The following is a 57671-nucleotide window of genomic DNA, read 5'->3' on the forward strand; positions in this document are numbered from 1 at the left end:
TTAACCATCTTCTTTTTTGGAATGATGTTTTTAGGAGGTTGTGCGGGCTCTACGGCAGGAGGAATTAAAATTATGCGTCATCTTATTATGATAAAAAATGGCGTGCTTGAATTTAAACGAACCCTTCACCCGCACGCTATATTGCCGGTACGTTATAATAGCAAAGCAGTGCCACAGCCAATTGTTTTTAATATTCTGGGCTTTTTTATTCTATATATGCTTTCGTTTATAATGGGAACTTTGGTTTTTTCATGGATGGGATTAGATTTTAAAACTGCACTTGGCGGTGCCGCATCTACGCTTGGAAACGTTGGTCCAGCACTCGGCGATCTTGGCCCAGTAAATAACTATGCCAGCCTGCCAGACGTTGCAAAATGGTGGTCCAGCTTTTTAATGCTTATTGGTAGGTTAGAATTGTTTACCTTCTTAATCTTGCTTACCCCATTTTTCTGGAGAAATAGATAATTTATTGCACTCAAATAGGTTATTGAAGAAACAAAAACTGCATAAGTGCAAAATTAATAGCCTTAATAATTTTCAGTAACTCTTACATTTGAAGTTGATAGCATTAACGAAAAAACCCAAAGTACAACGGTACTTTGGGTTTTATCAATATGCAGAATTTGGAAATTATTTAACGATAATTCGTTTTACTCTTCCGTTGTCTTTATTGCCAATGCGAACTAAATAAACGCCTGCAGCAACGTAGCTCATGTCTAATTTGTAGCTGTATCCGTTACCGTTGTTTTCAAGTTTTCTAAATAGCAAACGCTGTCCGAGAGTATTAAAAACCGACAGGTTCATGGCTTCAGCGTAATTCATTGTTTTTAAAGAAACATCAAATTTATTGTTATCCAACGATATGATGGTTAACCCATTTTCGTCAAAAATAGCATCTGAAACTCCTGCAGTACCAATTTGGGCAGAATAGTCTTCGGTTTCTCCAAAGTTTGTTTCTTCACAAGCATCATCGGGTACAGGGCTATTCCAATTGGTTTTGGCACGCATAATATGTTGACCAAAAGCAGCTCCGGCCGGAACTACTAAATCTGTAGTGAGGGTAAAAGTTCCACCGCTTTGTCCTGGCGCAATTATTACATTATCTACTACAATTTCGTCGTTACTAAAAACAAAATCGTCATTAAAATCAATCCAAACACGAACATATTGACTTCCATAACCGGTTGTAACGGTTAGGTCGTATGTAGTGTCTGCTTCCATTCCAGCTACAAGATTTGTAAAATCTGCATAACCTTCGCAAGCTGACGGATTGTTAATATCTGTAACGCTAAAAAGTCGCAAGCCATCACCGAATGAACAGTCGCCTACTGGTTGGCAATTTTGCTTTACGATTACTACCGAAGTTTCATCGTTAGAAACGTCGCTATCAGTTGGTAGCGATGTGGTAGCACTCAGGTTATAACTTCCAATTGCAGAAAAATCTCCCGTCTGTGCAAACGTATAGGAAGCTGAGGTGTTTCCGGCCAAGGTTCCTGGGTAAACTTCGGTTACGACGGCTCCGTCCAAATCGTACGACACATCGAAGTTAGATTGTGGCTCTCCACCAAAATTGGTAACGGTAACAACAATGTTTTCTGAAGCTGTTAGATCGGTACCCGATACCGGTGAAGTGATAGCGCTGATTCCTATATCATTTGGTTCTAAATACGTAACAGTTTTAGTGCGGCCGTCGTTGCTGGTGTCTTCATCGCCAGCAAGATTGGTTTCGGCAGTAATAGTGTAAGTTTGGCCTACAGTGCCTAAATTTGCCGTTGCCGTAAAAGTGTACTGCGCAGTTTCTGCAGAGGCAATTGTGCCCGGAAATACTTCTGAAACAACCGCGCCACCATCTACTTGAAAGGTTACGGGAATATTAGAAGCACTGTTTTGTCCATAATTAAAAATGGTAATTGTTACAGCTTCACTATTTGATAATGTTCCGGTTTCGGGGGCATCAATATTAACTACGCCCACATCATTGTTAAAGTTAGGAGCAATTTGAAAAACACCAACCACATCCTTTCTTCCAGAATTCATATACTCGTTTATAAACCAAAATTGCTTATCGTTAGAAGGATCAATATCAATTTTACTGTAATCGCCGTATCGCAGTCCAGGAATGTTTTGATTTCCGGCAGCAATTAATTCTTCACCAATCGTCATAGTATTTATAGGGTCGTTTGCATAGCGACCGGTATAATACGAGCTAACTCTTTTGGTAGTTGGGTCTGGTGTAGTAGGTCCTGCCATTGCTGTATAACCCATTCCGATATTACCTTGAATATCCATCATCATACTCGCATGCCACGCGTGTTTTCCATCGGGCGCGGTATATGTACCTTCTTGGTGAATAGTCCATGGTTGCCCATCGCCAGGTTGACGAAGCTCGAACCAACGAATTCCCGCAAGTTCGCCGCCAGAAGCATCAGTATCTACCACAAAGTTAAATACAGCCGAATTATGACTCGCAAATTTCCGAAATTGTGCTTGGTTCATTATCGTTGCTTGAAGCGCATCAATATCTGCCCCACCGCCGGGTTGTGATAAGTTTGAAAAACTTCCTCCGTCAAATACTGAAATAAAGGGAGTAGTGGTTAATTCAACCGGGGCCGAGATGGTACTACTACCTGGACTAGTCCAGTTTACATCTACGGTCCAAAGTTTTAGGTGGTCTTGTGCAACGCCCGACCATGCATCATCTTGAAGATACACAATTGGCAATCCTCCTGGAGCGGGTAAGTTGTTATTGGTTACGTTTAATGCCTGTGGGCTGTAAAAACCGCTGGTTACTATATCGGGCAACGGAAAACCAATTATTTGTGCCGTTGGATCGCCAACTAGCATTTTGGTTCTTTCCATAGCGTAAATTCTGTTCGAGGCACTGGTGTTGTCCGTCATATAATAACCATCGCTCCAAACTGAAAGTTTTTGATAATCGTTAATTTGAGGTATCGTATATACGTACCAGCCATCATTTACAGGGTCTGGCCCATCAGAAACAGCAATTTGCGCTCCGTTACCTAGAAATGTCATAACAAAACGATCTGCTGCATTGTCGTATGAAATTGTAAGATCGCAACATCCGCCATTGGGAAAAATAGTTGGGTTTGGCGAAATTTGCCCAGTAAGTGGATTTCCACTTTTGTCAAAAATTCTAAATCCCGTATTAAATACTACTACCGCATGATTTGGCCCAACTCCAATGGCCGGATCGGTGGGTTGTGAGCTTGATTGCGCAGCATCAAAAACTAAGGTAGGGGCTCTTCCGCTAAGAAGTTGCTCCATTTTATTTGGATTTCTTTTGAAGTAATCGTCTTCAATTTGAGGATCTTTTCCAGGAACAATCAAGTTTTTTGAAGCTCTTCCGTCTTGCATTATTTGTTTTTTAACTCGTGCTGGAGCTAGATTTGTTTGTGAAGCTATAGAAGGTACATGAACTACCGAGCCCACTGTTCCAACATAAGTAGCTTGTGTTTTTTCCTGTGCTTGAATTCCGAAGAACAACAAGGAGAAAACCGTGAATAGTGTAATTTTAATTCTCATTTAATTGTGAAGTTTTATTGCGTTAAAAAATAGAAGCGTCTAAATTACTTATTATTTATAAATTAAAAACGGGATTGATTTAAAATAATCAACCCCGTTTTTACTGAAATGTATATTTTTTATTCCAATGATTCTTTTATGCGGCGCATCGCTTCTTTAATTTCAGATTCTGAAGCTGCGTACGAAAGACGAATGCAGTTTGGATCGCCAAATGCTTCGCCAGTAACGGTTGCAACTTTAGCTTCTTCTAATAGATATAATGAAAAATCTGAAGCCGTATTAATATTTTTTCCACGGAGGGTTTTTCCAAAGAAATATGAAATATCTGGAAATACGTAGAATGCGCCTTCTGGTTGGTTGGTTTTAAAACCTTCAATTTCAGAAAGTAAGCCAAGAATTAATTTTCTTCTTTCCTTAAAGGCATCTACCATAAATTTAATCTTGCTCGGTGGATTTTCTAAAGCAGTAATTGTGGCTCGTTGTGCAATGGCGTTCGCGCCACTGGTAACCTGCCCTTGCATTTTGTTGCAGGCCCTGGCTATCCATTCGGGACCGCCAATATAACCTATGCGCCAACCGGTCATAGAGAAGGCTTTTGAAACACCATTTACTACCACGGTACGATCGTACATATCGTCAAATTCGGCCATAGAAGCGTGCCCGCCACTAAAGTTTATGTGTTCATAAATTTCGTCGCTGATAACAATTACGTCTGGATATTTCACTAAAACGTTGGCCAAATTACGAAGCTCTTTCTTGCTGTAAACAGAACCACTGGGGTTGCAAGGAGAGCTGTAAATAATCATTTTGGTTTTTGGAGTAATAGCTGCTTCCAAAGCTTCGGCGGTTACTTTAAAATCATTTTCAATTGAAGTTGGAATTTCTTTTGGAACCCCACCCGCAACTTTGCACTGGTCTGCATAACTTACCCAGTAGGGAGCGGGAAGCAAAACTTCATCGCCTTCATCTAATAAAACCATGGTTAAGTTTGCCAAAGACTGCTTAGCCCCAGTAGAAACCACGATTTGTGAGGGTTTATACGTTAAATTGTTGTCTCTTTTAAATTTAGTGATTATAGCATTTTTAAGGTCGCCATAACCATCAACGGGTGTATATGAATGATAGTCATCTTCAATAGCTTGGATTGCCGCCTGTTTTATATATTCCGGAACCGCAAAATCGGGTTCGCCAAGGCTCAAGCCAATAATATCTATGCCTTGTTCTTTTAATTCTCTAGTTTTTGCGGCCATGGCCAGCGTGGCCGATGTGGCCATATCGTTTACACGTTTTGAAAGTCTGTTGTCCATAGTATTAAGCAGATACGGAAGGCTTAAGTCCCATTTCTTTTAAATGGCGGAAATGTGCAATAATAGCCTTGCGGGTAGTTTTATATTCTTTGTAGGGTAGGTTAAATTCTTTGGAAGTACGTTTTACTATTTTTGAAATATTCTTATAGTGAATATGGCTAATATTTGGAAAAATATGATGCTCTACTTGGTGGTTTAGCCCTCCAGTGTACCAGTTTACCAACTTGTTTTTAGTACCGAAATTTGTGGTAGTAAACAACTGGTGAATTGCCCAGGTATTTTTCATCGTACCACTTTCATCTGGCAATAAAATTTCGGTATCTTCCACCACATGGGCAAGTTGAAAAACTACGCTCAGAATCAATCCGGCCACATAGTGCATAATAAAGAAACCGAGTAGGATTTTCCACCATACAATATTGAAAAACAAAATTGGAATAACAATCCAAAGCGAAATATAAATTAACTTGGTAATTACCAAAATGCTCCATTGTGTTGCGGGTTTTGGCAGTTTTCCATAAGCTAACTTGCGCGCCAAATATCTCTTGGTCTGAAAGAAATCTGTAGTAAGCACCCAGTTAAAAGTTAACAAGCCGTAAAAAAACAGACTGTACCAATGCTGAAATTTGTGCATCCTGTGCCATTTAGAATGCTTTGAAAACCGTAGAATTCTTCCCGCTTCCAAATCTTCGTCGTGTCCATGGATATTCGTATAGGTGTGGTGTAATACGTTGTGTTGTACTTGCCAATTATAAACATTTCCGGCCAATATATACATGCTGCTGCCCATTACTTTATTTATCCACTTTTTAGAAGAATACGATCCGTGATTTGCATCGTGCATAACGTTCATGCCCACGCCAGCCATGCCAATACCCATAACCACCGTAAACAACAGCTGAACCCATCCGGGCAAATCTAGGGTTAAAAGCAAAAAGTAGGGGGTAAGGTATATTGAAAACATTATAATTGTTTTCAAGTGCAACTTCCAATTGCCGGTTCGGGCAATATTGTTTTCTTTGAAATAATCGTTAACGCGCCTATTTAGGGTTCTGAAAAATTTAGCGCTGTCAACTCTGGAGAAATTTAAATTTGTAGCTGTCAAAATGTATTATTTAACTGAAATTTGTTACTGACAAAAGCACAAAAATAAATATCTTTTGTGGAAATCGGGAGGTACAAAATCATAATTTTACCAAAGATAACATACTTTTGCCTCTTAATTATACTTATGGAACTTATATTGAAATATTTCCCCCAATTAACAGATCTTCAATTAAAGCAGTTTGAAGAACTGCAAGCGCTTTATAAAGATTGGAATTTGAAAATAAATGTTGTTTCTAGAAAAGATATAGATGAACTTTACCTTCGCCATGTGTTGCATTCACTCGGAATTGCAAAGATTCAGCCTTTTCTTCCGGGTTCGAAAATTTTAGATGTGGGTACCGGTGGTGGTTTTCCGGGTATTCCGCTTGCTATTTTGTATCCCGAAGTACAATTTCACCTTGTGGATAGCATCGGAAAAAAAATAAAAGTTGTTGAAGAAGTGGTTTCGGGCCTTCAATTAAACAATGTAAAAGCTACCAATGCTCGCGTAGAAACGGTTTCAGATAAATACGATTTTATAGTGAGTCGCGCTGTGGCCCAAATGGAAACTTTTGTTCATTGGGTAAATGGTAAAATTGCAAAGAAAAGCTTGCACGACCGCAAAAACGGTATTTTATATTTAAAAGGTGGCGACCTTACTGACGAATTAAAAATTTATAAAAACGCGATGGTTTATCCGTTGCAGGATTATTTTGAAGAAGATTTTTACGAAACCAAAAGTGTGGTGTATTTACCATTAAAATATAAAGGTTAATTTGCTTTTTTTGGGCAATGCACTTATGGGGGATTACAGCTTTTTAAAATGCAAAAGATACCATTGAAGGGCTAGAATTGTTTTGGCGTCCTTTATTTTTGGAATAGCTGAAACTATTTCGGAGATAGGAATTTTCACCAATTCAATATCTTCGTTTTCCTCGCTATTTCCGCCTCCTTTTTCAGTTTTGTTTTCTTTAGATATTTCGGCATAAAATAAATAGATGCGTTCTGTAGATCCGCCCGGCGAGGTGTAAAATGTGTGTATTAATTTTGAGGTTGGTAGTTGGTACCCCAACTCTTCCATAACTTCGCGTTTTATGCAATCTTCGGGATTTTCATTTTCTTCTAAAGAACCCGCTGGAATCTCCAACAACCAGCCGTCGTTATTTTTACAGCTTGGATAGCGAAATTGATTGGTTAATAATACACTTTGTGTTTCCTTTTCAATAAGCAGAATGGCTACAGAATTCCCACGTTCAAATGCTAATCTTTTGGTGTTTATTTGTGCTCCATTAAAAGTGTCGTAGCTCACGGTGGCTTTTACCATTTTATAATGGTCGTTAAAAACTATTTTCTCATCTTTTATATTATATTTCATTTGGTGCTATTTTCGGTTTAAAATAATAAAAAACCCCGAATGAATCGGGGTTTTAAATTGTTTTAAAAGAATAATGATTTATTTAGAAATCAAAAATCTTTTTGTTGCAACAGCATTGTCTTTTGAAATTTTCATAAAGTAGGTGCCATTGGCGAGATTAGCAACATTTATTTGTGCGTCTATCGCAATGTTGTCCTGTGAAAGAATCAATTTTCCGAGTACGTCGAACACTTGAATGTTTGCATTTTCAGCATTTTTAAGGTTTAGAACAGTACTCGCTGGGTTTGGATACAAGCTCAGGTTGTCTAATTGATTTTGATTTACATTTAATACACCATTACTTGTAAACTGACCTGCTTTTTCGGCACCCCAGTTTCCTACCGCATTGTATAAAATGGTTCCTTCATGGTCTTTTAAGGTAGCTCTCGTACCGCCATCTCCGGCAGTGTCTATAAGTGTAAATGTATAGCAATCTGCTGGAATATTTACACGTATCTCTGTAGTTGTATTATTTGAGTATGGTCCGCCACTTTCAATGATGTCTCCATTAGAATTTTTCAAATTCCATCTGCACTCATAACCATACGCGTCTGTAATAATTCTAATATCTATAGTACCGGTACCTGCTGGTGCTTCATCAAAAGATGTTGACAATGTATTATTTGAGTTGTCATCATCACTTGGAATTGTTACTTCTACAGTATTTGTAGCCTGTAGGGTGAAAGGTACTTCTGGTAATAAAATAGTTTCATCCCATAGTGCAGGTAAATTACCACTCCAGTTATAAGTGTGGGAGTCGCCATTAACTTCATAGGTAATAGCTAACGACGTTACCGTATTTTGTCCTTGGTTTTTGATGGTAACCTTTGGAGCTACATTGCTTTCGCAAGTTGCATCTATTTCTTCAATTGAAACAATACCTACATCATTGGCAGTTGTAATACCCGTAAAAGTTGCGCGAGCCCCGTGGCCGCTGATAATTTCACTTTGGGTTTCAGAAATAAAAGCAGCAACTTCCATATCATCTACCACTGCCGGTACGTTGTTGTACATAGCAGGAATGGTATAAGTAAATGTTTTGTCTATAAATGTGCTCGCAGTTGTAGTGTTTATAGGATCTCCCCAAGTTGGAGTAATAATATCTACCAAACGGTGCATATGATTATAATTATTTCCTTGACCACCTCCAGTTTGTGGGCCCTTGGTGTTATTTTGAAGTAAGGCAACTGTTAGAAAGTTAGTACTTTCTGGGCTATTGCCAGTATAGTAGCCTTCTACATGTACAGTAAGTTCTCTTGTTTGAACATCAATGGTAGCTTCAACACCTACATTTACATAAGAGTTTTCGCCCATGATGATATTTGCACGACTTGGCCAAGCACTTCTGCCTAAAACAGGACTGTTACCGCTAAAGATGTGTCTGTTAATCATTCCTGAAGGATAGCTATTAACTCCAAAATGAGCTCTTATAGCCTCTCCGTCTGGGGTGCGAAAATCTGGTTGACCGCTACTGGGAACTGCAAAACCGCCTGCGTGTATATTAATTAGGAAAACATCGTCTGGATGATCTGCTTTTAATCCTTGCGCAATTCGGTGACCGTCAGGACAGAAAACACATTTTATACCTGTAAATTCTTCAAGAATTACATTTTTGTTTTCTGGGGATGTAGATACAATAGTTTGCCCGTAAGTAACAAATGCAAACATTGTAAAAACTAGAAAAAGTAGTAATTTTTTAAACATAGTCTTTAATTTTAAATAGTTGTTAAAGTTTATCGATGCGACAAATGTACTTTTTTATAATTTAATACAAGAGTGTAGTAAATCAAATATTTGTGCATATTATGTTAAAATATTATAATTGACATTTTATTATTTAAGAAAATATAGCAATGGCAATTAAATTGTTATTCATTGTAAGTAAATTCCGCTAAACTGATAATTTTTTTATTGAATATAAGAGTATCGATTGGATAACGCCATTTATTTACACTGTAAAATGTTCAATATGTTAAATGTCTGAAATAGAAACAGTAAAGAGTTGATGATTTTTAATAATTATAATTACTTTTGCGGTACTTAGTAAATATACTTCACAATTAAACCTAAAACTAAAACAATGAAATTTAAATTACTACTTTTAAGTGTTCTTGGTTCCGTAACAATGGCCAGCGCTCAATTTACAGTTAAAGACAGATCAGGGAATGTGTTAAATGATGGCGATGTAATTCAGTTTGGGGTTTTGGATTATCCAGATGCCTCTTATGAATTTTTTGTAACCAATGACAATCCTTCGGACGAAATTTATACGCGTATTGAATATGTGTCTGAAACCAACTCAACAAATGGAGAGTTTGAACAATTATGCTATGGCTTGTGTTATAACAATATAGTACAAGGCGGTACAGTGCCTCCAGCAGGTGAAGACGGTCTAGCTATAGCTGTGGGTGAAACCACACCAATGGGAAACCATTTTTGGAACGACGATCCAGGAAACGGTACAGATAATGTAGATTTTGTATTTGCTTTCCGTCAATATTCCGATCAAGCTGGAACTATTGAAACTGGTACGCCTTTGTTATTCACGTATCGCTATAATCCATCAATGGGTGTAGCAGACAATAATAAGGTAAACTTGACAATTCAATCTACATTAGTTTCAAACGAGCTAGTGTTAAATGTAAACGAACCAGTTACTATGGTGGTTTATAACATTCAAGGTAAAATTGTAAAACAAGGCCAATTTGATGCTGGACGTCAAGTGGTAAATGTTTCTAATTTAAATCCACAAACCTATATTGTTCAATTTTCGAACCAAAAGGGAGGGGTGCAAACAAGCAAGATTTTAGTTCAATAAAACTATAAAACATCCCAATAAAAAAGGCCTCGAAACAAACTTCGAGGCCTTTTTTTGTAGTTGTGTTTTGATTAAAATGTAACCACTAAATTTGCAGTTACACCAGTACTTGGGGGTACTTCTCTACATACACCGCCAACGCAAATTAAACCTCCGCGTTGTCTGCCGTAGTTCATCGCAAAACGTGCTCTACCTTTCGTGTAGCTACCGCCCACACTATAATAGTGAAGTTCTTTGTCGCCGCCGTAATTGAAAGCATCTGCTGCGTATAATGTAAAGTTTGAATTAAAATTGTATTCCAAAACGCCTGCGGCCCAGTTTTTATCATCATCTTCTGTCCATAAATGCTGAAGTTCCAGTCGTACTGCTCTTCCTTTATCAAAACGGCGCGTACCTTCAACAACCGCTATTTGCGCGTTAATATCGCCTTCGGAGCCTAATATTCCTCCTTTTGAAACGGCCTTATCTATGATTATATCTTGATACGAAACTACCGTACTCCACTTAGAAGACCAACGGTTTTTAATTTCAATGTTTAAATCACGGAAATAACGATCTCCTTCGCCAATAAACTTGGCGTCGTATGTTAAATCATCTGCATTAAATGTAGCATCTAAGCCTGCCCAATAGGCAAAATTCCCTGCTAATTTGGTTCCGTATTTCCCCAATGTAGATTCCTTGTCAAACGAAAAATACACATCTACTTGTGCGCCCACTTCGCCTGCTCTTTTTTCGTTTTCGGTAAATAGTAAGCGGGGTTGTGCATTGTACACATAAATATTAGAAAGTAGATAATCGTGCTGTTTTGTAATAGCTGGAATGTAATTTACTACTTGTTCGTTGTATTGATTTCCTTCGGCATATCGGTCTGCATAGAAAGTGAAATTTTCCAATCTTCTAAATGTTGAATTAATTCCCAATCCTTTTTGTGCATAGCCCATATTAAACTGCAATGCCGTACCGTCAAACAATTGCGGTGTAGTAACTACTTCTTCATTTATTAAAACATCCGGATCTTTGGTTATTGCTTCAATGCTTCCGTAGAAGTTTGAAATTACGAAGTCTAGCCTTCCGCCGTAGGCGTTAACATTTGCAGGGATAGAATCGCTCGAGCCATTATTTTGATATCTACCTACATAGCTCGCGCCCAATTTTAAATCTACAGCTTCAATGTTCATTAAATTGCTTAAATCTAAGTTGGCGTCAAGACCTTGAATAACTCCTTCCGAAACGTCAAATCCGTTACGTGCTTGCCCGTACACCCCAGTGAGGTCTAATGCGGCGGTTGGGGTGAATTTAACCCGAACTCCTTTTAAAGCATTGTTAATTCCCAGTTGTCGGTTTTCCCACGTACGTAGGATTAAGCCACTTCCAAATTGCTCATAAAAATACCCTCCCGTAATATCTAAGCTTTCATTTCTAAAATTTAGATAATAGGTTCCTATTCCATTTTGGCCATCCCAAGTTGGGGAATATCCCAATAGGGAAGATGGTAGGTACGATTCATACTGAACGCCCGCCGTAAATTTGCCAAGAGAATAATTAAGTTGTAAATAATTATTTGCCCTAAATTGATCTTCAGGAGCAATAAAATCAAAATCTTCGTCGTCTAGAAGCCATTGCGAATTAGATTCTAGGCCGCCAAAAAAATAGCCGTTATCTTGTGAAAAGCTTATGGCGCCCATAAACATAAAGGCACCTAATATAATTTTTTTCATTGTAATGTTTTGGTTGATTGGTAAAGTAATTAGTTAGAATACTCCTTTATTTTTTCATAAAGTTCGTATTCTGCACCCGGGCTGTATCCAGAGTGGCGATATACAATTTCGTTGTTTTTCACCAAAAGTGTTAGCGGTACTGTAGCCGCTCCCAATGCGCGCTGAAAATCGTTATTAGTATCTAAAAGCACTGTGTAATCCCAGCCTTTTCCATTAATTAATGGTTTTACTCTTTTTACCGTACGGCTGTCATCTACCGAAACCGCAAAAAGCTTAACGCCGGTTTCGTCTTGCCAGTCGGGGTAAATTTCGCTGATTGCGTCTAACTCTTTTAAACAAGGTACGCACCAAGTGGCCCATAGCGAAACCACAATTACCTTATCGTCGGTAGAAAGTTCTTTTGAATTGATAGTAGTACCATCTATTGTAGTTAAGTCTATTTTAGGCATTTCACTTTGCGAAAACCCTAAAACAGAGATAAATAATAGAAGGAGGGGAAGGACTTTTTTCATAATTAAAAAAATTTGTGATTATTTTTGTGAAGCAATATTAAGTTTTTTTTAATGAAGTTTGAATTAGATTAGTTGAAAATTGCTCATTTAACATATTTAACCAACCCCTTTTTGAGAATTAAACTATATTAGCGCACATTTTTTATTTATAAAAGTATTCGTAATATGAAAATCTATCCCTATTTTAAACCCTTGTTTTTATTTGCTATTATAGCCGTTGCAGTTATTTCCTGTAGCAAAAAAGAAGATCCTTTTGTACCCGCAGACCCTGGTTTAACCTTAGAACTAAAAAGTGACGCCGGAACAGGCGAACTTGAAGTTTTATCGGTAGATGATGTAGTGGTTTTTACCGTGTTAGGTAGCGATGGCGAAGATTATTCGGAAATGGCATCCTATTATATTAATGACGAGCCAATTTCCGGAAGAACGCATATATTCGCCGAAACGGGCACCTTTGCTGTAAAAGCCGTTTATGACGATATAAACAGTAATGTTCTAAATTTTGAAGTACTCGCACAAACCGAAAGAGCATTGACTATTGATGCGCCTAGAGCCATGAAAAATCAGACAATAACTTTTGGGTTGCTAGATAGCGATGGCAATAATGAGGCGGCAGATGCAACTTTTTATGTAAATGGAAATGCAATCGCCGGTTTTACTTTTTCTTCTTCAAGCGACGGGACCTTTGAGGTTTACGCAGAGTATGTGGTAGAAAATGAAATGTATACTACGGCTCCAAAAAACTTCTCGGTTTATACGCCCAAAAGAAAAGTAGTAATAGAAGATTATACGGGTACTTGGTGCGGCTTTTGCCCAGCAGTAGCACTTGCTATTGATACCGCTAAAGTAGCTACAAATCATATTTCAGTTGTTGCTATTCACGAAACAGGAGCTTCACTTCCAGACCCAATGCATTTTGAAAGAGTGCAAGATTTAAAAGATGCCTTTGGAATAGGAGGCTTGCCACAAGCAAGACTTAATCGTAAACAAAAATGGCTTGACCCATACAATGTGAACGATGTTTTAGCAATGGCAGGTACTGACACCGATCTTGCTATAGCTATTGATTCTAAAATTACTGGGGCTAACTTAACCGTAGATGTTAAAGTTGTTTATGCCAGCGGATCTGTAACGGGCGACAAAATAGTTGTCTACCTTGTTGAAAGTGGAATTATCTATGCACAAGCAAATTATTTTAACGCTACTTCGGGCCACCCGCTAGAAGGTCACGGAAACCCAATACCAGATTTTGTACATAACGATGCTCTTAGAAATTCGCTGAGCGATATTTTTGGCGATGCAATTACCGAAACTCCAGCGTATGCCGAATTTAAAAAGCAATACAGCCTTGAGATTCCTGCGGAGTATAACGTAGATAATTTAGCGGTGGTTGTTATGGTTGTAGATTCTGACAATAATGCGAAAAACTCGCAACACGCAGAAGTTGGCGAAAACAAAACTTTTGAATAACGCGTAACTTTTCAAAACTAAAAAACCCATCCTGAAAATTATCGGGATGGGTTTTTTTTATAGTTTCGATTTGATAACTATCCTAAAAAAGGATATCTATAATCTGTAGGAGATACAAATGTTTCCTTCACCATTCTTGGTGAAATCCATCGGTATAGGTTTTGTTTGCTTCCTGCTTTGTCGTTAGTTCCACTTGCACGAGCGCCTCCGAAAGGTTGTTGCCCAACAACAGCACCGGTAGGTTTATCATTAATGTAGAAGTTACCCGCTGCGTTTTCAAGTGCTTTTACAGCTTGTTCTAAAGCATATCTATCCTCACTAAAAACAGCACCGGTTAATGCATATTCGCTAGTTTCATCTACTAATTGTAAGGTTTCTTCCCACTTTTTATCGCTGTAAACATATACGGTAAGTACTGGGCCAAATAATTCAGTACACATTGTAGTGTATTTTGGATCTTTTACTACAATTACGGTAGGCTCAATAAAATATCCTTTGCTTTTGTCGTAATTTCCACCTGCAATAATCTCAACGCTTTTGTCTTTTTTGGCTGCATCAATATAACTTGCAAGCTTATCAAAAGAACTTTCGCTAATAACGGCATTTATAAAATTACCCATATCTTCTGGGGTGCCCATTTTAAAGGAACGAATATCGTCTATCAAATATTTTTTAACGTCATCCCAAATACTGTCAGAGATATAGCATCGGCTCGCCGCGCTACATTTTTGCCCTTGAAATTCAAAAGCACCACGAGCCATAGCTGTGGCAACTTGTTTTGGGTTCGAAGTTTTGTGCGCAACAATAAAATCTTTTCCGCCAGTTTCTCCAACGATGCGTGGGTAGGTTTTATAATTTGTAATATTGTCGCCTATTTTTTTCCAAATTCCTTGAAAAACGCCTGTGGAACCTGTAAAATGAACTCCACTAAAATCTGGACTCGCCATTAAGGTGTCAGAAATCATGGCGGCATCGCCCATCACCATATTTATTACTCCGGCTGGAACGCCTGCTTCGCGGAATACATCCATAATAACTTTTGCAGAATACACCTGCGTGTTACTGGGTTTCCAAACAACTACGTTACCCATTAATGCAGCACTTGCAGGTAGGTTTCCTGCAATTGCAGTAAAGTTAAAAGGTGTAATTGCGTAAATAAATCCTTCCAAAGGTCTGTATTCTATGCGGTTCCATGCTGCCGAAGTAGATTCTGGCTGCTCTGCATAGATTTCGGTCATATACTGAACGTTAAATCGAAGAAAATCGATAAGCTCACACGCCGAATCAATTTCAGCTTGATAAATATTTTTTGATTGGGCTAGCATTGTAGCCGCATTAATCTTGGCTCTGTACGGTCCGGCAATCAATTCGGCAGCGCGTAGAAAAATTCCAGCGCGTTGTTCCCAGGGCATTACGGCCCATTTTTTTCTTGCTTCCAATGCAGTAGAAATTGCTTCTTCTACATTCTTCTTTGTGGCTTTATGGTAAGTTCCAAGCACGTGCTTATGGTCGTGCGGCGGAGACATCGTGGCGGTTTCTTTTGTTTTAACCTCTTTTCCGTTGATGAATAAAGGCACCTCTATAGTAGCCTTGTACATTTCTCTATAAGTTTCGAGCACTTCTTCTCGTTCTGCAGAACCTGGAGCATAACTTTTTACAGGTTCATTAACGGCGATTGGCACTTCAAAAAATCCATTTCCCATTACTTTTTTATTTTTGTGTTTATGAAGATTGCAAAGGTACAAAAACGGAAACATCTAACCTTGAAATGATAGCACCAAACCTTAAAATTCCGAATTAAAAATTGGGCCGTTGACTTTTGTTCAAATTAGAGCTGGAATTTTAAAATTTTCGGTTTTCCTTTTGTAGTTTCGGGAAACAATTATTTAGTATGTGTACCGTAACTTTTATTCCGAAACCAAACAATGGGTTTATATTAACCTCCAATAGGGATGAAACCCCTGGGCGAGCAACCTTTCCGCCACAGATATACACCGAAGAAAACGTAAACTTGCTCTACCCAAAAGATGCCGTTGCAGGTGGTACTTGGATAGGTGTAAGTGAAAAAAAAAGAGTGGTAACTCTTATGAATGGTGGCTTTGTTGCGCATAAACGCAAAGATTTTTATAGAAAAAGTAGAGGCATAGTAGTAAAAGATTTGTTGAAAACTAACGGTTTAAAAGTTGAAGTTGAAAATTACAATTTTAAAGATATTGAGCCTTTTACGGCAATTATTGTTGAATGGAATTCGCTAATTAAATTGTATCAATTGGTTTGGGATGGCATAGCGTACCATTTTTCTGAATTGCTGCTGGCGCCCCATATTTGGTCCTCATCGCCATTATATCCCAAAAATTTAAAAATGAAACGCGAAGAGTGGTTTTCAGCATTTTTATTAAATTTCCCAAAACCGTCCGGTGCCGAAATTCTTCACTTTCATAAAGAAGCGGGCGAAGGAGATTTAAACAGTAATCTTATTATGGATCGTGGGTTTATAAAAACCAAAAGCATTACGCAGATCTCTAATAGTGCAGATGGAATAGCAATGCGATATGAAGATTTACAGACAGGGATACGCAGTGATTCGGAGATTGATTTACAATACTAATTTTTACAAAAAGTGAAATATTCATGTTTCACTGGGCGGCTCGCCAAAAGCTTCTTTATAACTTTTAGAAAAATACGAAAGGTTTGAATAGCCCACACTATATGCAATTTCGGATACGGAGGCACTTTTTTGCTCCAGCATTTCCTTGGCACGGGTGAGTCTGAATTCTCGAATTAATTGGTTGGGAGATTTGTTGGTTAGGCTTTTAAGTTTTCGGTTTAGTTGGGAGCGACTAAAACCTACCGAATTTGCCAAATCTTCTACAGAATAATATTCGTTTCCTAAATTCTTTTCCACTTCGCTTATAACTAGGCTGATAAACTTCTCGTCCACTGAATTCAAAAATAATTCCGTAGGGCGAATTTTTAATTCGCCTGCAAATTTATTCCGTAATGTTTCGCGTTGGGACAGTAGATTTTTGGACCTAATTAACAATTCGTGTCCGTCAAACGGCTTGGTTAAATAATCGTCTGCACCGGTTTTCAGACCTTTTAATTTAGCCGTTTGACCAGCTTTTGCCGTCAACAATATTACCGGAATATGGCAGGTTTTTATATCCTTTTTTAATATTTCGCAGAGTTCTGTACCGGTCATTTTGGGCATCATTACGTCGCTGATAACAAGGTCAGGAAGTTGTGTTTCCGCAATTTTTAAACCTTCTTTTCCATCTTTTGCTGTAATTATTTTAAACTCCTTTTCCAATTGCTCGGCAATATAGTGGCGAAGGTCGGGATTGTCTTCAATTATTAGCAAAAGCGGAAGGCGTGAGTCTTGGTTTTCTATATTTGAAATGGTTTCCGTATCTGAAATCAATTCATTGGAATCTCTTTCAATAATAGGTTTTTCTATAATTTCTTCTAAAATTTCAACTTCTTGAAAATGTGATTTATTGAAAGGAATAATTACTTTAAATACGGTGCCTTTTCCCTCCGTACTATCAACGTTAATCTGTCCGCGATATAATTCTACCAATTCTTTTACCAATGCCAAGCCAATTCCGGTTCCTTGATCCTGGTTTTCCTCGGTTTGATAAAATCGGTCAAAAATCTTATCTATTTCACCCCCTTTCATTCCCGATCCGGTATCAGCAATAGAAATTTTTATTTCTTTTCCATTTTCCTCAACCCACACTGAAACCTTACCGTGTTCGGGCGTAAATTTTATGGCGTTTGAGAGTAGGTTAACCACAATTTTTTCAAGTTTATCACGGTCGTAATAAGCGTTTGGAATGGTTTTAGGAAAGTTGGTCTGGAAATTAATACGTTTAAGTTCTGTTAAGCTTTCAAAAGAAAAAACGAGAGAGCGTAAAAACTGAACAAGATCTCCCGGAGCTACCTGCAATTTCATTTCGCCTTGGTCCAGTTTTGAAAGTTCCAGAATTTGTTCAACCAAGTTTTGAAGTCTTAGCGCATTGCGTTTCATCACCTTTAAATGCTTGCCTTTTACAGGAATTTCAGTATGCTCCTCAATAGCTTCGGCAGCAGGGATATTTTCCAGAGATTGATTTATTGGACCCAAAATAAGTGATAAAGGCGTTCGGAATTCATGCGAGATATTTGTAAAAAACTTGGATTTTATGGAATCAATCTCGCGTACTTTTTCCACTTCGGCCTTGGCGCGTTCACTCAGTTGCAGTTTTCTGGCAATGGCAAGTGCTAATATAAACATGAGTCCGGTATTGGCAATTAACCACGGATTTATATAATTCCAAAAAGGTATTACTCCATTTTCCCATAAAATGCCTAGAATAGAAAATACAAAGGACCAAATTGCGGAAAAAGCAAAATATTTGAGCAAGGTGTCCTTTAGGAAGAATAGGCGGAGGGTTACCACAAGGACGCCCAAAAACCCGACTCCTGCAAAAATATATTGATAATAATTTAAAGGATTTATTCCCTGGGTAAGCATATATAACTGAATTGTTATGGCCAATAAAAAATAAATAATTAGACCAATTACTGCTTTATCCCAAAATGGTGAAAAGTGTTTAAGGTTGGTGAATTTTCTGCCAAATTGCAGGAAGAAAACTTTACTTCCCAAGGTCAGAACGATCCAAGAGACAATGGATGCACGCGGTATTTCAGCAAAGAAAAATTCTAACAAAGGCAAATTGCTTTCCACAAAATGTTCATATATAGCTATACAAGTATAAAAAGCAAAAAGATATAAATACGACCGATCTCTGGTGTAAAAGAAAAAAGCTAGCACATAAACGGCAAGAATTAAGGCAAATGCAGAGAGCCAAACCGAAGTTTCGTTTTTCTTAAAAGGTATGGTGGGATTTCTAATTACAAGTTGCGTGTATATAGCTCTTTTGTCAAAAATGAGTAGGTATAGTTCCACAGGCTCATCCTTTTTTAATGATATTGGGAAACTATTCCTACTAGCAGGAAAAGGGACTTTTTTTTGGGAGGCAGGGATGTAAATACCGCTTTTGGTACTGTCAATTATTCGCTTGTTTTTTATGTAATACGCACTTATGCTATCGTGGGGTGTTACAAAATTATTATTTATCGAATTTCTTTTTAGAATTATTTTATGGTCCGTAAGTGATACTTTTGGGTAAAATGATATATGTAGCCAAACTGCATTCTTATCTGTAATTATTGAGTCTTTTAAGGTTTCAAAATTACTTTTTATTGAAGTTTGAAGAATATCGTTAATGGAAATATTTTCGGCATTTTCCTTTAAAATTTTTGTTTTTGAAAATACATTTTGAATTGGGTAATTAGTTGAAATTATATAGCTGTTCGATGAATCAACCTCTATTTCCGTTTGTGCGGAGAGGAAAGTGTTTCCGAAGAAAATATATGCAATACAATAGAATAAAATAAACCGCATTGGTTGGTTTGTTATTTATTTTGAACAGTTAAGATAATGAAAATCAATTTTGTAAGATTGAGTGTCTGTTGATTATTTAACAGACACTCATCAAAAAACTAATTGTTTTAAGTTAATTTGTTGCTTTCAGGTTTTGTTAAACCCGACAATAAATACACCGAAGCAACCGCAATAAAAAGTAACCGTAAATGGCTTAAACTTTCCCAAAGATGCGCTCTTTCAACCAATGATTGGTCGATAGTTGTGCTGTAATTGGTACCTAAAATTTCTACAAGTTCTGGAACAAAATAGATGGAAGTTGTTACAAGCACGATTAAATAGAGTGCTAGTGGAAAAACAATATGTTTTCTTCTTGCCGATTTCCAAGAAACGAATAATGTTATTGCAAAAAGGAATAATGTTATAGGGTGTATAAACATCCAGAAAACTTCAACTCTTGCTCCATAATCTCCTTGAAACATTGCTAATGAGGCCGGAGGCGCTTTTGCCCATTGCGGAACTATATTTACGTGCTCATAAATGGCACCCCCAACAATGCTGCAAAAACTAAGGCAACATAAGGCGTAAATAAAATTTTTCATCGTATTTAGATTTATTGTTTAGTATTTTCTGAATACCAAGTAGCATACATTACCGATGGGGGCATTGGCGAATTTTTTCGCATTTCTTCATTTTGAAAAACTTCCAGGTCAAGGTTATGGAAAGAAACAATCTTCCAGTGACCCCCCTGTTTTTGCGCGATTAGTGTTATTAACACCTGCGGGTCTTTGGGACGCGTTTTATCTTTGGCAGTTACGGCACCCAATATGTGAAGTAAAGCAACGTTTTCATTTAAAAATCTAATTTTGTCAATTGCATAATAAAGCTGGGTGTCTTTATACATGGTATTAAATATCCATTGATGTGTTTCCGAATTGTTTTGAATTGTATTGTTCTTATAATAAAATCCGTTCCACACTATAAAATCATGAGGTTCAGCAAAGGCGCTTGCAAATTTTTCACCGTTTGCAGTGTTCCATCCTTTTTGCAGTGTTCCAACCAAATTTTTTAATTTCTTTTCGTCACTGGCTTTTTGGGCATTTGTAAAGGTTGGCATAAGAACAATTGTTAACAATAATAAAATACGTTTCATAATGATTTTGTTTAAGATTAATAAATAGTTATTTCCAGATATGTGCTTTCCGGAACTGTTTTTAAAACATTAATTATTGAGATAGTAACGAGGCTACAGACCACCTATTGATTTCTACGGCTATTTGCTCTGCAAGTTGGTTCCAAATTAATTCTGCAATACGATAGCCTCCATAAATAACGGCTAAGGAAACAGCAAAAATTAACAGGAAGTATAAAGTGATTCGGAATTCTGAACTGATTTGAATAGAGTTTTGCATGATTCTACATTTTTTAATGCTGGTTAATAAAATTTGATGTGTCAAATGTAAAATCAAATAGAAGATACCCGTTTGAAGAAAATTAGCATTGATTAACAGATTTAAAGCATAGGGGGTATAGTGCTTCAAAAATTATAGTTGATGCGTCAAAAGTTTTAGTAAGCGTAATTGGAAATTAGAGTTTTAAGCAAAGAGCACTTAATTCATTGAAAAAGGGGCGCTTAATTTAAATAGTGGAATGGAAACTCTAAATTTACGGGTAGTTGCGTAATTAATCATGTTATAATGGCCCTTCATCGCCCCAAATGGAGATAGAAGTAAGCAACCGCTCGTGTAGGAGTGCTTTTCACCGGGCAAAAGAACTGGTTTTTGACCTATTACTCCTTCGCCTTCCACAACTTCCGTTGCATTGAGGGAATCCTTAATTTTCCAAAAGCGCGATGTGAGTTGCACGGTGTCCTTACCTTGGTTTTCAATGGTTATATTATAGGCAAAGGCATATTGCATTTTACGGTTCTTGTAAAATGTTCCATCAAATTCGGTTTTAACCGAAATCTTAATCCCTTGCGTTACTTGTTGTACCATGGTTTAATAGAGTGCTGCACTTGCAATGACAAAAATAATTGTAGCAATAGTTAATCCTATTATAAAGGCAGCGTTTAAAAATACAAATTTTATTAATGTAACAATCCTGCTTTGTTGGTAAAAATTTCTTAATGCCTTATAAAAATAAATAGGTCCTATAATTAAAAATAAACTACCAACAAAAAATTGCCAATCCAGCAACAGGTCTGGTATTATGGAGAGAAGCATTGCTAAGAATATAAAACTGAAAATATGGAATATAAACACCAAATGCTCCATATAAGTATATTTTTTACGCGAATAAATTAGCCAGAAAAACAAGGCGTATAACGGAGCATAAAAGAATAAAAAGAATGGTACTTTAGAAATTACATAATTTATAAATTCGGAAGGATTTTCGCGTATTTTTTCAGCGGTGGCGTTTTTTTTGTAAACCCATCTGTTAAAGGATGTGTTTTTATGATGCAAGCTATCCATTGCTACAGCAGCATTTTTTATTTTGTACTTTTCATAAAAGTCGTTGTATATTGATAAACGTTCGGCATAACTTTTCATCCACGGTAGCGAGTCTAATTCGCTTTCGGATAAATAATCTATTGGTTTTTCCGGTTTTAAACTCTTAATAGAATCTACCTTTTTAATTGCTGTTGCCGCTCTATTTACGGAAAACCCCAAAGAATCTAAGATGGCACGATCGGCCGGGCTAGCTATAAAATCCTGGTTGGCTTCATTTACATTATTCTCCGTATTTATAATATCGAGCAGTCCGCTAACCAAAAAGAATATTATAGACACGCTAAGAAAAAATCGAAAAGGGTTGGCGTACTTTAATCGTTGGCCACGAACGTACCACAACGTTATTTTTCCCGGCCGGAATAATAAATCTTTAAATGTACTTCTCAATCTAGAATCATATACAAATATGCTGCTAAAAAATTGTTCGAAGAAATCTGTTAAGGAGAGTTTTTTAGTACTATTGCGCTGTGAGCAGTATGGACAATATATATCGCTTTTGTCTAAGGGGTGTTCACAATTTAGGCATTTTATGCCACGGTATCGTAACGATTTTCTTCCGTTGGAGTGTTCGTTATTTTTGCGTTTCATGGCATATTGAAAAAAGAAATTTAACTCAAATTTTCAACGATTAATTATTACTGATGTTGGTAGAATTTGCATACCCTGCGCCAATAATTCGGTCGTATCGCGCACCCAAATCACGAAAATATACCAACACTGTATAATCGTTTTCGGTTTGCCAAAAATCGCCACTCACAGCGCCTTGGTCAATTGTGCCATCCCGGTTTACAACTACGTATTTATAGTTGTAAAAACCTTGTTTAAATAAACGGGTAGCGCGGTAAGTGTCGCTCTTTGAGTCATACTTCATATAGGTACTCCCGTCAATTGTCCAATTGTTAAAATTGCCGTAAAGATGCAATTCCTTTTCACCAAGATCATCAAAATACTGAAGATTAAAATGCATACGTACATATTCAGCTTCAATAGCTTGGTTTTGTGCATCGATATTTCGCACTACAAAATTTCCGTTAATATCTGGATTATAGGTGTACGGTCTGTTGTATCTTGGAATATTTGTGTATAAATAGTTTTCATATACATCGGTAACTTCTATTGAGCGCACGCCATTAGAGGCTGAGCGTTCGTCTTTATTGTCAAAAGCCAAAAATTCGTTGCCACCGCCAAATGCCGCTTCCTGGTCATACCTATAAATAAGTTCGTTTCCCATAGTATATTGGGGTACCAGATTGGTAATGGCAGTTTTTAGATTGCTGTTTTGCAAGACCAATGTCTTTACGGTCTGTTTTGGATTAATCAATAATAAATTGGGAGAATTTACAGTAAAATGCACCACTTGTTTTTCCTCGATAACTTTTAGGTTGCGTGCGCGTTTTATTTCAACCCCGACGGAAGCGATATTTTCTATCACCAAAAATTTTCGGGTAAAAATAAGGTCGCCATCACTATTGAAAATACTAAGTAGGTAGTTTCCGCTTTTTTTAATGGCCCGAGTATCGCGGTTGGGAATGGTAAGTTGATAATGCGAATATATCTGCAGCGTGTTCAGCGAATTTTGATAATCTTGAATTCGCACATCGTCAAAACCATCTAAATACTCGCTTTTAGAAAGATCGCTCGGGCTCCAATCAAAATTATAGTGTGAAATTGTATAATAAAAATCTTCTTCTTCACCGTTTAAAGCGTCAAAAGAAAGCTGCAGGCTGTTGCCCAAATTTATTATGGGTAATTGGCTCAGGTCTGTGCCACCGCGAAATTGAATGGTGCTTATATAAAAAGGTTCTACTTTTTCAACAATTTGTGAGAGCGCCGGAAAGGCCGTTAATAATAAAAGTAATGCAGTGGAAAACGTTTTTAACATGGTTGTGGTTTAAAAAGCTAAGATAACAAAATTTGTGCCTCCTTCTTTTGCAATTTGTGCCAAGCTATTTTATTTATTTAAGCAGACAGAGGTTGCCCTTTTTATTTTAACCATTTTTGTATGCTCGTTGTTTTAAAATTAAGAACACTAACTTACATAAAGCGAAGGAAATATTTCAGTTCTTCAGAATATTTTAAATTGAATTTAAAAGAAACAGAATTTCTAGGCTAAAGGTACATTATTGCTGTTGCCGATTTCACGGTAAATAGAATTTTCACCAGTTTTGATTAATCAATTAATATTCCAACTTTTCAATTTTATCGTCCTCGAAAAAAATTGGTGGCTTTACGAAAAAAATTAAATTCGGGTAATGGGTTATATTTCTAATTTAAAGGCTATTACTGTATTTTTGTAACGGGAATTTATACAACCTCTGTACTTCGCCGATAGTAACCTGAAGTTTTATGGCATTTTAAATTGTTATCATCCCTAATAAGAGAGAAAATTATACCCTTTTATTGTGCCATGAGGGTTTTAATTTATAAATTTGCACGCCCGTAATCTCCGACGATATAATTTGAGAGAATTACGAGTGTTAAAAAGACATTATTAATATCCATATTTATGTCCAAAGACATTAAGATTAAAAAAGGTCTTACCATTAAATTACAGGGCGCAGCCGATAAAACCTTATCGAACGCTCCGCGATCAAGAACTTTCGCAATAAGACCTTCCGATTTTCATCTCGTTACTCCAAAAATGGTGGTTAAAGAAGGTGGAAAAGTTCAGGCTGGTGAAACTATTTTTTACGCTAAAAGCAATGAAATTGTAAAGTTTGTATCGCCCGTTAGTGGTACGTTGACTAAAATTTCACGCGGCGCAAAACGTGTTATCACCGAAATTTCCATTGAAGCAGATGCACAGGATTCTTTTAAGGATTTTGGTGTTTTAAGTCCAAATTCTTCAAGTGCAGAGGCTATTAAATCTCGCTTGTTAGAAGCAGGTTGCTGGCCGTTTATTATGCAGCGGCCGTATGCGGTAATTGCCAATACAGAGCAGGAGCCAAGAGATATATTTATCTCCGGATTTAGTACTGCCCCCTTGGCAAACGACTTAGATTTTTCACTCAACGGAAAGGAAAACGAACTACAGGCAGCGCTTACCGCACTGAGCAAACTCACAAAGGGGAAAGTGCATGTAGGTGTTGATAAAACCGGAAGCTCACCTTTTAAAGGAATGAAAGACATTGTATTGCACAATGTGTCCGGTCCACATCCTGCTGGAAATGTAGGAACACAAATAAACAAAATAGGCCCAGTAAATAAAGGTGAAGTGATTTGGACAGTTGCACCACAAGACCTTGTTATTATTGGCGAATTGTTACTTACCGGTAAATTTAATGCCGAACGTATTATTGCACTTTCAGGCTCTGAGGTTAAAACGCCTAAATATTACAGAACTCGAATTGGTTCAGAAGTATCAACATTTTTATACGATTCTGGATTAAATAACGAAAATGTTCGTGTTATTAGCGGCGATGTGCTTACCGGCCAAAAAATTTCTCCGAAAGGGTTTTTAGGATACTATAGCAACACGGTAACCGTAATTCCCGAAGGTGACGATTATGAGCTTTTTGGTTGGAACAAACCGGTTTTCGATAAAATATCTACTTCAAGAGCGCTTACCTTTTCATGGTTAATGCCCAATAAAACATACGATCTAGACACAAATACCAATGGCGAGCATCGTAATTTTGTGGTAACGGGTAGTTATGAAGAAGTTTTTCCGCTAGATATGTATCCATTGCAAATGTTGAAATCCTGTATGATTCAGGATTTAGATGAAATGGAAGCTCTGGGAATGTACGAAGTGGCTCCCGAAGATTTTGCGCTTACCGAATTTATCTGCGTAAGTAAGCAACCACATCAGCAAATTATCAGGAACGGTCTTGATTTAATGTATAAAGAAATTGGGTAATTATTCATTTTGAAAAAATGAAAAATAAGTAGTATATGGGATTGAAACAGAATTTACATAAGCTAAAGGAAAAATACAAGGGCACAAAAATGGCTCCTGCATTTAATGCATTGCATACCTTTTTGTACACACCGAATGAAACTACACATTCTGGTTCTCACGTACGCGCGGCAGACGATTTAAAGCGTACCATGAATACCGTCATTATGGCGTTGGTTCCATGTTTGATCTTTGGGATTTTTAATGCAGGTTACCAGCATTACGCTGCTATTGACGCTACTTTAAGGTTAGATCCGTTAGGCAATTTTTTTACTTGGGATAACTTTATCCTTGGCGCTTGGACGGTTTTGCCATTAGTAATTGTATCGTATGTGGTAGGGCTTGGAGTAGAATTTATTTTTGCGGTAATAAAAGGCCACGAAGTAGAAGAAGGTTACTTAGTAACGGGAATGCTCGTGCCGCTTATTGTTCCTATAGATATTCCACTATGGATGCTTACCGTTGCCGTTATCTTTGGTGTAGTTATAGGAAAAGAGGTTTTTGGGGGAACTGGAATGAATATTCTAAACCCCGCACTAACGATCCGTGCTTTCTTGTTTTTCGCCTATCCTACTTGGATGAGTGGCGATAAAGTATGGGTGCACGGTGCAAAGGAAATGGCAGGTAAACCAGATGCAATCTCGGGCGAAACCATTTTGGGAAGCCTGGCGCAAAACCACGAACCAATTTACAGCGTATGGGATAGTTTCTGGGGCTTTATTCCAGGTTCTGTAGGAGAAACATCAACGTTCCTTATTTTATTGGGTGCTGCGTTTTTAATTTTCACCAAGGTGGGAAGCTGGCGCATTATGCTTTCTGCAGTCATTGGCGCTGTAGTTATGGGGCTAATATTTAACGGAGTGGTAGATCAAGGTTGGATTCAGCAAGGCAGTAGTTTTTATGGCTTAATGAGCGAAACTTTCTGGCATCATTTAGTGATTGGCGGATTGGCGTTTGGTATTGTATATATGGCTACAGATCCTGTAACTGCTTCGCAGACCAATAAAGGAAAATGGATTTATGGATTTTTTATCGGTTTCATTTCAGTCTTGATTCGGGTTTTCAATCCAGCTTATCCAGAAGGAGTGATGCTCGCAATATTATTGATGAATGTATTTGCTCCAACCATAGATCACTATGTGTTACAAGGAAATATTAAGAAGAGATTGAAACGTTTAAAAGCTAAAACAGCGTAATCATGTCGAAGAATACAGATAAAAATTCATACACAATTATCTTTGCCATTGTTATGGTGCTTGTAGTTGGCTCCCTTTTGGCAGGCGTTGCACAAGGACTTAAGAGCAAGATAACCCTCAATGAGCGTTTTGAAAAAATGCAAAACATTCTTTACGCTATGGGTGTAAATGAAAACGAAGGCGATGGCGATATTAACTTTATCTCTACCGATAAAGTGGAAGAAGTATTCGCAACAAAAATTAAAAAGCAATTGGTTATTCAGGGCGATGATGTAACTGAAGATCCGGAGGCCTATTTAATAGATATTAAAAAAGAAGAGACCAAAGCAAAAGATCCTAACTACGAGCGCAGGTTGCCACTTTTTGTAGGGGAAAAGGATGGCCAAACCCTTTATATTATTCCAATGAGAGGTAAAGGTTTATGGGATGCCATTTGGGGCTTTGTGGCTGTAGACAAATCATTGGTTGTGCAAGGAGTGTTTTTTGATCATGCCGGAGAAACTCCTGGTTTAGGGGCAGAAATAAAACAACGATATTTTATGGACGATTTTGAAGGTGAAAACATAATGGATGGAGACACCTTTAAAGGTATTACAGTTGCAAAAGGCAACAATGATCCCATTAATGAAAATAAAGCAGACAATAAGGTTGACGCAATTGCTGGAGCAACCATCACAGGTGATGGGGTTACAGCAATGATTAAAAAGGACGTAAGAATGTACTTGCCTTACCTAAAATCTATAAATCAATAAATTATGGCATTGCTATCAAAAAAAGACAGTAGGTTAATATTAGACCCATTGGCAGACAATAACCCAATTACCATTCAGGTTTTGGGAATCTGTTCTGCACTAGCTATTACAGCACAGTTAAAAGCATCTATCGTAATGGCCATTTCGGTTATATTTGTTTTGGGAGTAGGTAACGTAGTAATATCCCTAATGCGAAATATTATACCGTCAAAAATTCGAATTATAGTTCAGTTAGTGGTAGTCGCTGCTTTGGTAATTATAGTAGATCAAGTGTTAAAAGCCTTTGCTTATGAACTAAGTAAAGAACTATCGGTCTTCATCGGATTAATTATTACAAACTGTATTATTATGGGGCGTTTTGAAGCTTTTGCCCTAGGTAACGGCCCGTGGCGATCGTTTTTAGACGGTATTGGAAACGCCGCCGGTTATGGAGTTATACTTGTAATTGTAGGCTTCTTTAGAGAATTACTGGGCTCAGGAACACTTTTAGGTTTTAAAGTGCTCGGAGATCCTATTACAAAAACAGGTTTGTACGCCATAGGGTATGAAAATAATGGTTTTATGCTTTTGTCGCCAATGGCCCTAATCGTTATCGGTATTATTATATGGGTTCAACGCTCAAAAAATAAAGACTTAATAGAAGAATAACAAACTTGGCAATAGCTGGAAGCAGTAAAATGTTTACTGCCAACTGTAACTGCAAACTGAATACTCAAAAAAATGGAACATATAGAGTTATTTTTTAAATCAATCTTTATAGATAATATGGTATTTGCAACATTCCTTGGAATGTGCTCTTATCTAGCAGTATCTAAAAAAGTAGCAACGGCCGTAGGGTTAGGAGCGGCAGTAATTTTTGTATTGGCTGTAACCGTGCCTATTAACTGGTTGTTAGACCAATATATACTCAGAGACGGTGCTTTATCGTGGCTAGGAGAAGAATACGCTTCGTACGATCTAAGCTTCCTTTCATTTATTCTATTCATTGCTACCATTGCTACAATGGTGCAGTTGGTAGAAATTGTTGTTGAAAAATTTTCACCTTCATTATATAACTCTTTGGGTATTTTTCTTCCCTTAATTGCAGTAAACTGTGCAATTTTAGGGGGTTCATTATTTATGCAGTCAAGAGAAATTCCAACTTTAGGATTGGCTTTAAATTATGGTATAAGCTCAGGAATAGGTTGGTTTTTAGCAATCTTGGCAATTGCCGCGATTCGTGAAAAAATCCGCTACTCAAATGTGCCAGCTCCCTTACGTGGCTTAGGAATTACTTTCATCATTACAGGTTTAATGGCTATTGGGTTTATGAGTTTTGGTGGAATGTTAACAGGTGGCGATGATACCACATCATTAGAAGGAAACCCAGAAAATGTGGGCATGGAATCAGAACAGATTCAACAAGAAAATATAGAAACCGAGGAAACGATAAAAGTTTCAACTATAACGAAGCAATAGTATGTTTTTAGCAGTAAGTACTCTAGGAGTTATAATAGTAACGGTAATCGCCTTTTTGGTGTTAACCTTGTTATTAGTGTCATTATTACTTTTTACCAAACAGAAGCTTTCGCCATCTGGTCCCGTAAAAATTACTATTAATGATGAAAAAGTAATCGAAGTTGAAAGTGGTGGAACACTATTGTCAACCTTGGGAAGTGAAAAAATATTCCTGCCATCGGCCTGTGGAGGTGGGGGTACCTGTATTCAGTGTGAATGCCACGTAGTTGAAGGAGGCGGAGAAGCACTACCTACAGAAACGCCACATTTCACCCGTAGGGAATTACAGGAAGGTATTCGACTGGCCTGCCAAGTAAAGGTTAAACAGGATATGAACATCACCATTCCTGAAGAAGTATTCGGAATTAAAAAATGGGACGCCACCGTTGTAAGAAATTATAACGTTGCATCATTCATTAAAGAATTTGTTGTTGAAATTCCAGAAGATATGAACTATAAGGCTGGAGGTTATATTCAGATTGAAATACCGCCTTGCGAAATTAAGTTCGAAGATATGGACATTACCGCGCATCCTGAAGAGCACGAAACACCAGACAAATTTCAAGACGAATGGGATAAGTTTAAACTTTGGCCATTGGTAATGAAAAACACCGAAACGGTTGAAAGAGCATACTCTATGGCTTCTTACCCAGCAGAAGGTCGCGAAATTATGCTTAACGTACGTATTGCCACCCCACCGTTCGATCGAGCAAAAGGCGGTTGGATGAGTGTAAATCCGGGTATTGCGTCTTCTTATATCTTTAACTGTAAAGAAGGAGATAAGGTGGTAATTTCAGGTCCTTACGGCGAGTTCTTTATCAATCCATCCGAAGCAGAAATGCTATACGTTGGTGGTGGGGCCGGAATGGCACCTATGCGATCGCACCTTTATCACCTATTCAAAACCCTTAAAACTGGAAGAAAAGTTACTTATTGGTATGGAGGACGTTCAAAAAGAGAACTTTTCTACTTAGATCATTTTAAAGAATTGGAGGCTGAATTTCCAAACTTTAAATTCTATTTGGCCTTAAGTGAACCAGCCGAAGAAGATAACTGGAAAGTAAAAAAAGATATTAATGACGAAGCAGGCGACGGGTTCGTTGGCTTTATTCACCAAGTGGTTATTGACAATTACCTAAACCACCACGAAGCTCCCGAAGATATTGAGCTTTACTTCTGTGGCCCACCATTAATGAACCAAGCTGTTCAAAAAATGGGTGAAGATTTTGGAATCCCTGACGAAAATATTCGTTTTGATGACTTCGGTGGATAATCATTATTTTTTCTAAAATTTCAAAAGAACCGTTTCAATTTAATGAAACGGTTTTTTTATGCCGAAGAAGATTAAAAATGCATTCAAATATTCGTAATTTTGAAATCTATCATGGGAGAGAAACTAACCAAACAAGAGTTGCATAACCTCGCGATGAATATCGTGGGCAAACGGTTGGAAGCTGATGGATACGAATTTTTAGGCGTAAATTCAAAATTAAAACGCGATCCGCAATTCGTAGCACTAAAAGATAAAATTTTGCATTTTATTATAGTGCGTGCCATAACTTATCCACAGGATGCGCATGCGTATGATCCGCTTTTTATGCAAACAATAAAAGAGCACGCAAGTAAATTTGAAGCCAAGACATATTACGCCGGCGTAGGTTTGGGGCACGGTACCGATTATGGCAAACCCGTTATTAAAAACGAAGATTACACCGTTGTATATAAAGGGTTGCAGGAAATTCCGTAGTTTTTTAAACCTTCAAATTTCTTTGTAGAATTTTCAATAATTAAATAAAGTCTTATGCGTCACACGCTTAAATTTCTTTTTCTTTCGGTACTGTTTCTACTTTTTGCCTGTGGAAATAGTAATCCCGAACCAATATTCTTACAGGGCGAAGCATTTGGTACCACCTATAATATTCAACTTTATACCTATCAAAACGAAGTTTTACAGAAAGGCTTAGATTCGGTTATAGCGCGTGTAAATCATTCGGTAAGTACTTATATCCCGCAAAGCGACATTTCAAAAGTGAACGCTGGCGATACTACTGTCGTGGTAGATTCCATATTTTTGGAAGTGTTTAAAATTTCGAAGGAAGTAAATAAAAAAACCAATGGTTATTTTGACCCTACAGTTGGGGTTTTGCGAAATGCCTATGGTTTTGGCGACGTAAAACCATTGAAAAATATTGATACCACGACCTTGGATTCTTTGATGAAATACGTGGGATTCCATAAAGTAAAAATCAATGCTGATGGCACTGTTTCTAAAGAACATCAAGAAATATACTTCGACTTTAATGCGGTGGCAAAAGGCTTCGGAATTGATTTGTTGGGACGTTATTTAGAGTCTAAAGGCGTAACCGATTACTTAATTGAATTGGGGGGTGAAATTTTGACGAAAGGTGAAAACCTAGCTAAAAATAAAAAATGGGCGGCTGGCATTGAAACCGTAGATTCTGAATTGGAAGATCGGAGTATTGAAGCAATTGTGGCTTTAAAAAACATAGGAATGGCTTCGTCTGGCAATTATCGAAAATTCAGAATTGATTCTGTTACTGGTAAAAAATACGTGCATACTTTAAATCCCTTAACCGGCTCTGCTGAAATGAGCGACGTTACTAGCGCCACGGTGCTCGCGCCAACTTGTGCTCTTGCCGATGCATACGCTACTTCGTTTATGGCTTTGGGATTAAATAAATCGGAGGAATTACTAAAAAAGCTACCCAATATTGAAGCATATTTAACCTATACGGATTCGCTGAACCGCCATCAAGTATTTATGACCCGTGGTTTTAAAAGACATTTAGTGAACTAGCTTTTTACAAACGGGAATCAGTTCGCCCACAGGCAATCGGTATTTTTCAACTTCTTCCGAAGAAAAACTTTTGGTGTAGTCAACAGCTTCAACTTTAAAACCGATACTTTCCAATTTGGTGAAATAATCCATTCCATAAACGCGAACGTGATCATACTGACCAAAAATTTTTGCGCGCTCTTTTGGGTCGGTAATAGTATTGTCTTCAAAAGTTTCTTTTAATTTGGCTTTGTATGGAACTTGCAAAATTGCTGTGCCACCGGGGGCTAAAACACGAAAAATTTCTTGCATCGCTTTTGTATCGTCGGGAATGTGTTCCAACACATGATTGCAGATTATAAAATCGAATTGGTTATCGTTAAATGGTAAATTACAGATATCGGCCTTTACATCGGCAATGGGCGAATTTAGATCAGTCGTGGTGTAATCCAGATTTTTCATTTTTCTGAATTTTCTATAAAATGCCTGCTCGGGCGCAAAGTGAAGTACTTTAGTATTTTCGGTAAAAAAACCTGTTTCATTTTTTAAATAGAGCCAAAATAATCTGTGTCTTTCCAAAGAAAGCGTCCCGGGCGAAAGTACATTTTTACGAACAACTTCGTACCCATACGGAAGAAACTTACGGTACGATTTCCCATCTATTGGGTCTGTATATTTATTTCCTTTTAGAAAAAAAGCTAAAATTGGTTGACCTATAATACTTAATCGAATAAGCAAAGGGCGCGGGATGATATTTAGTATTTTTTTGAACAATGATTATAGGTTGTTTTGCAGAGAAAACAGGGTTTACGCTGAATTATAAAGCAATTATAGTTTCTGTTAAATCGTTATCTATTTCTCTGTGATTCTCCGAGTTTCTCAGCGAAACTCTGCGTAATAACTTCTTCAGCTATTTCTAAATTCCTTCTCCTCATCACTCACAATACCCAACGCTTCGTAAACATAATCGAACGTAGAAAGCAATTCAGGTTTGCCGTTAACTAAGGCAATGTTGTGTTCAAAGTGTGCGCTTGGTTTCCCATCTTGCGTAACAATGGTCCAGCCGTCACTTAATTGCTTTACTTTGTGAGTGCCCATATTTATCATAGGTTCTAAAGCAATAGTCATTCCTTCAATAAATTTTTTCCCACGACCACGACGTCCGTAGTTTGGCATTTCGGGGTCTTCGTGCATTTTTCTACCCAAACCATGCCCCACTAATTCGCGAACAACGCCGTATCCTTGTGTTTCGCAGTATTGCTGAATTGCAAATCCTACATCGCCTACACGGTTGCCAGCTTTAAATTCGCGGATACCAATATAAAGTGCTTCTTTAGTTATTTTCAGTAGTTTTTTAATTTCCGGATCTACTTCGCCTATTTCAAAAGTGTAAGCGTGATCGCCATAAAATCCATTTTTAATAGCGCCACAGTCAATAGCTACGATATCGCCTTCCTTTAACGGAATATCTGTAGGTAATCCGTGGACTACGGCTTCATTTACACTGGTTAGCAGCGTAGAAGGACAGTCGTACAATCCCAAAAATCCAGGGATAGCGTCTTGGCTTCTAATATAATCTTCGGCCATTTTGTTTAATTGATTTGTAGTAACGCCCGGCTTTACTTCATTTGCGAGCATGCCTAGCGTACGCGATACCACTAAAGCGCTCTCGCGCATCAATTCTATTTCTTCTCTTGTTTTGGGTATTATCATAATGCTATTTTAAAAAGGAGAAAAATCCTTTTTTTCGTGTTTGTGCTTTTGCAGGTAGTTCGCCAACAAGTTGTTGGTATATTTCGCCCCAACTTTTTAATCCCCCGATATTGCGGTCGTCAATAAATACGTCAGCGTGTATTTTTCGGCTGTGGGTAGTGTCAAATTCTTCTTCGGGAAAACTGTTGTTTACGGCGTAAAAAACAATTCCATTTTCTTTGCAGAATGCCACAGCTTCGTCTAAAGTACGGCCTTTGCGGTATGTCCATAAAATTAGTCGGTGCCCCTGGCTCTGTAACTTTTTTAAGGTTTCAAAAGCAAATATTATTGGGCGGCCAATATTTGGATAAGCGTCTTCTACAATAGTGCCGTCAAAATCTACGGCTATGGTGAAAGTTTCTCTAATCATCATCGTTTTTCAAGCCGCAAATTTACAAAGAATTATACCATTGCTAAAGTTTATTCTGCGTAAGCATGTTTGTATTCTTGTCCGCTTAAAATAGCCAACATATCTTTTTCCAGACTTGTGATTGGGTATTCTACTATTCGGCCCAATTCCGTGCCGTTTTTATTGAAAATAATTGTGGGAACATAATTAATATCTTGTCCTTCTTCAAAACCTTGTGGTGTTGTTTTTTCTTCAGAAACAGTAATTAATGTAAGGTCAGATTCCTGAAAACCTGCAGTGTCCAAGATTTTGTATAAATGCGGGGTTTCGCGCTGGCTGTCTTCGCACCAAGTTCCCATAAAAACAGTGATAGTTACATCTTTTAAAAGTGGCTTTAACTGTTGCATTACTTCAGAATCTGCGCTATAACTTTCGTAGCCACTATTGAACCAATTGTTAAAAGCTTCCATTTTAAATCCGTTGCGATTGGCTTTTCCCAAAAGCATTACCGAATCTTCGTATGGAACGGTATCGTTTATTTTTTCTTTGTTGTTTTCTGAAATTATTTCTTTTGAAATATTTTCGTCTGTTTTCTTTTTTTCTTTCGAAGAATTGCAGGCAACTAGTGTGATTACCGAAAAAATGAAAAGTATTTTTTTCATAGCTCTATTTTAAAGTTTAAATGATATTGGTTGGATTTTCTAATCTGTTTTTTTATGAAGTAGCGTGTCTATTTCTAAATATTTTTCCTTTAATAAACTTAGAGCAAAGGCAGCTGCGGCAGCACTAAAAACCGAATAATCAAAAACGCCTTTTACTCCTGTGGAAAACGTCATAGATAGGGCAAATAGCATTAAGAGAATCCCACTTAGTTTTGCAAAAAATTCAGTTTTAAACCCAAGTAATAGACACAATGCAAAAACAACTTCGGCCACAGTAGCCACAATAGCTACCGTAGGAATTAATGAAATAGGAATCCACGGATTTATTATTTCGGTGTATTCTAAAAAACTATTCCAATTTCCCCAAGCCGATACATCTGCTGGCCACCATCCGAATCGGTCTGCTACTGCAGAAAGAAATCCCGCAGCAATTGCAAGTCTAAGAAAGAGTTTGATAATTTTTTTGACCATTACATAAGTTTAAGTCGTACCGCGTTATAATTTCTTACCTATAAATTACACCAAAGTTTCCTGCCTCATAATTTCGGGTTTTTCAATGCCCATAATTTTCAGGATGGTTGGGGCAATATCTCCCAAAACACCGTCTTTAATAGCTTTAATTTCATCATCTACAATTATGATTGGTACCGGATTGGTGGTATGTGCCGTATTAGGCGAGCCGTCGGGATTTCGCATGGTTTCGCTATTGCCGTGATCTGCAATTATAATTGTTACATAATGGCTTTCCAAGGCTTGCTCTACGATTGCCCGAGCGCAGTTATCCACAGTTTCACAAGCTTTTACTGCTGCCTCAAAAACACCGGTATGGCCTACCATATCAGGATTTGCAAAATTTAAACAAATAAATTCGGCTGTTTCTTTTTCAATCTCGGGCAAAATCATATCGCGTAATTCGTAGGCGCTCATTTCGGGCTTTAGATCGTACGTGGCTACGGTAGGCGAGGGGCAAAGAATTCGTTTTTCTCCTTCAAAAGGAAGCTCTCTTCCCCCCGAAAAAAAGAAGGTTACATGTGGATATTTCTCGGTTTCGGCAATGCGAATTTGCTTCTTTTTATTGCTTTCCAAAACTTCGCCCAAAGTATGGTGAAGGTTTTCCTTTTTGTAAACTACGTGAATGTTTCCGAAGGAATCGTCGTAATTGGTAAGGGTTACGAAATAAAGGGGAAGGGTTTTCATTCCAAATGTTTCATAATTCTTTTGTGTTAAAACTTCGGTGAGTTGCCTGCCGCGATCAGTTCTAAAATTGAAGAAAATTACAACGTCGTCTTTTTCAATTGTAGCAACGGGTTTTCCTTCCGAATTTGTCATAACGATAGGCTCCATAAATTCATCGGTAATTCCTTCGGCATAACTCTCTTCAATACTTTGCAAAGCATCTTTTGAAGGTTTCCCCTTTCCAAAGCGCAATAAATCATAGGCTTTTTTTACGCGCTCCCAACGTTTATCGCGATCCATGGCGTAATAGCGGCCAATAACTGATGCCAGTTTGCCGCCTGTTTTTTCCAAATGATTCTGCAGGCTTTCCATAAAACCCTTACCAGAATGTGGATCTACATCGCGGCCATCGGTAAAGGCGTGTACATACATATCATTTATCCCAAATTGCTGTGCCGCAGAAAGCAATCCTTTTAAATGGTTTATATGCGAATGTACCCCACCGTTGGAAACGAGACCTATAAAGTGAACTTTTTTATTGTGATAAATAGCGTGATTGAATGCTTTTTCCAACTCCGGTTCACTTTTAAGCGTTCCACTTTCAACCGCCATATTAATTTTGGCAAGATCTTGATAAACTATTCTTCCAGCGCCAAGATTCATATGGCCTACCTCACTATTACCCATTTGGCCGTCGGGCAAACCAACGTTCATTCCGTGAGTTAGCAGTTGCGCGTGCGGATATTTTTTATATAGCGAATCGATAAAAGGCGTGTTGGCCTGCGCGATGGCAGAAACGGCAGGGTCTTGCGTAATTCCCCAGCCATCGAGGATCATTAAAAGGACTTTTTTATTCATAGTACAAAGATAAGTTTATGAGTTTAAAAGTTTATGAATTCGAAAATTTAAACTTTTTTAAACTGTCACCCTGAGTGCAGTCGAAGGGTTGAATCATTTAAAGCAATTTCGGGTTAATATCGAAAATATTTTCTTTCACGTATTTTGAAACAAACTCTTCGGAAAAATGCTCGTTTCCTAAAATCTTTTCTTCCGAAAGCATTTCTATAACATTAATTCTTTCTTTGTATTCTTCTAGCATCGGGACGGAAATTGGCGCATAACTAAAGTGCCACGGCTCATATTTAAATCCTTTTCGGTTGCCATTATCTGTATAAACTTCGTAAAAATTAAATTTTTCGGCATTTTCGTTTAGCCACATTTTAAGTTTACAAAACGGCCCATTGCCGTGAAAATTTTCAGGCATCAGTACATTTGCGGGTCGAGGAGCATTGGCATCAATAATGTCAATATCTGTTCCCCAATGATGGCGCGAAGTACCGGGAATAGTGGAATATTCAATTATTCTTTCGAGTGCTTTTTCGGGTAAAAGGCCCTGATTGGTAAATCGTTTGTACTTTCCTTCAAATATTTCTTTCTGCCGCTGAAAACTTCGGTAGGCAGAAACCACTTCAATATTTATATTTTCTTTTTCGGCGGCAATCTTCATTTTATGGAATGCTTCCTTTGCAGATTTATGCATTTTAGAAGTATAACTATCTCCAACAATATCTGGGTTTCCTTTTCCAATTAATTGGTTCCGCGTAAATTTTTCAGAAAAGCTCTTAAATGAAAATTGTGGAAAAATGGCTAAACTTAGCCCCGCAATACCCGAAATTTTAATAAATTCGTTTCGCTTCATTTTATAATTTAGTGAAGTTTTAAAAGTACCAATATTTTGAAAGATAACGCCATTTCAATCAGTTTTATTGATCCCCAGGAAATTTTTAGTATTATTCCATTGATGCAAAAATTAGGAAATTTCGCCGTTGCTGAAAACCTATTAAAGGAGCGCTTGCAGGAAATGACCGAGCAAAATTACGAATGTCTCGGTATTTATGATTCCGAACTATTGATCGGTGCCTGCGGCCTGTGGTTTCAGACCCGACATTATGCTGGAAGAAGCCTGGAAATGGATCACGTTATAATAGACGATGCGTACCGGGGTCGCGGAGTTGGTAAAAAATTAGTCGATTTTGTGAGCCAATACGCAAAGACTAAAGAATGTAATTGGGTGGAACTAAATAGTTATGTGCATAATTTTCCTTCACATAAATTTTTCTACAATCAAGGCTTTGTAGCAAAGGGCTATCATTTTGTGAAAGAGCTGGATTAATTTTATTGAAAAGAAAGATTCCGTGTCCTTCGATACGGAATCTTAATGTACATACTCAAGAAGGATGTTATTCTTTCACCAATTTAAAAGTGCCCTGCAACTGTGCTTTGTTAGTAATAGATATAAAATATACTCCCTGTTGCAAATCTGCTATGTAAATAGATTGACCGTTGGATAACATTCCCTGTTTAACACTTCTTCCCATACTGTCATAAATACTATATACAACTGCATCCTTGGTGGTAATATTTATGTAGTCGGTAGCGGGATTAGGAAAGATATTGAGGTTTTCAATATCGTTGCTTCCTACCGAAAGAGTAGGGGTGCAATCACTGGAAATAGTAGGTAATTCTGTGGGGTTGACTTGGATATTTTGGTCCATTTCATCTGTAATTACCGCCGTGGCATTTACGAAATCAAAATTTGTGGGCGTTGGATTGATCGCAATGTCCAGTTTGTCACAATCGTTTATTTTGTCGGGCAATGTTTTGAACAGATCTGCTTCTGTGTACGTAATACTGGGATCGGTTTTATAACCTACATGGAAATAATAGGCCAGGCCATCGTCGCCAATAGCTCCAAAACTGATATCAGGATAATAGATAAGGGGCATTTGTCCGTTCCAAAAATTGAATTCGTCCCCAGAAGGCTCGGAATGGGTAACTAAATATTGATAGTTCGCAGACACGGGGTTTCCAGAGCCCTTTTCAAATTCGTAAACAAAAATATTGCTTTGTCCAAAATGGTTATTTCCAGCAGAGTCAGTCCAGTTTTCGGTTCTGTCATACCCTGTAATGACCAAGTTGTTGCTGTTTTGAAACGACTCCATAAGGGTAAAACCATAGCGGTTTAGTTCGTTTGAAGTTGCCACCCAACTTTGGGCACTGTTGATGTTGCCGGTTACATTATCCAATACAGCGACTCCAAAAAGATGGGTTGCGGAATAATTGGAAAGCATATAGATTTGATCTGTACTTGCTTCGTAATACGCATCAACACTTACATCTTGGGAGTTTCCAAATACGTGGCTTTTATTCCACACCAAGTTTCCTTGAAAATCGATTTTTTGTGCCAGAATGGAGAGTTGCCCCGTATTCACATCGTTGGTACTTCCCGTAAGAAAATAGCCATCACTGGTTTCGGTAATATTGTTTACCGCATCAAAATCTTGGCTGCCGGAAGTGCTGTTGGTATGCAGCACCCAAAATACGCCCAAGGTACCGTAAACCCGCATAACAAAACCCGCATTGGCCGCTCCCGTAGATACGGCATACGAATCACTGTTAAAACCACCCACAACGAAACCTTCTTCATTTAAACCATCGCCATTGGCATCGTTAATGACATAGGAGATGTGCAACCCTCTTGAATTGAAACTCGGGTTGGGAATACTGTAACTTTTTGCGTTTACCATTGCGCCTGTAGCTGCATTTACTTTAGCAATAAATACATTTTTCACACCATTTACATCAATGGATCCCGTTATGGCAACTTCAGAGGGCAGGCCAGAAATTTGGTATGGCTCAATGTCGAAAAAACGGGCTTTAGGCAAGGAGACGGTATAATCTTTATGCCAAATAACAGTACCGGAAGCATCTACTCGCTGTAGAAATGGCGTATAGTTTTGCATGGATGCATCAAAAAGGTTTCCGCAAACAAAATAATCATCGGTTCCGTCATTCGCAGGTTCGATGTTAAGGTCGTGAAAGTGTCTTTGGTCGTTCGTAGTTACACTTTTCTGAAAGGTCTGTGCTTGTATTTGTAGTGAACAAAAAGCACTTACAAGAAATAAAAGTAGTTTTGTTTTCATTTCGGTTGTTTTTTAGGTTACCTACTCTGTTTTGTCTTTTCGGTTTCTGCCTTGTTTACTTCTATATCATTTTATTGAATAATTGTTTTCTAAGTTTGAGTAATAATTGTAGGAAAAACTTCCATGTGCTTAAAGTAATAACATGTTTACCAAGCAACTAAACAACTATAACTATCTGATATACAAATATATAAAAGCTATATAAAAAAATATACTAATCTCAAAAAAAATACTGCTAGTTCATTAAAAAAACGAAGAGGTTTTTCTTTTTTTGAAGTAATTCTAAAGATATGCAAGTAGGAAATTTCAACCCATAATTATTAATTTATGGGTGTTTAGTTAGCTGGAATGCCAATCGGTTTTGTGAAAGATTATGTAAAGAAAAAACTCTCTAATTGGGTCGTGTTCAATAGTTATTCACATAAATTTTTCTACAATCAAGGCTTTGTAGCAAAGGGCTATCATTTTGTAAAGGAATTATAAATATGGGTGAAAACCTAAATCACACTCACACTTTTGAACCTTTTACAGAAAGTTGATCAACGTATCGGGTTCTATTTCATACGGTTGCTTTCCCTGTTCAAAAATTCGCGCTTTAAACTTTCCTTTGAGGATAATCTTGTTATTTATAACTCGAAGCCAACTACCTTCGCGCAGCCCCACCACTGGCACGGTGCTTTGTGTATGAAATTCGGCAATCCGGGTTTCGCGAGTCTCGCCCATATGTTTGCTATCTGGATTTGGATCTAAATAATGCGGATTTAAGTTAAACGGAATAACGCCCAAGGTTTTAAATGATGGCGGATAGACTATTGGCATATCGTTGGTTGTTTGCATAGAAAGACCGCAGATGTTGCTGCCGGCACTTGTTCCCAAGTATGGCAAGCCATTAAAAATTGCTTCACGTAGTGGTTGCATTAGTTGTAACCGATAAAGAGAACTCACCAAAACAAATGTGTTGCCGCCCCCTGTAAATACACCTTTGGCAGTTTTTAGAGCCTCAATTGGGTTTTTAAACGTATGCAATCCAACCAACTTCTTGTTTATTTTTTTGAAGATTTTTGCTGCTCTATCGGTGTATTCATCGTGACTAATTCCGCCGGGTCGGGCAAAGGGAATAAATATAATTTCATCAGTATCTTTAAAAAGTTGTGCCATTTCATCGGTTAAATAATCTAAGTATTCCCCGCCAAAAACGGTGCTTGTGCTTGCTATAATTAATTGCCGCGTAGCATGGTTTTCTGTGGGTTGGCCCGGTTCGAATTTATTTTCATCTGCGTGATTCATAATATTCAATTTTTAAGATGTGTAAATTTAACCATTGAAAACGTAAACTTTACCTTTTCACTAACAAAACAAATATGTACTTTTAGTGAATGACAAAAAAACTACTTCTTCTTTTATTTCTTGCTGCTTCTCCTTTGTTGTTTGCACAGGATATTGACCGCACAAAAGTTTTTGGGAAAATTCATGTTCCTCAAGGCGACGACGCGGAAGGTATTTCTGTTTACAATATTTCGGCGCAGAAAGGCACCATCACCAAGCTCGATGGAAGTTTTGAAATTGATTTAGCAGAGAACGATCGTGTGCAAATTACCGCCCTGCAATACCAATCGTTTACCGTGGTAATTGATAAGGAAATTGTGGATAGACGGAAAATGAATATTTTTTTAAATCCTGCCGTAAATCAGTTAGAGGAAGTAGTGGTACGGCCGTACGATCTCTCTGGAAATATAAATGTAGATGTAAAAAAAATACCAACCTATAACGTTACTAAAGATTGGGATCTCAGTTACGGGAATTTGGAATACGGTTATACCTTTGTGCCAGATGATAAAACAGCCATTGCTGGCAATGCAGCCGAGGAAGCCCTCCACGGCAATGCGCTTACCAATGGAGCCAATGTTTTAGCGCTATTAGGCGGGGTGGCACAGATGCTTTTTCCAAAAGGAAATAAAATATCGCCCGTAGAACAACAAGACGATCAAAATACAATTAGCAATAATATTCAACAGCGTTTTAGTAAAGATTTTATTGCTGCTAATTTTAATATTGCTGAAGAAAAGGCCGTTGATTTTCTGTTTTTTGTTCAAGAGAATGGTTTGGAAAAGGAATTGTTGAAACCAGAAAACGAAATGCAATTAATGGAATTTCTTTTTACAAAAAGTGAAGAATATAAAAAACGAAGTGAATAAATTGGCCTACAATTTTTCTGGACTTTTTTAAACTGAAAAAAGATGCCAATGCTGTTTTGAAACTTTCCTTGAAATTTGTAACATTTATTCGTAATGCCCGTCTTATATTTTTATTAATTTTCCCCTTACATGAAGTTTTCTAAAATTCTCCTTTTATTGCTTGTTTTTCCTTTAATGTCAGGTTCAAATGCGCATAAATTTTACGTAAGTATCACTAAAATTGAATATGTAAAGGAAAAAAATTCGCTTCAGATTATTGCTAAAATTTTTACTGACGATATTGAAGATGCACTTCAGCAACGGTATGATTCTTCACTTTCACTGGACACAGAAAAAGAAACGCCCACAACCAATGAAGTTTTACAAAACTATCTTTTGGAGAAAATTCATATTAAAGTGAACGGCAGTGCTGTAAAACTCAATTATTTGGGAAAGGAATACGATACCGATATGCTGGTTGCTTATTTGGAGGTTGTAGATTTAAAGGAATTAAAAACTATTGAAATTGAAAATAAAGTGTTGCTAGAAATGTTTAGTGAACAGCAAAACATAATTCATTTAAAAACCCCGACTACCCGACGAAGTTTGATTCTCGACAATGATGAGCCACGGGGAAAATTAAAATTTAATTAATACATTGCCAACCTATTTTTTAAAATACCAGAATTAATATGAAAGTATTCAAATCCCTATTTCTTACGGTGCTATTTTTAGCTTCAGCGACAGTATCTGCGCAGGACGAAACTGAAAACAACAAGCGAGAATCTGGCCACTACAACACCAATCGTTTTAAACAACTCTATCAAGAATTTTCAACACCCAATATGTTTCGAACTGCAAGCGGCGCGCCGGGTCCCAGCTATTACCAACAGCAGGCAGATTATGAAATGAATATAGAGTTAGACGATAAGAATAAAAAAATAACAGGTTTTGAAACCATTACATATACTAATAATTCGCCCGATATTTTAGAATATTTATGGGTACAATTAGACCAAAACGTACGGGCAAAAGATTCCAAATCGCCGTTAATAGAATCTTCAAGTGCGGTTCCTGCTGATATGGCAGGTAGTTTTGTAGAAAATTATATGGGTAGAGATTTTGATGGTGGCTTTAATATTTTGGAGGTAAAGGATGCAAAAGGCAATATGCTTAAGCATACAATAAACCAAACCATGATGCGTATTGATATGCCCAACTCCTTAAAACCTGGAGAAAAATTCGTCTATTCAATAAAGTGGTGGTATAACATCAACGACCATGTGGTAGATCGGGCTCGTAGCGGGTACGAAACGTTTGAGGACGGCAATCGCGGTTATGTCATCGCCCAATTCTATCCCCGGATGGCGGTTTATAACGATGTGGAAGGCTGGCAGCACAGTCAGTTTTGGGGAAGGGATGAGTTTGCGTTGCCCTTCGGAAATTTTGAAGTGAATATTACCGTACCGGCAGACCACATTTTGGATGCAACCGGTGAGCTTCAAAACAGAAAGGAAATATTTACAAAAGAAATGATGAACCGCTACGAAGCGGCTCAAAAATCTTTTGACAAACCGGTTGTTATTGTTACACAGGCCGAAGCGGAAGCTGCATCAAAAAACTTTTCTACGGCTAAAAGAACTTGGAAATTTAAAGCAGAAAACGTTCGCGATTATGCTTTTGCAACTTCACGTAAATACATTTGGGATATGATGGCCGTTAAAATGGGCAGTGGTTCCGTAATGGCCGTTTCGTTGTATCCACCAGAATCTAACCCACTGTGGGAAGATTGGTCTACACGCGCGGTTGCAAGTACTTTAAAAACCTATTCCCGAATGACTTTTGACTATCCGTATCCAAAGGCAATATCGGTAAGCGCCAAAAATCAAGGCATGGAATATCCAATGATTTGCTGGAATCACGGTAGGCCAGATAAAGACGGAAGCATCAGCGATCGTACTAAATACGGAATGATTAGCGTAATTATTCACGAAGTTGGTCATAACTATTTCCCGATGATAGTAAACAGTGACGAGCGTCAATGGACGTGGATGGATGAAGGTTTAAATACATTTACACAATACGTGGCAGAGCAGGATTTTGGAGAGGAATACCCAGAAGCCATTGCGCCTAACAGAAAATATCCGTCGCGTCGCGGCCCCGCAAAAAACATAGTTGATTATATGGCAGGCGATCAAAGTCAGTTAGCGCCTATTATGACCAAAGGTCTTAACACGTATAACTTTGGCGCAAATGCATACGCTAAACCAGCAACGGCGCTTAACATTCTTCGTGAAACCATTATGGGCCGCGAACTTTTCGACTTCGCATTTAAAACCTATGCCAATCGTTGGATGTTTAAACACCCAACACCCGAAGATTTTTTCAGAACCATGGAAGATGCTTCGGCAATAGATTTAGATTGGTATTGGAGAGAATGGTTTTACACTACCGACTTTGTAGATATAGGTGTGAAAGATGTGAAAAAATTCTACGTTACTTCAAAAATGAATAAAGAAGTAAAACAAATGATAGCTGCTCGAGGTATTTCTGAAAGCGATCTGCCACCATTAGTTTACTTAATTGACGAGGAAAGTGAAGATTTTGAAGAACATATGCGAAATGCAAAGTTGGAAGATGTTACTACTCTTAATGATTACATTATGGAAAATATACCAGCTGAAGAACGTGCAAAACTGAAACACCCAAAATATTTTTATGAAATAACGTTTGAAAAGCCCGGTGGAATTCCAATGCCTATTATAGCACAATACACATATAGCGATGGCAGTACCGAACGGGTAACTTATCCCGCACAAATTTGGCGAAAAAACGACGAATCTGTAGGAAAGGTTATTGCTTCAGAAAAGGAAATAACTAAAATTGAAGTAGATCCAGACGAAGAAACTGCAGATATAGATACTTCAAACAACAATTGGCCAAAACGTAAAAAATTGGGTGCTTTTGATAAATTCAAAAATAAAACCAAAACAGACTAAAAGATAAATGCTTTAAATTCCTACTTCCAAAGGCTGTGAAGAAGGAATTTTTGCATTAATTCAATTTTAGAAAAACTCTACCCGGAGCACCAAAAAATCATAAGTCATTACTATATTTGTACCATGATTTCACAGGCAATTTTTCTTTTTATCAGTGGCGCCGAAATAGGGTTTATTTTGTTTATAATACTCCTAGTGTTTGGCGCAGACAAAGTGCCGGAAATTGCACGTGGCCTGGGCAAAGCTATGCGACAAGTAAAAGATGCTACAAACGATATTAAATCGGAAATTACCAAAAGTGCCGAAAAACAAGGGATAGATATTGATATTTCTAAAGACGTTAAACAACAAATAGACAAAGTAAAAGAAGACGTTGAAGAAGTTACTGGCCCCGTTAAAAGAAGATTCTAAAATTTTAATCTGAATTTATTTTAGCCAATAAATCGCGAAATAGTTAGGCCATCCCGAATAGGGAGAATTACAGTTTCCAGTTTTGAATGCTCGTTCAAGAGTTTATTATAGTGTAATAGAGCTTTTGTATCGTCATCGCCTTCCTTCAATTCTTCAACAACCTTTCCGCTCCACAGTACATTATCGCTTAAAATCACTGACCCCTTTTTTAACTTTGGAAGAATGATTTCCAAATAGTTGGGATAATTATTTTTGTCGGCATCAATAAACACCAAATCGAAGGTTTTTTCGAGTTTAGGAATGACCTCCAAAGCATTTCCCAAATGCTGAAAAATCTGCTTTCCGAAAGGTGATTCGTCAAAATATTTTCGTTGGAAATCATACAATTCCTCGTTGATGTCTATGGTGTGAAGTTCGCCATTTTCCTGTATCCCTTCCGCTAAACAAAGTGCCGAATACCCCGTATAGGTACCAATTTCCAAAATGTTTTGAGGACGAATCAATTTTGAAAGCATACTCAAAATCCGGCCTTGTAAATGTCCGCTCAGCATGCGTGGTTGCAGCTGTTTCTGCCAAGTTTCCCGGTTTAATTTTTGAAGTAATTTTGGTTCAGGATGTGAATGTTTTTCTACGTAATCGTTTATTTTTTCGGGAAGGAAATCCATGGCTATGTAGTTTTCGTGTCTTAAATCAATTCTTTATACGTTTTGTTTTCAGTGCTCTCAACAAATTCATCCAACAATCTTTTATTGATTGAAATGTTGTTAGGCACTATTCGCAAACGATATTTACTTTCCCCAATAAAGGTGAAAAGATCGCGCCGATCCAGTTTTTGCGAATCATCCAATTGTAGAATATCATTTATATTTTCAATAATTCGGGTAAGATATGTTTGGTTTTTAATTTCTCCACCAAGGTTTACAGGAATAGTCTGCGCTTCGCCTTCGGTGTATTTTCTGCGGATGGCAAATTTCAAAAGATTTTTATACTGCGTGGTTTTTGATCCAAAATCGATAGTCTGATCGTAAATGTTTTTCGTTGGGATGTTTAGTTTCACCAAACTCCAATCCAAAAAATGGATTGTAATTTCATTCGGTTTTGGTGTGCTTGCAAGCCGAATAACCCAAGTTGTCGCCAAAACCAAAAAGATTGAAATCAAGGAAGTTTTCGCAATAATTTTGATGAAGTTGTTGCTGAAATCATTTCCGAAGGTGAGAAAAACTTCAGAAATTTGGGAAACGAAAATCAAAACTATCACCAAAATTGAAATGACGCCAATCACTCTCAACCCGCGATAGGCAAAAGTTCTATAGAATGAAATGCCCAATAAATAGCACAAAAATGCCGAGAGCATTAAATCCGGAATTCCGCTAATCCGTATGTTTTTTATGATATTATTTTCGCCCAAAACAAAAGGCAAAACGAATGTGAGAACCGAGGTTAAAATAATAACCGCAATAATTTTTTTGATGTTTTTTTTATGGTGGTAAATAAAGCCCGGCGCGTAATAAAAGTAGAAAAGCGCCAGCAGTAAAAACATATTGTTAACAATAGAAAATAGGTTTACTGCCAACTGATAACCTTGAGTTTCGGTATAATTGAATATGGTTCCACCATATATCCAACACCCAGAAATTACCCAAATAAACATAGCCAGACTTAGGTAAAGCAATCCTTTATCTACTCGTTTTTGCGAATCGTTTTCTTCTAGAAGTTGACTAAAACGCGCTCGGATATTAAACCAAAGTGCAAGCAACAAAACCCCGCCAATAAAGGAAATACATATATGCGAGAGAATGTAGAATTTAGCTACTTCTGTCATTTTATCCCAAAATTCGATTAACTAATTTTTTCTTTGCGGTTTCATCATCGCCACATAACCACTGAATTACATTGTCTTCCCACATGGCATCGGCCTGGTCTTGGGTTACAATATTGCGTTCTAAGGCAAGATCTAAAATTTTCCCTGGATATGAAGATTGGGGGGCGCTTTCCATTTCGCCCAGCGGATACGGATCATCGAGCCCAACCAAAACCTGTTTTGCGCCTTGGTTTCTTACTACCAATTCCAATGATCCTGTGTCGTGAACCAAAGTGTCGAAAAAAATATTTTTATGTCCAACAGATTTCCGCGGATGTGTTTTCCCTTCAAAAAGATCGGGGCGACCATCAAAACCTTGAATTCTTCTTCCCAAATTTATCTGTGCCAACTGGCCGCCGTGGGCAAAGCAGGTCCGCATTCCTGGGTATTTATCTGCGTAGCCATTTAAAGTAAGGAAATGGTAGGCATCGGCACACTGGGCGAGCATCCAAATAAGGTGGAATCTCCAAGCTGTATTTTCGAGTTTTATGAATTTTTCGCCATCGTAGGGATGTATTTCAACTGCTAAATTATATTTTGAAGCAAGTTCAAAAATAGGTTCGTTTTCTTCGTCAAAAATACATCGCCACGTTCCGATGGTATCCATGTAATGGGTAGGCAAACACAACAATTGAAGTCCAAGTTCTTCCACGCAGCGTTCAATTTCCCAAAGTGCGCCACGTACAAAACCAGGGTGAACTACAAAACCGCAGGTAAATTTTGATGGATTGTTATGTTGAATTTTTGCGTTAAAATCATTCTGAAAACGCAAGGCTTGCTTCATTTCTTCCACACGCAGCCCGTTTCCATAGAGTTGGGACAGGTTTAAAACCACGGCGTGATCTATTTTAAATCGTTCCATCCACTCCAATTTTTCATTTAAAAAGAAACTGGAATCGGTTACGGGACGGCTCCAATCTTTTTGGAGCATATATTTTCGGTCTTTATCTACCCAAAAAATTCCCTTATCCTGCATAAACTGTGGAATTTCTTCAGGATAGGGTAGAAGGTGTGAGTGGCCGTTAATGCGGAGTTTTCGTTTCATAAGCAGTTCCCGTGAAGGCGGGAATCTTTTTAATTTAAAATAAATTATTGTTTAAAGTTACAAACTTCTAAACATTAGACCTACAAGGTTGTAAAAACCTTGCAGGACTGGGTTCTTTTATAAGTTACAAACTTTTGGTTCGCCCACCATCAACCGGAAGATTGATTCCGTTGATGTAACTCGCAGCCTCCGTTGCCAAAAACGCGACGGCATTGGCAATTTCTCCCGGCTGTGCGAAACGGCGGGCAGGAACAATGCTTTTCATAAAGTCGCTGGCTTCTTTTTCGGTTTTATTCATTTTTTTGGCGGCGTTGCCAACAATATCTTCTAGTCGGTCTGTAGCTGTAAAACCCGGCAATACATTGTTTACCGTTATCCCGAATTGACCCAATTCATTGGCCAAGGTTTTGCTCCAGCTCGATACGGCGCCGCGTATAGTGTTGCTTACGCCAAGCCCATCTATAGGTTGCTTTACCGAAGTGGAGATAATATTTATAATTCTGCCATAATCTGCTTCCTTCATTCGCGGAACCAAAGCCTGTACCAATATTTGATTGCAAATTAAATGCATTGAAAAGGCTTTTTCGAACTCATCGGTTTCTGCCGAAAAGATGGGTCCGCCTTTCGGTCCGCCGGTATTGTTCACCAATATATGAAAGGTTTTGTTCGAAGCTGCCAGCTCCGCCTTTTGTTTCACCTGTTTCGGATTTGTAAAATCTGCTACAAAATAATTGTGTTTTTGACCTTTTTCGTGTGGCAATTCGATTAAAGTTTCCTTTAATTTTTCTTCATTACGAGCAACCAAAGTTACCGTTGCTCCCAATTTTGCCAATTGAATTGCAGTTGCTTTCCCAATGCCTGCAGTACTTCCGCAGACCATTGCATTTTTATTTGTTAAATCTAAATTCATTTATTGTAGTATTGAGTATTGAGTATTGAGTATTGAGTATTGAGTTTTCGATTTCGATTTGAGTTTCAGTTTCGTTTTTACTCATATTTTATACAAACATTCTTCGCTTCCGTAAAAAAACGAAGTGCTTCAAATCCGCCTTCGCGACCTACACCGCTGTCTTTCATTCCGCCGAAAGGAGTTCGTAAATCGCGGTTTAACCACGTGTTCACCCAAACAATTCCAGCTTGAATTTCTTTTGAAATACGCATCGTTCTATTTAAATCTGAAGTCCAGAGCGTTGACGATAAACCATATTTTACCGAATTAGCCATTTGCAATGCCTCTTCGTCGGTTTTAAAAGACATAATTGTAACGACGGGTCCGAAGATTTCTTCTTGGTTTACGCGGCATTGATTGTCAAAAACTTCGATTACTGTGGGTTCCAAGTAGTAACCATTTTCAAAGTTTTTCACTGTTACTTTATTTCCACCGTAAATAATTTTTCCGCCTTCCTTTGTGGCGAGATTTATATACGATTGAACTTTTTCCAAATGTGGTTTTGAAACCAAAGCTCCAATATTTGTTTCGGCATCAAACGGATTTCCTATTTTCAGCTGTTTTACTTTTTCAACAAAATCTTTTTTGAATTTTTCGTAAATCGGTTTTTCAACAAAAATCCTACTTCCGCAAAGGCAGATTTGGCCTTGATTTGAAAACGAAGAGCGAACGGTTACGTCCAGCATTTTTTCATAGTCGCAATCGGCGAAGATGAGGTTTGGGTTTTTTCCGCCCAATTCCAAAGACAATTTTTTAAACATTGGTGCAGCGGTGCGGGCAATGTGTTCGCCCGTTTTGGTTCCACCGGTGAAAGAAATGGCTTTAATGTTTTTATGCTCCACAATGGCCTGCCCTGCGGATGGTCCCGTGCCGTGAACGATATTTAAAACGCCTTTTGGCAACCCTGCTTCGGTACATATTTCACCCAAAAGAAAAGCGGTCATTGGAGTCACTTCGCTTGGTTTTGCTACTACCGTATTTCCTGCGGCGATTGCAGGTGCGATTTTCCACGAGAACAAATACAACGGAAGATTCCACGGCGAAATACAGCCCACTACTCCTAACGGCTGTCGTAGGGTGAAATTCATCGTATTTAATCCAACGCTTTCGTGTGCTTCGCTGGAAAATTGTGTGATTGCATTTGCGAAAAAACGGAAGTTTGCCGAAGCTCTAGGAATATCAACTGCCAAAGCCAAACTCAAAGGTTTGCCGTTATCTTTTGCTTCGGCTTTGGCCAAATCGACCAGGTTTTTATCAATTAAATCTGCAATTTTTAAAAGAATTTTACTTCGCTCGTCTATTGTGGTATTGCTCCATTTTGGGAATGTTTCCTTCGCTGCTTGGTAGGCAGTTTCAATATCCTCGCCATTTGAATTTGCTATCTGCGAATACACTTCGCCATTGGAAGGATTGTAATTATCCAACCATTTTTTTGAAAGTGGTTCAACGTATTCGCCGTTTATGTAGTTTAAGATTTTTTGCATTACCTAGTTTTTTTCAGCAAACATTTCCTCAAATGCACTGTAAACTGCTAAATGAAGAGCATCACCGTGGTCTTGTTCTTTTAGAAATTTATAATGTAATTCGGTATTCTTCTTCTTCGTTTTCATCAATTTTTCATAGAGTTCCGTTGCAACTCTTTTCATCCAATCTCCCTCTTCGCCTACGGCTACAAAAATTGATTTATTTGTTTTGTATGGTTCGGGCGTGGTTTTCAGCAAAGATTCGTAATCATACCATAAACTTGGACTTACAATGATATAATTATCGAACATATCTGGTTTTTTGAAAAGTATTTCAGTTGCCAAAAGACCCCCTAAAGATTGGCCAATGAGTGTTTTTTCCGAAGAAACATTATATGTTTTTTCAATGAGTGGCTGAACTTCTTCATCTATAAATTTTATAAATAGCGCGGAATGCCCCGTAGTTGGATATTTTTTTACATATTCCTTATCGGTTGAAGGATAGGTGTAATCTTTTTTTCTATCAATATTCGCTATTCCCACTACAATTGTTTCGGGCACCAAATTTATCCACGAAAATGAACCGAACTGCACAAGGCCGGCGATATGCAAAAAATCCTCATCTATTGAACCATCGAGCAGATAAATGACGGGATATTTTTTTGAAGCATCCACGGAATAACTGTTGGGCAAATAAATATTTAAAATTCTCTTTTCATTTAAAACTTTTGAATGAAAGCTAACTGTTTCACCAATAGATAATGGCTTTTTATCCACGATTTCCTGTGCCGCAACGGTGAAAATTGCGATCATAAAAATTGCCATGGATGAAATGATTTTTATTTTCATATGTTACCGTGGTTTATAGGCCATAGCCTTTATCTCTACCACCAAATGCGGATGCGGCAATTGATGCACAGCAACCGTAGTACGTGTTGGTCCTGTTTCTTTGTTGAAATATTCGGCGTACACTTGGTTGTACCCGGCAAAGTCGTTCATATTTACTAAAAAACTGGTTACGTCCACCACATCGGCCATTGTTGCGCCTTCGGTGGCTAAGTAATCTTTTATGTTTTCGAGCACGGCACGGGTTTGTTCCTTTATATCGAAATGCATCGTGCCCAATTCGTCAATTTTATTAACGCCTGCAAAAGTGTTGTCAGGCAAACGCGAACTTGTACCGCTAATAAATATAAAATCGCCCACGCGCTTTACGTGCGGATATGCGCCGCGCGGCGTTGCTTTTCCTTCCACTACATTCCCGCGAAGGCGGGAATCTTTTTCATTGTTTTCCATAGTTTGCTTTTAATCCTGCAAGGTTTTCAAAACCTTGTAGGTCTTTATTATTGTGATTTATACCTACAAGGTGGCCTGCGGCAACACCTTGCAGGAAGTATTTAGCCAAACGCCACTTCATCATCGCGAAGAATGGCCTCGGTTTCTTTTTTCACCAGTTCTAGTTTTTCTTTTAAAGACATTTCTTCCGAAATTTTTCCATCGTCCAAAAGATTTAAAATTGCTTTGTCTTGTGCGCGTCCGCGTTTCAATGCTTCGGAGTACGAAATAGATTCCTTAAAGGTAACCAAAGAATATTTGCTGTAATACTCTTCAGGGAATTCTGCTTCAAAAACGGTTTCCAGTTTCCTTTTGCGTTGGAAAATTTCCATTGCCGTGTGCTCTTTCATTTCGTGGAAATTATCTACTGCCAAATCTGCTATAGCATCGGCATCCTTTTTCCTTCTTTTTTCGTATTCTGAAAAAACTATGTTCCAATCAACTTCTTTCTTTTGGAGAGGTTGTTGGAGGCTTGATAATACTTCATCAAAAACCACCACATCTTCGAAGGAAGCGTTCATTCCCTGTCCGTAAAATGGAACGATGGCATGTGCGGCATCGCCCATTAATAGTATTTTTCCGAAGGAATGCCAGGGCGAACACTTTACCGTGCCCAACTGCCCGATGGGATTGGTAAAAAATTCATCGGCTAGGTTGGGAATCATTTCTACCACATCGGGAAATTCCTTATTGAAATATTCGTACACCATTTCTGGCGTTGTTAAATTGGCGAAACAATAGTCGCTATTTTCATACGGAAGAAATAATGTTACGGTAAAACTACCGTCCAGATTTGGTAGTGCAATAAGCATATCTTCGCCGCGCGGCCAAATGTGCAGGGCGTTTTTATAGGTTCTATAACCACCGTTTTCGGTAGCGGGAATTTCCAGTTCTTTATAACCGTGGCTAAGCCATTGTTGTGAAAAACTAAACAGAAATTTATGGCTGTCGAACATATTTTTCCGCACTGCTGAACCTGCGCCATCTGTGCCGAAAATTACATCTGCCTGAATTTTAAGTTCCTTTTTAGTGTTGAAATCTTTAAATACTGCAGAAGCGTTTTCCAAATCAACTTCTTCACAAGCGTGGTTGAAAATAATTTTTACGTTCGGTATTTTTTCGGCTTCATCTAATAACAACATATTTAAACCGGGGCGGGAAACAGAGTTAATATATTCGTCTTTTCTACCGCTATACGGACTCAAAAATGTATTGCTTTTTGCATCGTGAATCATCCTGCCATTCATTGGGATACAGAGTTTTTTCGCTTCCTCTTCAACACCTGCAAGTCGCAAACCGCGCAGACCGCGATCACTCAGTGCTAAATTTATAGAGCGACCCGCATCTTGAGTTACTTTTCGTAAATCGGGGCGTTTTTCTACTAAGGTTACTTCAAAACCGCGCTGCGCCATTCGCAAAGCGAGGAGGCTTCCGCAGAGGCCGGCGCCGATGATTAGGATATTATTCATTGTCAATTTTTATTTTTTATTCCATCCTGCAAGGTTTTTAGATCTCTCCTGCAAGGTTTCCAAAACCCTGTAGGTATTTAAATCTTTAGCTTGAAGACCTACAAGGAGGCCTGCGGCAAAACCTTGCAGGTTAGTTTAAAATTTCCTTTAATTTTTCCGAAAATCGAAATACATCTTCAAAACTATTATAAAGTGGGGCGGGAGCAACGCGAATTACATCCGGTTCGCGCCAATCGCTTATTACACCTGCTTCGGTGAGTTTGGTATGTAGGCGCTTGTCGGCATTTTTCACTTGAATTGAAAGCTGGCAGCCGCGTTCTTCCGGGTTTCGCGGAGTTATAATTTTAATGGAACTGTTATTCATTTCATCTAAAAGAAATTCCAAAAAACCAGTTAGTTTGTCAGATTTTTTCCGAAGGTTATCAAAACCCGCCTCCTCAAAAGTATCTAACGAGGCACGAATTGCAGCCATTGATAAAATTGGCGGATTACTGAGTTGCCAACCTTCGGCGCCCGGGAGGGCATCAAACTCGTGCCGCATATTAAAACGTGTTTTTTTATTGTGGCCCCACCATCCTGCAAAGCGATTTAATTTTTCATTATTGGCGTGGCGTTCGTGAACAAAGCAACCGCCCAAACTTCCCGGGCCGCTGTTTAAATATTTATAGGTGCACCAAACGGCGAAGTCTGCTCCAGAATCGTGCAAATTTGGTTGAATATTGCCTGCGCCGTGTGCCAAATCGAAACCGACCATGCAGTTGTATTTATGGCCGAGCTCGGTAATTTTTTTTAAGGGAAAGGATTGGCCTGTGTAATAATTGGTGCTGCCAATCATTAACAAAGTTATTTCGTTGCCGTGGTTTTTTAAAATTTCCTCTAAATCTTCAAACCGGCAAAGTTCTTCGCCAGCTCTGGGTTTCCAAAGAATCAGGCCATCCTTCGGGTTTATTCCGTGAAATTTTAATTGGCTTTCCACTGCGTATTTATCGCTGGGAAACGCGTCGCTTTCAACCACAATTTTATACTTTGTTTTTGTGGGTTGATAAAATGAAACCATCATTAAATGAAGGTTGGTCGTAAGTGTATTCATTACAACTACTTCCGAAGGTTTTGCGCCCACAATTTTGCTCATAGTTGCGGTTAAAAATTCGTGGTAGGGAAGCCAAGGATGCTTGCCTTCAACATGCCCTTCAACGCCCAGATTTGCCCAATCTGTAAGTTCTTCTTTTATATATTCTGAAGTTATTTTGGGCTGCAGTCCGAGTGAATTTCCACAGAGATAAATAAGTGTTTCTCCGGAAGGATTTTTTGGAATATGAAATCTATTTCTGAAAGATGCTAAGCTGTCTTCGGCATCTTGTTTTCTTGCGTATTCTAAAGAGTTTTGGAACATTGGGCTGTGTTGGATTTTATCGGCTTTTCACAAAAATAGGAATTAAAATTTGTTTAATTGGCAGTTTCTTTTTCCACCGAAATATTAGTGAAATACAACTTAAAATTGTCGGTGCTATCCTTATGGGTTTTTGCAATTTCAATTCCGTTAAAATCTTCGTAATCTTCCCAAGTTGTGCTCATAGTGGGTTTTTCGGCATTTGCCTTTCTGTAATTCCACTCTCTGATTTTAAGGTTTTTGTCATAAAAAAAGTCGTAGGAATCGCCAGGCGTATATCCTCCATCATTGCCATAAACAATTGTTAATTGATTTAAAGTATCTTTTGAAATTGGAGCCACGGCATTATCCTTTTCCGAAAATGTAATACCTTCATCCCAAACCAATTGAAAGGGAGCCAATAACCAATATTTATCGTTAATAAAAGCTGCGTCGGTTTTTTGGGTTAAACTATCCATTTGCGAACGGTTGTAGTTTATGGTATCCGTAGCCGAAATCATTGTTACTGTTGCAGTTTTTGGTTTCCAGATCCACGAGCGATGAAAATGGTTTTCGCCGCGATCTACATTAAAAGTGAATGCAATTTCTGAAACTTTATTCCAGCTATTAAGGCCGTTGGCGTTTGCAATTTGATGCCGAATATCTATATTTTGAATAGAATCGGTTTTGAGTACAATTCCGTCGGCATTTTTGTTTGCAGATTTTTGGTTGTTATTACAGCCACTCAGCGTTAAAGCACACAAGAGTAGAACATACGTATATTTCATAGATTGAGATGTTTTATGTAAAAGTAAGGAATACTTTTGGCTTTCATATTTTTTGTATTTTTAATCTTTGGAAACATTAAATTCTATTTGCTATGCGCGTAATTGATAATAAGGAAAAAAATAGATTTGAAGCTGAAGTTGATGGCCACAAAGCTATTATTGAATATACTGTAAAACCCGGTGTATTATCGTTAGATCATACTGAAGTTCCCAAAGAACTTTCGGGTCAGGGAATTGCAAGTGAAATGACCGAAATGGTTTTGCTGCAAATTGAACTCAGGGGATTAAAAGTTATTCCCACCTGTCCGTTTATTAAAAAATATATTGAAAAACATCCTGAATGGAAGTCGATTGTAGAAAACTAATATAAAAAAGGCCCTTTCAAAAATGTTTGAAAGGGCCTTTTGTTTTTGTTCTATTTTAATTAATCTACTGCGTCTTCTATATCGTCCGCAACGTCTTCAATTTCGTCTCCTACTGTTTTATTTTCGCGACAGCTTACAAAGCTAGTGCTCATTAAGCCTACGGCAAATAAAATTAAAAATACTTTTTTCATAATTAAATTGTTGTTTTAAGGTTAGTGATTTATTATAATTACGGTCTGCGGCCTGTTGCTAATCGGTACAAAATACCAATTATAGCCAAGACGAGTAAAATGTGAATTAGGCTTCCAACAGCTTCTCCGAACCCGAAGAATCCTATAAGCCATCCTAAAATTAGGAGTACTACAATTAACCAAATGATGTCACCCATGTTATAAGTTTTTAGTGTTAATGAATTTAAATTTACAATAAAACCAACATGCTCAACATGTTTTTAACCCATCTTTAACGAAAACTGCAAAAAAATACCAAAAGAGTTAATAATTATGTTTTTTGAGTTAATACCGTAATTTTTCCATATTTGTACAATGAAAGATTCTGAAAAATTTGAAATTAACAAGCAAACGTGGAACAATAAAGTTGCGGTTCATGCCAAAAGTGATTTTTACGACTTGGCCAATTTTAAAAATGGAAGTAGTTCTCTTAAATCATACGAAATAGAGGCTTTAGGCGATATCTCGAAAAAAAACCTATTGCATCTTCAGTGTCATTTTGGACAAGACACATTGAGCTTGTCCAGAATGGGAGCCAAATGTACTGGCGTAGATATTTCAGACGAAGGAATTAAATTGGCAAAACAATTAAATTTAGAGTTGAATTTGAATGCGAAATTTGTTTGTTGTAATGTTTTGGATACTTCTGATGTTGTATCTGAAAAATTCGATATTGTTTTTACCAGTTATGGAACCATCGGCTGGTTGCCCGAGTTAAAACCTTGGGCAAAGATGATTTCTGAAAGGCTTAAGCCGGATGGTTTTTTTTATATAGTAGATTTTCACCCCATAACGTGGATGTTTGATTATACCGTTGTACCGCCAAAATTAAAATATGGATACCAACAAAAGAAAGCGATTTACGAAGAATACGAAGGAACCTATGCCGATGAAAATTCAAAAATGGTAAGTAAAGAATACGGCTGGAACCATGGGTTGGGCGAAATAATTTCATCCTTAACCAATGCCGGCCTTTATATTGAATATTTAAATGAACACGATGCATCGCCGTACGATATATTTCCAGGTTTAACGAAAAATACGGAGGGAATGTATGAATTGACAAATAAACTATATCCACTAATTTTTGAAGTAAAGGCAAAAAAAATTAATGTCTAAATAGCTAAATTGAAGATTGTATCCTGCAAGGTTAATAACTTCTATAGACTAAATGCCGATCTAAAATTAATGAGCTGTATTTTCCTTGAGCAATTCCGGCATTTTCTTTTTAAACTTATTCAACCTTGGAATGGAGACGTTTTGAATATACGGATTGCCCGGATTGTTGCGCTCATAATTCTGGTGATAGGCCTCGGCTTCCCAAAATTTTTGAAATGGTAAA

At 37.8% G+C, this 57671-nt stretch carries 56 protein-coding genes (2 of these 56 running past the window's edge); 20 read left to right on the top strand and 36 right to left on the bottom strand.

Going from position 1 to position 57671, the window contains the following annotated elements:
* Positions 1 to 465: the 3' portion of a TrkH family potassium uptake protein gene (locus QCQ61_RS07625; RefSeq protein WP_279450162.1), read on the top strand. 1041 nt of this gene lie to the left of the window's left edge; 465 of the gene's 1506 nt are visible here — the last part of the coding sequence; the start codon falls outside the window, past its left edge; its stop codon occupies positions 463 to 465.
* Between the two features lie 165 nt (positions 466 to 630).
* Here QCQ61_RS07625 and QCQ61_RS07630 read toward each other — a convergent pair whose 3' ends face one another.
* The 3 genes from QCQ61_RS07630 to QCQ61_RS07640 form a co-directional block, all read right to left on the bottom strand.
* The gene (locus QCQ61_RS07630; RefSeq protein ID WP_279450163.1) at positions 631 to 3543 is read right to left on the bottom strand and encodes a GEVED domain-containing protein; all 2913 of its coding nucleotides are present in this window, start codon (positions 3541 to 3543) and stop codon (positions 631 to 633) included.
* A 119-nt stretch (positions 3544 to 3662) separates the two neighbouring features.
* Entirely contained in the window at positions 3663 to 4850 is a 1188-nt protein-coding gene (locus QCQ61_RS07635) for a pyridoxal phosphate-dependent aminotransferase (protein ID WP_279450164.1), read from the bottom strand.
* A 4-nt stretch (positions 4851 to 4854) separates the two neighbouring features.
* Complete coding sequence (locus QCQ61_RS07640) at positions 4855 to 5814, bottom strand: fatty acid desaturase family protein (protein WP_373693821.1); 960 nt, start codon at positions 5812 to 5814, stop codon at positions 4855 to 4857.
* Positions 5815 to 6081: 267 nt separating this feature from the next.
* Between QCQ61_RS07640 and rsmG the strand changes: the two genes are divergently transcribed.
* A complete protein-coding gene (rsmG, locus tag QCQ61_RS07645; protein WP_279450166.1) occupies positions 6082 to 6711 on the top strand; it encodes a 16S rRNA (guanine(527)-N(7))-methyltransferase RsmG in 630 nt (209 codons plus the stop codon).
* Between the two features lie 33 nt (positions 6712 to 6744).
* On the opposite strand, the gene QCQ61_RS07650 is transcribed toward rsmG, so the two are convergent.
* Positions 6745 to 7311: an NUDIX domain-containing protein gene (locus QCQ61_RS07650; RefSeq protein ID WP_279450167.1), complete on the bottom strand. Its 567-nt coding sequence runs from the start codon at positions 7309 to 7311 to the stop codon at positions 6745 to 6747.
* Positions 7312 to 7389: 78 nt separating this feature from the next.
* Positions 7390 to 9054: a T9SS type A sorting domain-containing protein gene (locus QCQ61_RS07655; RefSeq protein ID WP_279450168.1), complete on the bottom strand. Its 1665-nt coding sequence runs from the start codon at positions 9052 to 9054 to the stop codon at positions 7390 to 7392.
* A gap of 376 nt (positions 9055 to 9430) precedes the next feature.
* Here QCQ61_RS07655 and QCQ61_RS07660 point away from each other — a divergent pair, with 376 nt between their 5' ends.
* The gene (locus tag QCQ61_RS07660; RefSeq protein WP_279450169.1) at positions 9431 to 10168 is read left to right on the top strand and encodes a T9SS type A sorting domain-containing protein; all 738 of its coding nucleotides are present in this window, start codon (positions 9431 to 9433) and stop codon (positions 10166 to 10168) included.
* 71 nt (positions 10169 to 10239) lie between these two features.
* Here the strand turns inward: QCQ61_RS07660 and QCQ61_RS07665 are convergent, their stop codons facing one another.
* Together QCQ61_RS07665 and QCQ61_RS07670 are read right to left on the bottom strand one after the other, a co-directional pair.
* The gene (locus QCQ61_RS07665) at positions 10240 to 11886 is read right to left on the bottom strand and encodes a DUF6029 family protein (RefSeq protein ID WP_279450170.1); all 1647 of its coding nucleotides are present in this window, start codon (positions 11884 to 11886) and stop codon (positions 10240 to 10242) included.
* Between the two features lie 29 nt (positions 11887 to 11915).
* Positions 11916 to 12398 (bottom strand): TlpA family protein disulfide reductase, encoded by a 483-nt coding sequence (locus QCQ61_RS07670; RefSeq protein ID WP_279450171.1) that lies wholly within the window; start codon positions 12396 to 12398, stop codon positions 11916 to 11918.
* 165 nt (positions 12399 to 12563) lie between these two features.
* On the opposite strand from QCQ61_RS07670, the gene QCQ61_RS07675 reads away from it, so the two are divergent.
* Positions 12564 to 13868 carry an Omp28-related outer membrane protein gene (locus QCQ61_RS07675; RefSeq protein WP_279450172.1) on the top strand — a complete coding sequence of 435 codons (1305 nt, stop codon included), beginning with the start codon at positions 12564 to 12566 and terminating at the stop codon, positions 13866 to 13868.
* 77 nt (positions 13869 to 13945) lie between these two features.
* Here QCQ61_RS07675 and pruA read toward each other — a convergent pair whose 3' ends face one another.
* Complete coding sequence (gene pruA / locus QCQ61_RS07680; protein ID WP_279450173.1) at positions 13946 to 15571, bottom strand: L-glutamate gamma-semialdehyde dehydrogenase; 1626 nt, start codon at positions 15569 to 15571, stop codon at positions 13946 to 13948.
* Between the two features lie 188 nt (positions 15572 to 15759).
* Here pruA and QCQ61_RS07685 point away from each other — a divergent pair, with 188 nt between their 5' ends.
* Positions 15760 to 16476, top strand: a complete 717-nt coding sequence (locus QCQ61_RS07685; protein WP_279450174.1) for an NRDE family protein — start codon at positions 15760 to 15762, stop codon at positions 16474 to 16476.
* Between the two features lie 21 nt (positions 16477 to 16497).
* Here QCQ61_RS07685 and QCQ61_RS07690 read toward each other — a convergent pair whose 3' ends face one another.
* The 6 genes from QCQ61_RS07690 to QCQ61_RS07715 all read right to left on the bottom strand — a co-directional run bounded on the left by QCQ61_RS07690 (position 16498) and on the right by QCQ61_RS07715 (position 23691).
* On the bottom strand, positions 16498 to 19317 hold the full coding sequence (locus tag QCQ61_RS07690) for an ATP-binding protein (protein ID WP_279450175.1): 2820 nt from the start codon (positions 19315 to 19317) through the stop codon (positions 16498 to 16500).
* Positions 19318 to 19424: 107 nt separating this feature from the next.
* Complete coding sequence (locus QCQ61_RS07695) at positions 19425 to 19898, bottom strand: hypothetical protein (RefSeq protein WP_279450176.1); 474 nt, start codon at positions 19896 to 19898, stop codon at positions 19425 to 19427.
* 11 nt (positions 19899 to 19909) lie between these two features.
* Positions 19910 to 20449 carry an SgcJ/EcaC family oxidoreductase gene (locus tag QCQ61_RS07700; protein ID WP_279450177.1) on the bottom strand — a complete coding sequence of 180 codons (540 nt, stop codon included), beginning with the start codon at positions 20447 to 20449 and terminating at the stop codon, positions 19910 to 19912.
* Positions 20450 to 20906: 457 nt separating this feature from the next.
* Positions 20907 to 21293 carry a Co2+/Mg2+ efflux protein ApaG gene (gene apaG, locus QCQ61_RS07705; RefSeq protein ID WP_279450178.1) on the bottom strand — a complete coding sequence of 129 codons (387 nt, stop codon included), beginning with the start codon at positions 21291 to 21293 and terminating at the stop codon, positions 20907 to 20909.
* 3 nt (positions 21294 to 21296) lie between these two features.
* A complete protein-coding gene (locus tag QCQ61_RS07710) occupies positions 21297 to 22397 on the bottom strand; it encodes a DUF3667 domain-containing protein (protein WP_279450179.1) in 1101 nt (366 codons plus the stop codon).
* A 40-nt stretch (positions 22398 to 22437) separates the two neighbouring features.
* Positions 22438 to 23691 (bottom strand): type IX secretion system plug protein, encoded by a 1254-nt coding sequence (locus QCQ61_RS07715; protein WP_279450180.1) that lies wholly within the window; start codon positions 23689 to 23691, stop codon positions 22438 to 22440.
* Positions 23692 to 24315: 624 nt separating this feature from the next.
* Here QCQ61_RS07715 and QCQ61_RS07720 point away from each other — a divergent pair.
* The 8 genes from QCQ61_RS07720 to QCQ61_RS07755 all read left to right on the top strand — a co-directional run bounded on the left by QCQ61_RS07720 (position 24316) and on the right by QCQ61_RS07755 (position 31970).
* Positions 24316 to 25668 (top strand): Na(+)-translocating NADH-quinone reductase subunit A, encoded by a 1353-nt coding sequence (locus QCQ61_RS07720; protein WP_279450181.1) that lies wholly within the window; start codon positions 24316 to 24318, stop codon positions 25666 to 25668.
* A gap of 35 nt (positions 25669 to 25703) precedes the next feature.
* Positions 25704 to 26903 carry an NADH:ubiquinone reductase (Na(+)-transporting) subunit B gene (locus QCQ61_RS07725; protein WP_279450182.1) on the top strand — a complete coding sequence of 400 codons (1200 nt, stop codon included), beginning with the start codon at positions 25704 to 25706 and terminating at the stop codon, positions 26901 to 26903.
* Positions 26904 to 26905: 2 nt separating this feature from the next.
* Entirely contained in the window at positions 26906 to 27655 is a 750-nt protein-coding gene (locus tag QCQ61_RS07730; protein ID WP_279450183.1) for a Na(+)-translocating NADH-quinone reductase subunit C, read from the top strand.
* Between the two features lie 3 nt (positions 27656 to 27658).
* Positions 27659 to 28303: an NADH:ubiquinone reductase (Na(+)-transporting) subunit D gene (locus tag QCQ61_RS07735; RefSeq protein WP_279450184.1), complete on the top strand. Its 645-nt coding sequence runs from the start codon at positions 27659 to 27661 to the stop codon at positions 28301 to 28303.
* A gap of 72 nt (positions 28304 to 28375) precedes the next feature.
* On the top strand, positions 28376 to 29113 hold the full coding sequence (gene nqrE / locus QCQ61_RS07740) for an NADH:ubiquinone reductase (Na(+)-transporting) subunit E (protein ID WP_279450185.1): 738 nt from the start codon (positions 28376 to 28378) through the stop codon (positions 29111 to 29113).
* Between the two features lies 1 nt (position 29114).
* Complete coding sequence (gene nqrF / locus QCQ61_RS07745; RefSeq protein ID WP_279450186.1) at positions 29115 to 30425, top strand: NADH:ubiquinone reductase (Na(+)-transporting) subunit F; 1311 nt, start codon at positions 29115 to 29117, stop codon at positions 30423 to 30425.
* 111 nt (positions 30426 to 30536) lie between these two features.
* Positions 30537 to 30899 (top strand): DUF8840 domain-containing protein, encoded by a 363-nt coding sequence (locus QCQ61_RS07750; RefSeq protein ID WP_279450244.1) that lies wholly within the window; start codon positions 30537 to 30539, stop codon positions 30897 to 30899.
* A gap of 54 nt (positions 30900 to 30953) precedes the next feature.
* A complete protein-coding gene (locus tag QCQ61_RS07755) occupies positions 30954 to 31970 on the top strand; it encodes an FAD:protein FMN transferase (protein ID WP_279450187.1) in 1017 nt (338 codons plus the stop codon).
* Here the strand turns inward: QCQ61_RS07755 and QCQ61_RS07760 are convergent.
* The 7 genes from QCQ61_RS07760 to QCQ61_RS07790 form a co-directional block, all read right to left on the bottom strand.
* Positions 31959 to 32687, bottom strand: coding sequence for a class I SAM-dependent methyltransferase (locus QCQ61_RS07760; protein ID WP_431605806.1), 729 nt, complete (start codon positions 32685 to 32687; stop codon positions 31959 to 31961). The genes QCQ61_RS07755 and QCQ61_RS07760 overlap by 12 nt on opposite strands.
* A 168-nt stretch (positions 32688 to 32855) precedes the next feature.
* On the bottom strand, positions 32856 to 33662 hold the full coding sequence (map, locus tag QCQ61_RS07765) for a type I methionyl aminopeptidase (RefSeq protein WP_279450189.1): 807 nt from the start codon (positions 33660 to 33662) through the stop codon (positions 32856 to 32858).
* A 4-nt stretch (positions 33663 to 33666) separates the two neighbouring features.
* On the bottom strand, positions 33667 to 34071 hold the full coding sequence (locus tag QCQ61_RS07770; RefSeq protein WP_373693823.1) for a BT0820 family HAD-type phosphatase: 405 nt from the start codon (positions 34069 to 34071) through the stop codon (positions 33667 to 33669).
* A 50-nt stretch (positions 34072 to 34121) separates the two neighbouring features.
* Entirely contained in the window at positions 34122 to 34712 is a 591-nt protein-coding gene (locus QCQ61_RS07775) for a TlpA family protein disulfide reductase (protein WP_279450191.1), read from the bottom strand.
* 39 nt (positions 34713 to 34751) lie between these two features.
* On the bottom strand, positions 34752 to 35183 hold the full coding sequence (locus QCQ61_RS07780; protein ID WP_279450192.1) for a DoxX family protein: 432 nt from the start codon (positions 35181 to 35183) through the stop codon (positions 34752 to 34754).
* A 45-nt stretch (positions 35184 to 35228) separates the two neighbouring features.
* Positions 35229 to 36746 carry a 2,3-bisphosphoglycerate-independent phosphoglycerate mutase gene (gene gpmI, locus QCQ61_RS07785; protein WP_279450193.1) on the bottom strand — a complete coding sequence of 506 codons (1518 nt, stop codon included), beginning with the start codon at positions 36744 to 36746 and terminating at the stop codon, positions 35229 to 35231.
* A 97-nt stretch (positions 36747 to 36843) separates the two neighbouring features.
* Positions 36844 to 37587 (bottom strand): M15 family metallopeptidase, encoded by a 744-nt coding sequence (locus QCQ61_RS07790; RefSeq protein WP_279450194.1) that lies wholly within the window; start codon positions 37585 to 37587, stop codon positions 36844 to 36846.
* 36 nt (positions 37588 to 37623) lie between these two features.
* Between QCQ61_RS07790 and QCQ61_RS07795 the strand changes: the two genes are divergently transcribed.
* Positions 37624 to 38061, top strand: a complete 438-nt coding sequence (locus tag QCQ61_RS07795) for a GNAT family N-acetyltransferase (protein WP_279450195.1) — start codon at positions 37624 to 37626, stop codon at positions 38059 to 38061.
* A gap of 67 nt (positions 38062 to 38128) precedes the next feature.
* Here the strand turns inward: QCQ61_RS07795 and QCQ61_RS07800 are convergent, their stop codons facing one another.
* Together QCQ61_RS07800 and pepE are read right to left on the bottom strand one after the other, a co-directional pair.
* Positions 38129 to 39871, bottom strand: a complete 1743-nt coding sequence (locus QCQ61_RS07800; RefSeq protein ID WP_279450196.1) for a T9SS type A sorting domain-containing protein — start codon at positions 39869 to 39871, stop codon at positions 38129 to 38131.
* 525 nt (positions 39872 to 40396) lie between these two features.
* The gene (gene pepE, locus QCQ61_RS07805; RefSeq protein ID WP_279450197.1) at positions 40397 to 41158 is read right to left on the bottom strand and encodes a dipeptidase PepE; all 762 of its coding nucleotides are present in this window, start codon (positions 41156 to 41158) and stop codon (positions 40397 to 40399) included.
* An 89-nt stretch (positions 41159 to 41247) separates the two neighbouring features.
* Between pepE and QCQ61_RS07810 the strand changes: the two genes are divergently transcribed.
* The 4 genes from QCQ61_RS07810 (at position 41248) to QCQ61_RS07825 (ending at position 45455) form a co-directional block, all read left to right on the top strand.
* The gene (locus QCQ61_RS07810) at positions 41248 to 42066 is read left to right on the top strand and encodes a carboxypeptidase-like regulatory domain-containing protein (protein ID WP_279450198.1); all 819 of its coding nucleotides are present in this window, start codon (positions 41248 to 41250) and stop codon (positions 42064 to 42066) included.
* Between the two features lie 129 nt (positions 42067 to 42195).
* The gene (locus QCQ61_RS07815; RefSeq protein ID WP_279450199.1) at positions 42196 to 42699 is read left to right on the top strand and encodes a DUF6702 family protein; all 504 of its coding nucleotides are present in this window, start codon (positions 42196 to 42198) and stop codon (positions 42697 to 42699) included.
* Between the two features lie 38 nt (positions 42700 to 42737).
* The gene (locus QCQ61_RS07820; protein ID WP_279450200.1) at positions 42738 to 45044 is read left to right on the top strand and encodes a M1 family metallopeptidase; all 2307 of its coding nucleotides are present in this window, start codon (positions 42738 to 42740) and stop codon (positions 45042 to 45044) included.
* 123 nt (positions 45045 to 45167) lie between these two features.
* On the top strand, positions 45168 to 45455 hold the full coding sequence (locus QCQ61_RS07825; RefSeq protein WP_279450201.1) for a Sec-independent protein translocase subunit TatA/TatB: 288 nt from the start codon (positions 45168 to 45170) through the stop codon (positions 45453 to 45455).
* A gap of 20 nt (positions 45456 to 45475) precedes the next feature.
* On the opposite strand, the gene QCQ61_RS07830 is transcribed toward QCQ61_RS07825, so the two are convergent.
* The 10 genes from QCQ61_RS07830 to QCQ61_RS07875 all read right to left on the bottom strand — a co-directional run bounded on the left by QCQ61_RS07830 (position 45476) and on the right by QCQ61_RS07875 (position 55734).
* Positions 45476 to 46120: an O-methyltransferase gene (locus QCQ61_RS07830; RefSeq protein ID WP_279450202.1), complete on the bottom strand. Its 645-nt coding sequence runs from the start codon at positions 46118 to 46120 to the stop codon at positions 45476 to 45478.
* 20 nt (positions 46121 to 46140) lie between these two features.
* On the bottom strand, positions 46141 to 47277 hold the full coding sequence (locus QCQ61_RS07835) for a hypothetical protein (RefSeq protein ID WP_279450203.1): 1137 nt from the start codon (positions 47275 to 47277) through the stop codon (positions 46141 to 46143).
* A gap of 1 nt (position 47278) precedes the next feature.
* Complete coding sequence (locus QCQ61_RS07840) at positions 47279 to 48361, bottom strand: amidohydrolase family protein (protein WP_279450204.1); 1083 nt, start codon at positions 48359 to 48361, stop codon at positions 47279 to 47281.
* 124 nt (positions 48362 to 48485) lie between these two features.
* Positions 48486 to 49271 carry an SDR family oxidoreductase gene (locus tag QCQ61_RS07845; protein ID WP_279450205.1) on the bottom strand — a complete coding sequence of 262 codons (786 nt, stop codon included), beginning with the start codon at positions 49269 to 49271 and terminating at the stop codon, positions 48486 to 48488.
* A 77-nt stretch (positions 49272 to 49348) separates the two neighbouring features.
* A complete protein-coding gene (locus tag QCQ61_RS07850) occupies positions 49349 to 50794 on the bottom strand; it encodes an aldehyde dehydrogenase (RefSeq protein ID WP_279450206.1) in 1446 nt (481 codons plus the stop codon).
* 3 nt (positions 50795 to 50797) lie between these two features.
* Positions 50798 to 51622 carry an alpha/beta hydrolase gene (locus tag QCQ61_RS07855; protein WP_279450207.1) on the bottom strand — a complete coding sequence of 275 codons (825 nt, stop codon included), beginning with the start codon at positions 51620 to 51622 and terminating at the stop codon, positions 50798 to 50800.
* Positions 51623 to 51625: 3 nt separating this feature from the next.
* The gene (locus QCQ61_RS07860; RefSeq protein ID WP_279450208.1) at positions 51626 to 52069 is read right to left on the bottom strand and encodes a RidA family protein; all 444 of its coding nucleotides are present in this window, start codon (positions 52067 to 52069) and stop codon (positions 51626 to 51628) included.
* Between the two features lie 101 nt (positions 52070 to 52170).
* Positions 52171 to 53577, bottom strand: a complete 1407-nt coding sequence (locus QCQ61_RS07865) for an FAD-dependent oxidoreductase (RefSeq protein WP_279450209.1) — start codon at positions 53575 to 53577, stop codon at positions 52171 to 52173.
* A gap of 130 nt (positions 53578 to 53707) precedes the next feature.
* Positions 53708 to 54970, bottom strand: a complete 1263-nt coding sequence (gene kynU, locus QCQ61_RS07870; protein ID WP_279447084.1) for a kynureninase — start codon at positions 54968 to 54970, stop codon at positions 53708 to 53710.
* 53 nt (positions 54971 to 55023) lie between these two features.
* Positions 55024 to 55734: a hypothetical protein gene (locus QCQ61_RS07875; RefSeq protein ID WP_279447085.1), complete on the bottom strand. Its 711-nt coding sequence runs from the start codon at positions 55732 to 55734 to the stop codon at positions 55024 to 55026.
* Positions 55735 to 55826: 92 nt separating this feature from the next.
* On the opposite strand from QCQ61_RS07875, the gene QCQ61_RS07880 reads away from it, so the two are divergent.
* Positions 55827 to 56099, top strand: coding sequence for a GNAT family N-acetyltransferase (locus QCQ61_RS07880; protein ID WP_279447086.1), 273 nt, complete (start codon positions 55827 to 55829; stop codon positions 56097 to 56099).
* A gap of 59 nt (positions 56100 to 56158) precedes the next feature.
* Here QCQ61_RS07880 and QCQ61_RS07885 read toward each other — a convergent pair whose 3' ends face one another.
* Both QCQ61_RS07885 and QCQ61_RS07890 read right to left on the bottom strand, forming a co-directional pair.
* The gene (locus QCQ61_RS07885) at positions 56159 to 56290 is read right to left on the bottom strand and encodes a hypothetical protein (protein ID WP_262913894.1); all 132 of its coding nucleotides are present in this window, start codon (positions 56288 to 56290) and stop codon (positions 56159 to 56161) included.
* A gap of 38 nt (positions 56291 to 56328) precedes the next feature.
* On the bottom strand, positions 56329 to 56487 hold the full coding sequence (locus tag QCQ61_RS07890) for a lmo0937 family membrane protein (RefSeq protein WP_237601969.1): 159 nt from the start codon (positions 56485 to 56487) through the stop codon (positions 56329 to 56331).
* A 157-nt stretch (positions 56488 to 56644) separates the two neighbouring features.
* On the opposite strand from QCQ61_RS07890, the gene QCQ61_RS07895 reads away from it, so the two are divergent.
* On the top strand, positions 56645 to 57448 hold the full coding sequence (locus QCQ61_RS07895) for a class I SAM-dependent methyltransferase (RefSeq protein ID WP_279447087.1): 804 nt from the start codon (positions 56645 to 56647) through the stop codon (positions 57446 to 57448).
* Between the two features lie 66 nt (positions 57449 to 57514).
* On the opposite strand, the gene msrA is transcribed toward QCQ61_RS07895, so the two are convergent.
* Positions 57515 to 57671, bottom strand: the 3' portion of a protein-coding gene (gene msrA, locus QCQ61_RS07900; RefSeq protein ID WP_279447088.1) for a peptide-methionine (S)-S-oxide reductase MsrA. Its footprint extends 515 nt past the window's final position; only the last 157 of its 672 coding nucleotides appear in the window; the start codon falls outside the window, past its right edge; it ends in the stop codon at positions 57515 to 57517.

This window comes from Aequorivita marisscotiae, from assembly GCF_029814825.1.
Classification (GTDB): Bacteria; Bacteroidota; Bacteroidia; order Flavobacteriales; family Flavobacteriaceae; genus Aequorivita; species Aequorivita marisscotiae.

Bases quoted from the DNA above. Each gene is read 5' to 3' on its own strand.
- QCQ61_RS07630 (WP_279450163.1), bottom strand. From the start codon at position 3,543: ATGAGAATTAAAATTACACTATTCACGGTTTTCTCCTTGTTGTTCTTC.
- QCQ61_RS07635 (WP_279450164.1), bottom strand. From the start codon at position 4,850: ATGGACAACAGACTTTCAAAACGTGTAAACGATATGGCCACATCGGCC.
- QCQ61_RS07640 (WP_373693821.1), bottom strand. From the start codon at position 5,814: ATGTTTTCAATATACCTTACCCCCTACTTTTTGCTTTTAACCCTAGAT.
- rsmG (WP_279450166.1), top strand. From the start codon at position 6,082: ATGGAACTTATATTGAAATATTTCCCCCAATTAACAGATCTTCAATTA.
- QCQ61_RS07650 (WP_279450167.1), bottom strand. From the start codon at position 7,311: ATGAAATATAATATAAAAGATGAGAAAATAGTTTTTAACGACCATTAT.
- QCQ61_RS07655 (WP_279450168.1), bottom strand. From the start codon at position 9,054: ATGTTTAAAAAATTACTACTTTTTCTAGTTTTTACAATGTTTGCATTT.
- QCQ61_RS07660 (WP_279450169.1), top strand. From the start codon at position 9,431: ATGAAATTTAAATTACTACTTTTAAGTGTTCTTGGTTCCGTAACAATG.
- QCQ61_RS07665 (WP_279450170.1), bottom strand. From the start codon at position 11,886: ATGAAAAAAATTATATTAGGTGCCTTTATGTTTATGGGCGCCATAAGC.
- QCQ61_RS07670 (WP_279450171.1), bottom strand. From the start codon at position 12,398: ATGAAAAAAGTCCTTCCCCTCCTTCTATTATTTATCTCTGTTTTAGGG.
- QCQ61_RS07675 (WP_279450172.1), top strand. From the start codon at position 12,564: ATGAAAATCTATCCCTATTTTAAACCCTTGTTTTTATTTGCTATTATA.
- pruA (WP_279450173.1), bottom strand. From the start codon at position 15,571: ATGGGAAATGGATTTTTTGAAGTGCCAATCGCCGTTAATGAACCTGTA.
- QCQ61_RS07685 (WP_279450174.1), top strand. From the start codon at position 15,760: ATGTGTACCGTAACTTTTATTCCGAAACCAAACAATGGGTTTATATTA.
- QCQ61_RS07690 (WP_279450175.1), bottom strand. From the start codon at position 19,317: ATGCGGTTTATTTTATTCTATTGTATTGCATATATTTTCTTCGGAAAC.
- QCQ61_RS07695 (WP_279450176.1), bottom strand. From the start codon at position 19,898: ATGAAAAATTTTATTTACGCCTTATGTTGCCTTAGTTTTTGCAGCATT.
- QCQ61_RS07700 (WP_279450177.1), bottom strand. From the start codon at position 20,449: ATGAAACGTATTTTATTATTGTTAACAATTGTTCTTATGCCAACCTTT.
- apaG (WP_279450178.1), bottom strand. From the start codon at position 21,293: ATGGTACAACAAGTAACGCAAGGGATTAAGATTTCGGTTAAAACCGAA.
- QCQ61_RS07710 (WP_279450179.1), bottom strand. From the start codon at position 22,397: ATGAAACGCAAAAATAACGAACACTCCAACGGAAGAAAATCGTTACGA.
- QCQ61_RS07715 (WP_279450180.1), bottom strand. From the start codon at position 23,691: ATGTTAAAAACGTTTTCCACTGCATTACTTTTATTATTAACGGCCTTT.
- QCQ61_RS07720 (WP_279450181.1), top strand. From the start codon at position 24,316: ATGTCCAAAGACATTAAGATTAAAAAAGGTCTTACCATTAAATTACAG.
- QCQ61_RS07725 (WP_279450182.1), top strand. From the start codon at position 25,704: ATGGGATTGAAACAGAATTTACATAAGCTAAAGGAAAAATACAAGGGC.
- QCQ61_RS07730 (WP_279450183.1), top strand. From the start codon at position 26,906: ATGTCGAAGAATACAGATAAAAATTCATACACAATTATCTTTGCCATT.
- QCQ61_RS07735 (WP_279450184.1), top strand. From the start codon at position 27,659: ATGGCATTGCTATCAAAAAAAGACAGTAGGTTAATATTAGACCCATTG.
- nqrE (WP_279450185.1), top strand. From the start codon at position 28,376: ATGGAACATATAGAGTTATTTTTTAAATCAATCTTTATAGATAATATG.
- nqrF (WP_279450186.1), top strand. From the start codon at position 29,115: ATGTTTTTAGCAGTAAGTACTCTAGGAGTTATAATAGTAACGGTAATC.
- QCQ61_RS07750 (WP_279450244.1), top strand. From the start codon at position 30,537: ATGGGAGAGAAACTAACCAAACAAGAGTTGCATAACCTCGCGATGAAT.
- QCQ61_RS07755 (WP_279450187.1), top strand. From the start codon at position 30,954: ATGCGTCACACGCTTAAATTTCTTTTTCTTTCGGTACTGTTTCTACTT.
- map (WP_279450189.1), bottom strand. From the start codon at position 33,662: ATGATAATACCCAAAACAAGAGAAGAAATAGAATTGATGCGCGAGAGC.
- QCQ61_RS07770 (WP_373693823.1), bottom strand. From the start codon at position 34,071: ATGATTAGAGAAACTTTCACCATAGCCGTAGATTTTGACGGCACTATT.
- QCQ61_RS07775 (WP_279450191.1), bottom strand. From the start codon at position 34,712: ATGAAAAAAATACTTTTCATTTTTTCGGTAATCACACTAGTTGCCTGC.
- QCQ61_RS07780 (WP_279450192.1), bottom strand. From the start codon at position 35,183: ATGGTCAAAAAAATTATCAAACTCTTTCTTAGACTTGCAATTGCTGCG.
- gpmI (WP_279450193.1), bottom strand. From the start codon at position 36,746: ATGAATAAAAAAGTCCTTTTAATGATCCTCGATGGCTGGGGAATTACG.
- QCQ61_RS07790 (WP_279450194.1), bottom strand. From the start codon at position 37,587: ATGAAGCGAAACGAATTTATTAAAATTTCGGGTATTGCGGGGCTAAGT.
- QCQ61_RS07800 (WP_279450196.1), bottom strand. From the start codon at position 39,871: ATGAAAACAAAACTACTTTTATTTCTTGTAAGTGCTTTTTGTTCACTA.
- pepE (WP_279450197.1), bottom strand. From the start codon at position 41,158: ATGAATCACGCAGATGAAAATAAATTCGAACCGGGCCAACCCACAGAA.
- QCQ61_RS07810 (WP_279450198.1), top strand. From the start codon at position 41,248: ATGACAAAAAAACTACTTCTTCTTTTATTTCTTGCTGCTTCTCCTTTG.
- QCQ61_RS07815 (WP_279450199.1), top strand. From the start codon at position 42,196: ATGAAGTTTTCTAAAATTCTCCTTTTATTGCTTGTTTTTCCTTTAATG.
- QCQ61_RS07820 (WP_279450200.1), top strand. From the start codon at position 42,738: ATGAAAGTATTCAAATCCCTATTTCTTACGGTGCTATTTTTAGCTTCA.
- QCQ61_RS07825 (WP_279450201.1), top strand. From the start codon at position 45,168: ATGATTTCACAGGCAATTTTTCTTTTTATCAGTGGCGCCGAAATAGGG.
- QCQ61_RS07830 (WP_279450202.1), bottom strand. From the start codon at position 46,120: ATGGATTTCCTTCCCGAAAAAATAAACGATTACGTAGAAAAACATTCA.
- QCQ61_RS07835 (WP_279450203.1), bottom strand. From the start codon at position 47,277: ATGACAGAAGTAGCTAAATTCTACATTCTCTCGCATATATGTATTTCC.
- QCQ61_RS07840 (WP_279450204.1), bottom strand. From the start codon at position 48,361: ATGAAACGAAAACTCCGCATTAACGGCCACTCACACCTTCTACCCTAT.
- QCQ61_RS07845 (WP_279450205.1), bottom strand. From the start codon at position 49,271: ATGAATTTAGATTTAACAAATAAAAATGCAATGGTCTGCGGAAGTACT.
- QCQ61_RS07850 (WP_279450206.1), bottom strand. From the start codon at position 50,794: ATGCAAAAAATCTTAAACTACATAAACGGCGAATACGTTGAACCACTT.
- QCQ61_RS07855 (WP_279450207.1), bottom strand. From the start codon at position 51,622: ATGAAAATAAAAATCATTTCATCCATGGCAATTTTTATGATCGCAATT.
- QCQ61_RS07860 (WP_279450208.1), bottom strand. From the start codon at position 52,069: ATGGAAAACAATGAAAAAGATTCCCGCCTTCGCGGGAATGTAGTGGAA.
- QCQ61_RS07865 (WP_279450209.1), bottom strand. From the start codon at position 53,577: ATGAATAATATCCTAATCATCGGCGCCGGCCTCTGCGGAAGCCTCCTC.
- kynU (WP_279447084.1), bottom strand. From the start codon at position 54,970: ATGTTCCAAAACTCTTTAGAATACGCAAGAAAACAAGATGCCGAAGAC.
- QCQ61_RS07875 (WP_279447085.1), bottom strand. From the start codon at position 55,734: ATGAAATATACGTATGTTCTACTCTTGTGTGCTTTAACGCTGAGTGGC.
- QCQ61_RS07880 (WP_279447086.1), top strand. From the start codon at position 55,827: ATGCGCGTAATTGATAATAAGGAAAAAAATAGATTTGAAGCTGAAGTT.
- QCQ61_RS07885 (WP_262913894.1), bottom strand. From the start codon at position 56,290: ATGAAAAAAGTATTTTTAATTTTATTTGCCGTAGGCTTAATGAGCACT.
- QCQ61_RS07890 (WP_237601969.1), bottom strand. From the start codon at position 56,487: ATGGGTGACATCATTTGGTTAATTGTAGTACTCCTAATTTTAGGATGG.
- QCQ61_RS07895 (WP_279447087.1), top strand. From the start codon at position 56,645: ATGAAAGATTCTGAAAAATTTGAAATTAACAAGCAAACGTGGAACAAT.